At 38.9% G+C, this 57,671-nt stretch carries 57 protein-coding genes (2 of these 57 cut by a window edge); 37 read left to right on the top strand and 20 right to left on the bottom strand.

The window, feature by feature from the left end; translation table 11 throughout:
• Positions 1-1,834: the 3' portion of an SbcC/MukB-like Walker B domain-containing protein gene (locus tag ACFX40_RS05895; RefSeq protein WP_217598990.1), read on the top strand. The gene continues 1,559 nt to the left of window position 1, outside the view; only the last 1,834 of its 3,393 coding nucleotides appear in the window; its start codon lies beyond the left edge, outside the window; it ends in the stop codon at positions 1,832-1,834.
• A 14-nt stretch (positions 1,835-1,848) separates the two neighbouring features.
• Positions 1,849-2,154, top strand: a complete 306-nt coding sequence (locus ACFX40_RS05890; protein WP_028407428.1) for an HNH endonuclease — start codon at positions 1,849-1,851, stop codon at positions 2,152-2,154.
• 46 nt (positions 2,155-2,200) lie between these two features.
• Here ACFX40_RS05890 and ACFX40_RS05885 read toward each other — a convergent pair whose 3' ends face one another.
• From ACFX40_RS05885 to ACFX40_RS05860, 6 genes are all read right to left on the bottom strand, one after another.
• The gene (locus tag ACFX40_RS05885; protein ID WP_025749935.1) at positions 2,201-2,419 is read right to left on the bottom strand and encodes a spore germination protein; all 219 of its coding nucleotides are present in this window, start codon (positions 2,417-2,419) and stop codon (positions 2,201-2,203) included.
• Positions 2,420-2,478: 59 nt separating this feature from the next.
• On the bottom strand, positions 2,479-2,910 hold the full coding sequence (locus ACFX40_RS05880) for a spore germination protein GerPE (protein ID WP_028407429.1): 432 nt from the start codon (positions 2,908-2,910) through the stop codon (positions 2,479-2,481).
• A gap of 12 nt (positions 2,911-2,922) precedes the next feature.
• Complete coding sequence (locus tag ACFX40_RS05875) at positions 2,923-3,099, bottom strand: hypothetical protein (protein WP_013055355.1); 177 nt, start codon at positions 3,097-3,099, stop codon at positions 2,923-2,925.
• Positions 3,096-3,812 carry a spore germination protein GerPC gene (gene gerPC, locus ACFX40_RS05870; protein WP_028407430.1) on the bottom strand — a complete coding sequence of 239 codons (717 nt, stop codon included), beginning with the start codon at positions 3,810-3,812 and terminating at the stop codon, positions 3,096-3,098. Before gerPC ends, ACFX40_RS05875 begins: the two co-directional genes overlap by 4 nt.
• Positions 3,813-3,901: 89 nt before the next feature.
• A complete protein-coding gene (locus ACFX40_RS05865) occupies positions 3,902-4,177 on the bottom strand; it encodes a spore germination protein GerPB (RefSeq protein ID WP_016763006.1) in 276 nt (91 codons plus the stop codon).
• Between the two features lie 30 nt (positions 4,178-4,207).
• Positions 4,208-4,429: a spore germination protein gene (locus tag ACFX40_RS05860; protein ID WP_013055358.1), complete on the bottom strand. Its 222-nt coding sequence runs from the start codon at positions 4,427-4,429 to the stop codon at positions 4,208-4,210.
• A 198-nt stretch (positions 4,430-4,627) separates the two neighbouring features.
• Here ACFX40_RS05860 and ACFX40_RS05855 point away from each other — a divergent pair, with 198 nt between their 5' ends.
• Both ACFX40_RS05855 and ACFX40_RS05850 read left to right on the top strand, forming a co-directional pair.
• Entirely contained in the window at positions 4,628-5,800 is a 1,173-nt protein-coding gene (locus tag ACFX40_RS05855) for a DUF418 domain-containing protein (RefSeq protein WP_377254426.1), read from the top strand.
• Positions 5,801-5,878: 78 nt separating this feature from the next.
• The gene (locus tag ACFX40_RS05850; protein ID WP_013055360.1) at positions 5,879-6,226 is read left to right on the top strand and encodes a DUF1516 family protein; all 348 of its coding nucleotides are present in this window, start codon (positions 5,879-5,881) and stop codon (positions 6,224-6,226) included.
• Positions 6,227-6,267: 41 nt separating this feature from the next.
• On the opposite strand, the gene ACFX40_RS05845 is transcribed toward ACFX40_RS05850, so the two are convergent.
• A complete protein-coding gene (locus ACFX40_RS05845) occupies positions 6,268-6,828 on the bottom strand; it encodes a DUF2777 domain-containing protein (RefSeq protein WP_016763009.1) in 561 nt (186 codons plus the stop codon).
• 171 nt (positions 6,829-6,999) lie between these two features.
• Between ACFX40_RS05845 and asnB the strand changes: the two genes are divergently transcribed.
• From asnB to ACFX40_RS05785, 12 genes are all read left to right on the top strand, one after another.
• Positions 7,000-8,847 carry an asparagine synthase (glutamine-hydrolyzing) gene (gene asnB, locus ACFX40_RS05840; RefSeq protein WP_025749930.1) on the top strand — a complete coding sequence of 616 codons (1,848 nt, stop codon included), beginning with the start codon at positions 7,000-7,002 and terminating at the stop codon, positions 8,845-8,847.
• Positions 8,848-9,162: 315 nt separating this feature from the next.
• A complete protein-coding gene (locus tag ACFX40_RS05835) occupies positions 9,163-10,695 on the top strand; it encodes a phytoene desaturase family protein (protein WP_098248700.1) in 1,533 nt (510 codons plus the stop codon).
• A complete protein-coding gene (locus tag ACFX40_RS05830; protein ID WP_028407434.1) occupies positions 10,692-12,149 on the top strand; it encodes a phytoene desaturase family protein in 1,458 nt (485 codons plus the stop codon). The genes ACFX40_RS05835 and ACFX40_RS05830 overlap by 4 nt, the downstream gene beginning before the upstream one ends.
• Before the next feature lie 58 nt (positions 12,150-12,207).
• Entirely contained in the window at positions 12,208-13,056 is an 849-nt protein-coding gene (locus ACFX40_RS05825; RefSeq protein ID WP_034275479.1) for a phytoene/squalene synthase family protein, read from the top strand.
• Positions 13,057-13,241: 185 nt separating this feature from the next.
• Positions 13,242-13,583, top strand: a complete 342-nt coding sequence (locus ACFX40_RS05820) for a P-II family nitrogen regulator (protein ID WP_025749925.1) — start codon at positions 13,242-13,244, stop codon at positions 13,581-13,583.
• A gap of 37 nt (positions 13,584-13,620) precedes the next feature.
• Positions 13,621-15,021 (top strand): ammonium transporter, encoded by a 1,401-nt coding sequence (locus ACFX40_RS05815; RefSeq protein WP_034275482.1) that lies wholly within the window; start codon positions 13,621-13,623, stop codon positions 15,019-15,021.
• Between the two features lie 148 nt (positions 15,022-15,169).
• A complete protein-coding gene (locus ACFX40_RS05810) occupies positions 15,170-16,684 on the top strand; it encodes an alpha-amylase family glycosyl hydrolase (RefSeq protein WP_377254423.1) in 1,515 nt (504 codons plus the stop codon).
• 58 nt (positions 16,685-16,742) lie between these two features.
• The gene (locus ACFX40_RS05805; protein WP_098433396.1) at positions 16,743-17,777 is read left to right on the top strand and encodes a LacI family DNA-binding transcriptional regulator; all 1,035 of its coding nucleotides are present in this window, start codon (positions 16,743-16,745) and stop codon (positions 17,775-17,777) included.
• Between the two features lie 345 nt (positions 17,778-18,122).
• Positions 18,123-19,670 (top strand): L-glutamate gamma-semialdehyde dehydrogenase, encoded by a 1,548-nt coding sequence (gene pruA, locus ACFX40_RS05800; RefSeq protein WP_014461625.1) that lies wholly within the window; start codon positions 18,123-18,125, stop codon positions 19,668-19,670.
• A gap of 23 nt (positions 19,671-19,693) precedes the next feature.
• On the top strand, positions 19,694-20,899 hold the full coding sequence (locus ACFX40_RS05795) for an ornithine--oxo-acid transaminase (protein WP_028407439.1): 1,206 nt from the start codon (positions 19,694-19,696) through the stop codon (positions 20,897-20,899).
• A 103-nt stretch (positions 20,900-21,002) separates the two neighbouring features.
• Positions 21,003-22,682 (top strand): M20/M25/M40 family metallo-hydrolase, encoded by a 1,680-nt coding sequence (locus ACFX40_RS05790; RefSeq protein ID WP_060746439.1) that lies wholly within the window; start codon positions 21,003-21,005, stop codon positions 22,680-22,682.
• A gap of 23 nt (positions 22,683-22,705) precedes the next feature.
• Positions 22,706-24,124, top strand: a complete 1,419-nt coding sequence (locus ACFX40_RS05785) for an amino acid permease (protein WP_028407441.1) — start codon at positions 22,706-22,708, stop codon at positions 24,122-24,124.
• Positions 24,125-24,151: 27 nt separating this feature from the next.
• Here the strand turns inward: ACFX40_RS05785 and ACFX40_RS05780 are convergent, their stop codons facing one another.
• From ACFX40_RS05780 to ACFX40_RS05770, 3 genes are all read right to left on the bottom strand, one after another.
• Complete coding sequence (locus ACFX40_RS05780; RefSeq protein WP_377254420.1) at positions 24,152-25,564, bottom strand: sigma-54 interaction domain-containing protein; 1,413 nt, start codon at positions 25,562-25,564, stop codon at positions 24,152-24,154.
• 104 nt (positions 25,565-25,668) lie between these two features.
• Entirely contained in the window at positions 25,669-26,532 is an 864-nt protein-coding gene (locus ACFX40_RS05775; protein ID WP_016763019.1) for an SDR family oxidoreductase, read from the bottom strand.
• A 141-nt stretch (positions 26,533-26,673) separates the two neighbouring features.
• Positions 26,674-27,165 carry a YajQ family cyclic di-GMP-binding protein gene (locus tag ACFX40_RS05770; protein WP_013055376.1) on the bottom strand — a complete coding sequence of 164 codons (492 nt, stop codon included), beginning with the start codon at positions 27,163-27,165 and terminating at the stop codon, positions 26,674-26,676.
• 255 nt (positions 27,166-27,420) lie between these two features.
• Between ACFX40_RS05770 and ACFX40_RS05765 the strand changes: the two genes are divergently transcribed.
• A complete protein-coding gene (locus ACFX40_RS05765; RefSeq protein ID WP_028407443.1) occupies positions 27,421-28,284 on the top strand; it encodes a CvfB family protein in 864 nt (287 codons plus the stop codon).
• Between the two features lie 34 nt (positions 28,285-28,318).
• On the opposite strand, the gene ACFX40_RS05760 is transcribed toward ACFX40_RS05765, so the two are convergent.
• Both ACFX40_RS05760 and ACFX40_RS05755 read right to left on the bottom strand, forming a co-directional pair.
• Entirely contained in the window at positions 28,319-28,450 is a 132-nt protein-coding gene (locus tag ACFX40_RS05760) for a DUF3941 domain-containing protein (RefSeq protein WP_013055378.1), read from the bottom strand.
• A gap of 52 nt (positions 28,451-28,502) precedes the next feature.
• The gene (locus ACFX40_RS05755; RefSeq protein WP_377254417.1) at positions 28,503-29,363 is read right to left on the bottom strand and encodes a DegV family protein; all 861 of its coding nucleotides are present in this window, start codon (positions 29,361-29,363) and stop codon (positions 28,503-28,505) included.
• A 256-nt stretch (positions 29,364-29,619) separates the two neighbouring features.
• On the opposite strand from ACFX40_RS05755, the gene ACFX40_RS05750 reads away from it, so the two are divergent.
• Positions 29,620-30,459: a YitT family protein gene (locus ACFX40_RS05750; protein ID WP_025749916.1), complete on the top strand. Its 840-nt coding sequence runs from the start codon at positions 29,620-29,622 to the stop codon at positions 30,457-30,459.
• A 37-nt stretch (positions 30,460-30,496) separates the two neighbouring features.
• Here the strand turns inward: ACFX40_RS05750 and ACFX40_RS05745 are convergent, their stop codons facing one another.
• The 3 genes from ACFX40_RS05745 to ACFX40_RS05735 form a co-directional block, all read right to left on the bottom strand.
• A complete protein-coding gene (locus ACFX40_RS05745) occupies positions 30,497-31,258 on the bottom strand; it encodes a DUF3813 family protein (RefSeq protein ID WP_028407446.1) in 762 nt (253 codons plus the stop codon).
• Positions 31,259-31,261: 3 nt separating this feature from the next.
• Positions 31,262-31,411, bottom strand: a complete 150-nt coding sequence (locus tag ACFX40_RS05740; protein WP_013081728.1) for a hypothetical protein — start codon at positions 31,409-31,411, stop codon at positions 31,262-31,264.
• A gap of 121 nt (positions 31,412-31,532) precedes the next feature.
• The gene (locus ACFX40_RS05735; protein ID WP_050691042.1) at positions 31,533-32,345 is read right to left on the bottom strand and encodes a Cof-type HAD-IIB family hydrolase; all 813 of its coding nucleotides are present in this window, start codon (positions 32,343-32,345) and stop codon (positions 31,533-31,535) included.
• 235 nt (positions 32,346-32,580) lie between these two features.
• On the opposite strand from ACFX40_RS05735, the gene ACFX40_RS05730 reads away from it, so the two are divergent.
• Complete coding sequence (locus ACFX40_RS05730; RefSeq protein WP_013055384.1) at positions 32,581-32,889, top strand: metal-sulfur cluster assembly factor; 309 nt, start codon at positions 32,581-32,583, stop codon at positions 32,887-32,889.
• 30 nt (positions 32,890-32,919) lie between these two features.
• Here ACFX40_RS05730 and ACFX40_RS05725 read toward each other — a convergent pair whose 3' ends face one another.
• Entirely contained in the window at positions 32,920-33,618 is a 699-nt protein-coding gene (locus ACFX40_RS05725) for a Crp/Fnr family transcriptional regulator (RefSeq protein ID WP_028407448.1), read from the bottom strand.
• A gap of 351 nt (positions 33,619-33,969) precedes the next feature.
• On the opposite strand from ACFX40_RS05725, the gene argC reads away from it, so the two are divergent.
• The 11 genes from argC to ACFX40_RS05670 all read left to right on the top strand — a co-directional run bounded on the left by argC (position 33,970) and on the right by ACFX40_RS05670 (position 47,663).
• Complete coding sequence (argC, locus tag ACFX40_RS05720; protein ID WP_098965962.1) at positions 33,970-35,013, top strand: N-acetyl-gamma-glutamyl-phosphate reductase; 1,044 nt, start codon at positions 33,970-33,972, stop codon at positions 35,011-35,013.
• Positions 35,014-35,059: 46 nt separating this feature from the next.
• Entirely contained in the window at positions 35,060-36,295 is a 1,236-nt protein-coding gene (gene argJ, locus ACFX40_RS05715) for a bifunctional ornithine acetyltransferase/N-acetylglutamate synthase (protein WP_253352175.1), read from the top strand.
• A 12-nt stretch (positions 36,296-36,307) separates the two neighbouring features.
• Complete coding sequence (argB, locus tag ACFX40_RS05710; RefSeq protein ID WP_028407451.1) at positions 36,308-37,132, top strand: acetylglutamate kinase; 825 nt, start codon at positions 36,308-36,310, stop codon at positions 37,130-37,132.
• Positions 37,098-38,252 carry an acetylornithine transaminase gene (locus ACFX40_RS05705; protein ID WP_377254413.1) on the top strand — a complete coding sequence of 385 codons (1,155 nt, stop codon included), beginning with the start codon at positions 37,098-37,100 and terminating at the stop codon, positions 38,250-38,252. Before argB ends, ACFX40_RS05705 begins: the two co-directional genes overlap by 35 nt.
• A gap of 70 nt (positions 38,253-38,322) precedes the next feature.
• Positions 38,323-39,396 (top strand): carbamoyl phosphate synthase small subunit, encoded by a 1,074-nt coding sequence (locus ACFX40_RS05700; protein ID WP_028407453.1) that lies wholly within the window; start codon positions 38,323-38,325, stop codon positions 39,394-39,396.
• Positions 39,389-42,499 carry a carbamoyl-phosphate synthase (glutamine-hydrolyzing) large subunit gene (locus ACFX40_RS05695; RefSeq protein WP_377254410.1) on the top strand — a complete coding sequence of 1,037 codons (3,111 nt, stop codon included), beginning with the start codon at positions 39,389-39,391 and terminating at the stop codon, positions 42,497-42,499. Before ACFX40_RS05700 ends, ACFX40_RS05695 begins: the two co-directional genes overlap by 8 nt.
• The gene (gene argF / locus ACFX40_RS05690) at positions 42,496-43,446 is read left to right on the top strand and encodes an ornithine carbamoyltransferase (protein ID WP_098332505.1); all 951 of its coding nucleotides are present in this window, start codon (positions 42,496-42,498) and stop codon (positions 43,444-43,446) included. Before ACFX40_RS05695 ends, argF begins: the two co-directional genes overlap by 4 nt.
• Before the next feature lie 104 nt (positions 43,447-43,550).
• Positions 43,551-44,195 carry an SDR family oxidoreductase gene (locus tag ACFX40_RS05685; RefSeq protein WP_028407456.1) on the top strand — a complete coding sequence of 215 codons (645 nt, stop codon included), beginning with the start codon at positions 43,551-43,553 and terminating at the stop codon, positions 44,193-44,195.
• 129 nt (positions 44,196-44,324) lie between these two features.
• Positions 44,325-44,504: a YjzC family protein gene (locus ACFX40_RS05680; protein WP_013055394.1), complete on the top strand. Its 180-nt coding sequence runs from the start codon at positions 44,325-44,327 to the stop codon at positions 44,502-44,504.
• 114 nt (positions 44,505-44,618) lie between these two features.
• Positions 44,619-47,222, top strand: coding sequence for an ATP-dependent chaperone ClpB (gene clpB / locus ACFX40_RS05675; protein WP_377254407.1), 2,604 nt, complete (start codon positions 44,619-44,621; stop codon positions 47,220-47,222).
• 189 nt (positions 47,223-47,411) lie between these two features.
• Positions 47,412-47,663, top strand: coding sequence for a hypothetical protein (locus ACFX40_RS05670; RefSeq protein WP_014461601.1), 252 nt, complete (start codon positions 47,412-47,414; stop codon positions 47,661-47,663).
• 28 nt (positions 47,664-47,691) lie between these two features.
• On the opposite strand, the gene ACFX40_RS05665 is transcribed toward ACFX40_RS05670, so the two are convergent.
• Positions 47,692-48,585: a helix-turn-helix domain-containing protein gene (locus ACFX40_RS05665; RefSeq protein ID WP_028407458.1), complete on the bottom strand. Its 894-nt coding sequence runs from the start codon at positions 48,583-48,585 to the stop codon at positions 47,692-47,694.
• 338 nt (positions 48,586-48,923) lie between these two features.
• Between ACFX40_RS05665 and ACFX40_RS05660 the strand changes: the two genes are divergently transcribed.
• Both ACFX40_RS05660 and galT read left to right on the top strand, forming a co-directional pair.
• Complete coding sequence (locus ACFX40_RS05660; RefSeq protein WP_263034587.1) at positions 48,924-50,102, top strand: galactokinase; 1,179 nt, start codon at positions 48,924-48,926, stop codon at positions 50,100-50,102.
• Between the two features lie 30 nt (positions 50,103-50,132).
• Complete coding sequence (galT, locus tag ACFX40_RS05655; RefSeq protein ID WP_377254404.1) at positions 50,133-51,656, top strand: UDP-glucose--hexose-1-phosphate uridylyltransferase; 1,524 nt, start codon at positions 50,133-50,135, stop codon at positions 51,654-51,656.
• Positions 51,657-51,698: 42 nt separating this feature from the next.
• On the opposite strand, the gene ACFX40_RS05650 is transcribed toward galT, so the two are convergent.
• Positions 51,699-52,583 carry an NAD(P)-dependent oxidoreductase gene (locus ACFX40_RS05650; RefSeq protein ID WP_377254401.1) on the bottom strand — a complete coding sequence of 295 codons (885 nt, stop codon included), beginning with the start codon at positions 52,581-52,583 and terminating at the stop codon, positions 51,699-51,701.
• Positions 52,584-52,785: 202 nt separating this feature from the next.
• Positions 52,786-52,974 (bottom strand): YjzD family protein, encoded by a 189-nt coding sequence (locus ACFX40_RS05645; protein WP_013055400.1) that lies wholly within the window; start codon positions 52,972-52,974, stop codon positions 52,786-52,788.
• Positions 52,975-53,183: 209 nt separating this feature from the next.
• Here ACFX40_RS05645 and ACFX40_RS05640 point away from each other — a divergent pair, with 209 nt between their 5' ends.
• From ACFX40_RS05640 to ACFX40_RS05630, 3 genes are all read left to right on the top strand, one after another.
• A complete protein-coding gene (locus tag ACFX40_RS05640) occupies positions 53,184-53,924 on the top strand; it encodes a hypothetical protein (RefSeq protein WP_013081744.1) in 741 nt (246 codons plus the stop codon).
• 181 nt (positions 53,925-54,105) lie between these two features.
• On the top strand, positions 54,106-54,990 hold the full coding sequence (locus ACFX40_RS05635; RefSeq protein ID WP_028407462.1) for an NAD-dependent epimerase/dehydratase family protein: 885 nt from the start codon (positions 54,106-54,108) through the stop codon (positions 54,988-54,990).
• Positions 54,991-55,067: 77 nt separating this feature from the next.
• Positions 55,068-55,262, top strand: a complete 195-nt coding sequence (locus ACFX40_RS05630) for a ComZ family protein (RefSeq protein ID WP_013081746.1) — start codon at positions 55,068-55,070, stop codon at positions 55,260-55,262.
• Positions 55,263-55,290: 28 nt separating this feature from the next.
• Here ACFX40_RS05630 and ACFX40_RS05625 read toward each other — a convergent pair whose 3' ends face one another.
• Positions 55,291-55,491, bottom strand: coding sequence for a hypothetical protein (locus tag ACFX40_RS05625; protein WP_025749899.1), 201 nt, complete (start codon positions 55,489-55,491; stop codon positions 55,291-55,293).
• Positions 55,492-55,747: 256 nt separating this feature from the next.
• Between ACFX40_RS05625 and ACFX40_RS05620 the strand changes: the two genes are divergently transcribed.
• Together ACFX40_RS05620 and fabF are read left to right on the top strand one after the other, a co-directional pair.
• Positions 55,748-56,686, top strand: coding sequence for a beta-ketoacyl-ACP synthase III (locus tag ACFX40_RS05620; protein WP_028407464.1), 939 nt, complete (start codon positions 55,748-55,750; stop codon positions 56,684-56,686).
• A 39-nt stretch (positions 56,687-56,725) separates the two neighbouring features.
• Positions 56,726-57,671 carry the 5' portion of a beta-ketoacyl-ACP synthase II gene (gene fabF, locus ACFX40_RS05615; RefSeq protein WP_013055405.1) on the top strand. 296 nt of this gene lie beyond the right edge of the window, so the window shows 946 of its 1,242 coding nt (coding positions 1-946); it begins with the start codon at positions 56,726-56,728; the stop codon falls past the right edge of the window.

Here is a 57,671-nt window from a genome sequence, read left to right as displayed (position 1 = left end):
GTCACGCCGTCTGGCTCATCAATTAGCTGAGCAGCTGACCCAAGGTGAGCCTTGTCCAGTTTGTGGCTCTGAGCATCACCCTAACCCCGTATTACACCAACAAGAAGATGACATCACAACTGAATCAGCGAATCAGTTCGAAGATCAAGTTAATCAGTTGCGTGAACAGCGATTTAGCTATTCGTCGCTCAAAATGCAGCTTGAACAGCTAGCTAAACCTCTTGTTGAAAAAATACCTGAGTTAGCTGAGTTTATGAACGAAGCTGGCGAAGTTCCTGCTTTAGGAGAAATGAATACAGATGCCTTTGGGCATTATGCTAAGAAAATAGAAGTTGAAATCAAATCTCTTGAGCAGGATTATTTGCAGGTAAGTGAAAAACAGCAGGCAATTCTCGGGCAGATACAAAAGGTCCAGCAAAGCCTTGAAAAGATTGAATTAGAGCTTGCTCATTATCAAAAAGAGCAAGCTGAATTAGAAGGAAAAGTAAATCGGCAAAAACAGGCGCTACAAGCAGGAAAAGAAGCTTTTCAACAAGATTATCCTTCCTTTGTATTTGAAGAGATGGAAAAAATTAATGAAAGGCTGATTGAAAGAGAAAAAGAAGAGCAGACAATAAAGGCTCGAATTGAAAAAAGCAGCGTATTTTTTGAAAATCAGCAAAAGAAAATCGAACGTCTAAAAGAAGAGAAATATGCGGGCGAAAAAGAATTTACAGAATTAAAAGCAATGCTGTCTCATAAACAATCTCTTGTTCACTCGCAAATTGAACGCTTGCGTACGCTTACAGATCAAGAAGATATTGAACAGGCGCTGCAAAAAACAGTTCTTTTACTTGCGGAGTTAGAGACGAATGAACAGCAGGCATATCAACATTGGCAGACTGTTCAAAAAGCGTATCAAACGCTGCAAATGGATGAAAAAGCAGCGAGCGAATCTCTAGAAACAGCTTATATGCAGTATAAAAAAGCAGCTGAAAAATGGGAAGAAGCTGTAGGGAATTCTTTATTCAGCGAAGGAAAAGAAGTTCAGCAAGCTTTGTTATCACATGATGAGATGAAATTGTTGGATGAAACTGTTCAGGCTTATTGGGACAACATAAAACAGATGAAGTCATCAATTGAACAGTTAAATATTCAGCTGAATCACCAGTCCATAGAAGAGCACCAATTTGAAGAAACTCAGCAGCTGCTTCATGATATAAAAGCGGCTGTGAAAGAAGCGGTTCAGCTCAAGGGAGCAGCTGAGCAAACGTTAAAAAGCGTCAAAGAACGGCATGAGCGATTTTTAGTGCTTGAACAGGACCGTGAAGAAAAACAAGCGTTATTTGAACAGTATCAAAAGCTTCAAACAGTATTTAAAGGAAATGCTTTCGTGGAATATATTGCTGAAGAACAGCTGATATCCGTTAGCCGAGATGCTTCAGAGCGTCTGGGTATATTAACACGTCAGCGCTATGCGATTGAAGTGGATTCCCAAGGCGGCTTTATTATGAGAGATGATGCAAATGGAGGCGTAAAACGTCCGGTTTCAACTTTATCCGGTGGAGAGACGTTTTTAACTTCGCTGGCTTTGGCCCTTTCATTATCTGCACAAATTCAGCTAAGAGGAGAATATCCGCTGCAGTTTTTCTTTTTAGATGAAGGCTTTGGAACACTTGATGGAGAGCTTCTTGATACCGTTGTTACAGCGCTTGAAAAGCTTCAATCAAATAATTTATCAATTGGAGTCATCAGTCACGTACAAGAACTTCGTGCTCGCCTGCCAAAACGTTTGATTGTTGAGCCGTCCGAGCCTTCTGGCAAAGGAACTAGTGTAAGAGTAGAAACTTTATAGGGAAGGAAATCTATATGAACAAAAAAGACAGGCGGATAGGAACATGCGAATTATGCGGAAGGCAGGATGTCTTGACGACCGTACATCATTTAACGCCAAAGGAAATGGGCGGAGCGTTTGAACCAACGGCAAACTTATGTATTCCGTGTCATAAACAAATTCATGCATTATACACAAATGATGAATTAGCCATTCGTCTTAATACGATTTCTTTATTACAAGCTGATTCTAAAATTAGCTCTTTTATTAAATGGATTCGTAAACAGCCTTCTTCTAAATTACCTAAAACCAAGAAATCAAACAGCCGAAAATCCAAGTGAATAAAAAACCCCTTATCCGCTGTAGTAGCAAAGATAAGGGGTTTTTTTAAGCATTTGCTGCTATATTTTGATCGAATAAATCTGGATCTAACGTATTTGTTCCTGAAATGCCGTTATTTGTATTAACAAAGTTACCTGTATTTAAAGAACCAGAGCCTGACGCCGTTTTGGCGGCACTTTTTGGAGAAACATAAAACGTATCTCCAAACGTTACGACACCGCCTCCGACGCTCATGATACTAACGGGTCCAATTATTGCTGGCATGAGATTCACACCCTTTTTTCATGATATTAATTTAGTATATGAGCAGCTTTTTAAAAGGTTCACTCACTGCTGCTAGCTTGTGAAGAAGCACTACTTGATGTTCCTGTTTCAGCTTCCTTTGAAGGTTCATCGTTGATCAGTTCCCGAATATGCTTAATGCGGGCTTCTGCATAAACATTGCACGTTGATCCAATATGAATAACTGATGAGAATGAGCACCCTTTTATATCAATTCTGTTAACGCGGATCAAAGGTATTTCATTCCATGTTTGAACGGGAATAGGTTCATAATCGCCATGAGGAATAGGCTCATTAAAGATAGCGTAATCATCAAAGTTTCCTTCTCGACCGTAGAAAAACGGATACTGTCTCCGATCGGCTAAAGCTTTATTAAGTAGATGAATTTCTGTTGAATCACCAATTTGGCAAAAGGAGCTCGCCGACAAGGAATTAATTTCTATATAATTAACAGAAGATGTGCGTGAAAGCATACGTAAGCTCCTTTATGATAACGATAGTGGAACATAAGGTCCGATAATCAACGATTCAGCCGGCGTATCAAATGTTGAGGATAGAGAGATGTAATTGGCATCACCAATTAAAAAAAGAGAAGAAGAAGATACGCCTGTAATACTAACGTCTCCAACAAGCAATTCGCGGTTTACAACGTTAAAGTTCATGAAGGGGGTCCACCTTTCTTTAAAGATTCAGGTAAATACGTTAAAAATGCGTCAATTCCTTTTTTCATATCTTCATAAAGTTTACCGATAATTTGAGGTTTAATTTGTTCAAAATTTCGTTCCATTTCTTCCGGCTGAACTTGCTGTATATAAAAGGTAATCCGCTGCTGCAGCTGCTTTTTAATATCTTCTAAAATAAACTCGTAGTACGATTCATCAATCATCATCGAGCGCTCATCAAGCACATGTTGAACCATAGAAAATCCATATTGATTAAGTTCAGCTAAAATCGTTTCGTGGATATCAGAGACCCACTGTTTTTCTAGCTGGCGGTTCAACGGTTTTAAGCTAGGATTTTGTGGTCCAGGACCTCCGGGTTGTCCCGGCTGCTCACCTTGAGGCGGCTGCCCCTGTGGCTGAGCTCCTTGCGAAAACGTTACTTCTGGTTTCTCATTGATAATGATATCTTCTAAATTATCAGGTGTAAGAGGGTTTAATCCAATATTTAATGTTCCATCTAAAGAATCGATTTTTAACTGTTCAAATTTATATTCAATTTTATCAATTTTAATAGGTGGCTGTTCACCTAACTCTTTTATTTTTTTCTGAAGTTCTTGTACGTTTTTTTCAAGTTGAGCAATGCGTTCTTCTTGCTGCTGAATATACGAAGACATTTGCTGAACATACTGATGTACCTGCTGAATATAGTCCATGTTATCCACCTTCAATCACCTCAATTCCCTTATCTTCTGATAAAGAAAATAGTTATATATATACATATGGCGATGAAGGTTGTAACATGTCAGTCGTTGTCTCGAACTGGGGGAGTTAACGACTGTGAGAAAGGAGCTGGGGCAGTGCCCGCACCGGTTCCGGGAGTAAAGGTAGAAGGAGAAACAGATCCAAGAATGCCTTTTTTTGTTTCAGTAGGTGCAGCGCCTGTAAACCCTCCTGTATTAAAAAGATTTGAGTTTGGTTTAATAACACCTACGCTTCCAATTTGAAGTACTGAAGAGTTACTTACGGCACTGATTTTCATACTTTGAATACAGATACTTTGATTCACGTAAAAGTTCATAAGCATCCTCCTGTATGAGCTTCATTTCTATTATAGATTTCCAGCAACATTTTGGTCATTTACATCATTGTCTGACGTATTGGTTGAGCTCTGCTGATTCACAACATATAATCCGTCGCCTGTATTAAACGAACCTGCGCCAGCAAATGTTTTAGCAGTGGAAATAGGGGCTATTGTATAAACATCTCCAATATGAAAGACGCTGGCTGAACCAACACTGTTAAGATTAACAACACCAACAATGGCAGGCATAGGCAAACACCCTTTTAATTTAGTCTAGTAACAGCATATGAAGCCTAGACAAAAAGGTGATTAATGCTTTTTCTTTATCTATATGCAGGGAGGAAGCAAAACATTAAAGAGAGGAATGGAAATAGTAAACATTGAAGAAAAATTTTTGCGTTCGATATAATGTGAAAGCAATAATGAAATAATGTAAGGTGTGAAAGAATGAAACGTTTCAAAATGAACGCAGCTGATAAAGAACAGCGCATTGAGGCAGCAGATGTATTAAAAGGAATCGCGCTTATTGGTATTTTGCTCATAAACATGCCGGATTTTTATTCACCTGCTTCCTATTACGACCATAATTTGTTGGACGGTTCAAGAATGAATTATGTTGCTAATGGATTAGTTGATGTAGTTGTAGGGCAGACAGGCTACGCGCTGCTCGCTATTTTATTTGGATTTGGTTTTATGAAAATGTTCCAGCGTACATACGAAAGGCAAGTAAGCTTTACTCCTTTTTATGTACGAAGAATCACAGCTTTGCTTCTTGTTGGTGCTATTCATGCTTTATTTATTTGGCACGGTGATATGATTGTGATGTACAGCTTCTTTGCTTTGATCATGCTATTTTTTCAAGAAGCAAAGAAAGAAGTGTTATTAGCGTGGGGAACCGGAATATTTAGCATTTATGCTGTGATTATGATTGTTATTTTAACAGTAGCGGCTTTTGTTAACGAAGGAGAGACAGCAGCGGGAATTCACCAGCCTATTATTGACCAAGCGCTTCAAGCATATGGACACGGAAGTTTTGCGTCAATCTTTCATCAGCGCTTGCTTGATTGGTACTACGCGTATAATTTAAATACGGTTCCTTTTCTGTTTTTATCGCTATTTCCACTGTTTTTATTAGGCGGTTTTATGGCAAAAAGCGAGTGGTTCGAAGAAATAGAAGAATATATAGTGGAGACAAAGTGGCTTTGTCTTATTTCATTCATCGTGTATGCAGCATCATCCGTATTGCCGTATGTTTTGGATCACAATGTAGCGACATCGTATATTCACGATACAATCGGAGGAACGGCAGGAGCAATTTTTATTGTAACGTTGGTCACATTAGCTATGCGAAGTGTATCGATTCAAAAAGTCATGCAGCCATTTGCCCTTTTGGGGAGAATGATTTTAACTAATTATATTGTCCAGTCCATTGTATGCACATTTCTTTTTTACTCATATGGGTTAGGATACTACGGACATATTTCAATTGTAGAAGGTTTGGCTATTGCGGGGATTATCATTTTTATTCAACTGCTGGGAAGCCGGATATGGATGAGCCTATTTTCAGATGGACCCCTTGAAAAACTCATTCGGTATGCTACTTATGGAAGCAGCCGCTAAAAATCCTTTTCTTTCCTTCTATTATTGGTGAAGGAAAGGTTTTCATGATATGATATTTTCAGAAAGGACGTGAGATAAATGGCTCCACTACATATTCATGTAACGCTTTGGACATTATTAATTATTTCGTTTGTGGTTTCGTTGATTTTACATCGAGCAGGTAAAGCTAAAGGTCAAAAAATCCTACATATGGTGGCGAGACTCCTATACTTATTAGTATTAGTATCAGGTCTGCATATGTTAGCAGCTTGGTACCATTTTCAAGGCGCAGCGCTCATTAAAGGAATTGCCGGAGTGTTAGTGCTTGTGGGAATGGAAATGGTACTTGTTCGTACTGAAAAAAGAAAGCGTACAGGCGTTGCTTGGGCAGTTCTTGTAATTGCGCTTATCTTAGTATTCTATTACGGATATGTCGTACTAGGATAAGAAAAAAGCTATCTTGGATAAGATAGCTTTTTTCTTTTGTTTTAATCTAAAAAAAGATTCATTGAACGTTCTCCATCATTAACGGTATATTCAAATCGATCTAGGTGATGCGTGCCTCGTTCGAATAAATGCTGAACGGCACAAATTTTCTCCTCATTGTCATAAATGATAAAATTAGCACCTTTTGTATCACCGTCTGTCGGTAAAAAACATAATGTGTTGTGACAGTAAATACAATCATAAAGAGAGAATTTTAATGAATTTAAGTGCTGAGTGAATGATAAAAAGGTCTCTTTCGGTAGTGATTGAAGCAGCTGTTCGTATGCATAAGGTAGCTTTTTAGTCAGTCTTAGCTTATCCCCATTTCGCAATAAATACGTTCCATCGTGAAGCTTTATTTGACGGTCATCAACCATAATGGCTTTTTCCCAGCGTGTATCAATAAGAAGTTCTAATGTATCATCCATTACTTCATGGAGCATGGAAGCTTCGTCACTTTCATCTTCAAAGAAAATCCACTGTGAATCAACACATTCAACCGTACCAATCACGAAGGAACGCGGCTGATTGTTCAGAGCTTGTTGTTTAGAATAATGAGTCATAATCAAACCTCCGTGTGAAATTTATCCATATTTTTTTATTGCCTAAAAAAGCTCTCTTTATAACTCGAAAGTGAAAATAAAATATAAGGACAATTCAACTGTAACTATTGCGTGCATACAATGGCATTATTTCATTCATAAACAAGAGCGTGAAAGAAAGGATGATAAACGATGTGTGGTATAACGGGTTGGGTCGACTTAAAGCGATCGCTTTTAAATGAAACAGCAACAATAACAAAAATGGCTGACACTTTATCGAAAAGAGGTCCTGATGACACCAACGTATGGACACAGCAGCATGTTGCTTTTGGGCACAAACGCTTAGTTGTAGTAGATCCTCAAGGCGGAAGACAGCCCATGACAAGAGAAAAAAATGAACAGCTCTATACGCTTTGCTATAATGGAGAGCTTTACAACACGGAAGATATTCGGAAAGAATTACTAAAAAGAGGTTATCAATTTCAGGGACATTCAGATACGGAAGTACTTCTAACATCTTATATAGAATGGAAAGAATCATGCGTAGATCATTTTAACGGTATCTTTGCTTTTTCAATCTGGGATGAAGCCAATGAAAAGTTATTTATAGCACGCGACAGAATGGGAGTGAAGCCCTTATTCTATCGATCTTATGAAGGTGGAATTCAATTTGCATCGGAGTTAAAAGCGATATTAGCTCATCCTGAGGTGAAAGCGGAAGTAGGATTAGATGGATTAGCAGAAGTGTTTGGCTTAGGACCTTCTCGTTCTCCCGGCCACGGGGTATTTAAAGAAATAAATGAATTGCGCCCGGCTCACGCGCTCACGCTTACTCGTAACGGGTTGAAAATTTGGCGATACTGGAACGTGAAAAGTGAGCAGCATACAGATGATTTAGGTGAAACTACAGAAAAAGTTAAATTTTTAGTGCAAGACGCGATTGTAAGACAGCTAGTGTCGGATGTCCCGGTTTGTACATTTTTATCAGGTGGAGTAGATTCAAGCGCCATTACAGCAATTGCTGCAAATGCGTTCAAAGAAAGCGGCAAGGGCTCTCTTCATACGTATTCTATCGATTATGAAGACAATGATAAATTTTTTAAAGCAAATGAGTTTCAGCCAAATTCTGATGGAACTTATATCAAGCTCATGTCGGATACGTTTCAAACAAATCATCACCGCTGCATTATTTCAACGGAGGACCTTGTGCAGCATTTAACAGAGGCTGTAGAGGTGAGAGACCTTCCTGGAATGGCTGATGTAGATTCATCGCTGCTTTGGTTTTGCCGTGAAATCAAACAAGATTTTGTCGTGAGCTTATCAGGAGAATGTGCGGATGAAATTTTTGGCGGATATCCGTGGTTTCACCGAAAACATGATTTGTCTTCGGATACCTTCCCGTGGATGCGTTCATTAGATGCTCGAATTGATTTGCTGCAAAGCTCATGGAGAAAGAAATTACAGTTAGAAGATTATGTGCGTGCAAGATATGAAGAAACATTAAAGGAAGTGCCTGAATTAGAGGGTGAATCGTTAGAAGATGCGCAGCGGAGAAAGCTGTTTTATTTAAATCAGATTTGGTTTATGACAACTTTATTAGATCGTAAAGATCGTATGAGCATGGGCGCGAGCTTAGAAGTACGCGTACCTTTTGCAGATCATCGCCTTGTGGAATATGCATGGAATATTCCGTGGGAGATGAAAATGACGGGCAATAAAGAGAAGGGGATTTTACGAAAAGCGCTTGAAGGAATTTTGCCTCATGACGTTCTTTATCGCAAGAAAAGCCCTTATCCTAAAACGCATAACCCAGCTTATACAAAAGCTGTAACTGTATGGCTTCAATCTCTTTTACAAGATAAACAGTCACCTCTTCATGAATTTTTTGATAAGCAGCAGTTAAAGCATATTATTGATACAGGCGGAGAAGGATTTAAAGCACCGTGGTTTGGTCAATTAATGACAGGACCCCAGCTGCTAGCTCATCTAGCTCAAATTCACGTCTGGTTTACTCACAATAATATTCAAATTGTGGAATGACAGGACCCTCTCAGTACAGAGGGTTTTTTTTATGAAATAAGTCATCTGTTTCTCTTTTTTGTACGTTTAACTAGAGAAGAAGACCGCAGTCTATTTTTGTATAACTTTACATAGATATAAAATAAAAGCTTGAAAGCACCGAATAAAGGGAAAGTGTACTGAAACCCTGGAAAAATGGTACAAACGTCATATTTTAATGGTTTAGTTATTGGTAATTTTATGATTCGAATAAAGACAAGCAGTTTATCGTTGTGTTTAATAATAAAGCTTTGTATAATGTTTGTATAACTATTGTATAGGATTAGGAGTGTATGTATGCAAAAAAACGTAATCGTGATTGGAGCAGGTCCAGGAGGACTAGCGGCAGCGATGCTGTTAGCAAGTCATGGCTATAAAGTAGATGTATATGAAAAGCAAGGATACGTGGGCGGGCGAAATTCAGCGATTAAAATGTCGGGTTATACGTTTGATATGGGTCCTACATTTTTGAGCATGCCACAGATTTTTGAAGAATTATTTCAAGCTGCTAATCGCAATGCGCATGATTATATGGACTTAAAACGTCTAAATCTCATGTATGAGCTTATTTTCGATGATGCGCAGATTCAGATGACGGATAATCATAAAAAGATGAAAGAAGAAATCGAACGTTTATACCCAGGAAACGGAGAAGGCTATGAACGCTTTATGAAAGACACCGAAGCGAAGATGGCGGCTTTGCTGCCTTTATTGCAGGGCGAGATGGATCGTTTTCATCACTATTTAAAGCCTGAAGCAATTCGAGCACTGCCGCATTTATCCTTAGGTAAAACGCTCTATGATGTACTTGGCAAGTATTTCACTGATGAGAAATTGAAATTAGCTTTTACTTTTCAATCGAAGTACTTGGGAATGTCCCCTTGGGAATGTCCAGGAGCCTTTTCTATTTTATCGTTTATGGAACACGCTTACGGTATCTTCCATCCAATAGGAGGAGTAAACCAACTATCTCAAGCAATGGCAAAAGTAGTGGAAGAACATCAAGGGCACATCCACTTAAACCAAGGTGTCCAAAAACTATGGATTGAAAATAAGAGAGTAAAAGGAATTATTCTAGAAAATGGAGAGCGAATAGGGGCAGACGACGTCATTATCAATGGAGATTTTGCTCATGCCATGACGAATTTAATAGATGAAGGTACCCTTAAAAAATATGCAGTTAAAAAACTTGAAAAGAAAAAATACTCTTGTTCTACTTTCATGATTTATCTAGGCATAGACAAACAGTACAAAGACCTGCCTCATCACACGATTGTGTTCGCTGAAGATTATAAAAAAAATGTAGAAGAAATTACGAAAACGCTAGCTCTTTCAGAAGACCCTTCTATCTACATTCAAAACCCTGTGGTAACGGACCCAACTTTAGCACCGGAAGGAAAGTCTGCTCTTTATATTTTAGCGCCGGTTCCAAATAATTTCAGTGGTGTAAACTGGGATGAAAAACAAAAAGATTTCCGGGATGCAGTATTAAAAATTGTAGAACAGAAAACGGGTTTCAAAGATTTAGAGAGTCATATTGAAGTTGAAAAAATCATTTCACCAAAGCAGTGGGAAGAAGACGTGCTGGTCTATAAAGGAGCGACATTTAACCTTGGACATCAGCTCACTCAAATGATGGTGCTGCGTCCGCATAATAAATTTGAAGAATTAGAAAACTGCTGGCTAGTTGGAGGAGGAACTCATCCAGGAAGCGGTCTACCAACTATTCTGGAATCATCTCGCATTACGACAAAGCTCATCTTAAAAAGAGACGGACAATTACTGAATGAGCCGTTTAAAACCATGAAGGAAATGGAGAGTGCATTATGAGAACAGCAATTGTTGGAGGCGGCATAGGCGGTTTGATTACCGCTTTGTTATTAAGCAAACGAGGATTTTCTGTTGATATTTTCGAAAAAGAAAACAAGCTGGGCGGCCGGCTGGCGTTTGTAGAAAAAGACGGTTATAAAATTGATGAAGGTCCCACGATTGTCTTACTGCCTTTAATGCTTGAACGTATTTTAGATGAAGCAGGCATTTCTGCTTCTCAATATGAACTAATACGCTGTGATCCACTTTATGATATTCATTTTCCAGACGGTACGACCTATACAAAAAAAGCGACTGAAAAAGATCAGTTAGAGGAAATTAGCCGTTTGTTTCCAGGCGAAGAGCAAAACTACCGGCGTTTTATGACTGAATTAAAAAAGCGATTTGAATTAGGAAGTAAGGCATTTTTGGAAAAAACATTTGTAAATAAACGAGATTTTTGGACATGGCAAAACATCAAGGCATTAAAAAAAATGAATGCAAATAAATCAATGAGAAAATTTGTTTCAACGTATTTCCATGATGAACGTCTAGTAGATGCCTATTCCCTGCAATCTCTCTATATTGGGGGAAATCCTTATTCGGCGCCAGCTATTTATTCCCTTGTTCCTTACAGTGAGCATGCTCATGGCATCTATTACGTAAAAGGCGGATACGCAAGTCTTGTGCCACTTCTTGAAAAGGCGCTGATAGAGCAAGGTGTAAACATTCATTTGAATAAGGCGGTTCAAGAGCTTTCTATATCAGGAGACAAAACGGAAGGGGTTATTGTTGACGAAAAACTTTATCCATTTGATCAAGTTGTTTTAAATGGCGACTTTCCTAATATGGCGAAAATTGCTCGAAAAAAAGAAAAGAAGTATGTGCCTTCGTCCAGCTGTCTCCTGCTTTATCTTGGTTTGAAGAGAAAATATGATCATCACAATGTGCATCAATACTTTATGGGCAATGATTTAGCTAAACATATGGAAGCAGTGTTTAAGCATAAAACGATTCCTGAAGATCCCGCTGTTTATACATTTAATCCCTCTGTTATTGATCCATCGTTAGCCCCTGAAGGGAAAAGTGTGCTATATGCACTTATACCGGTTCCATCAGGCGGCCACATTGATTGGAGCAATCAGCAAGATTTTGTTGATGGAATCATTCGAACTTTAGAAGAAAAAGGGTTTGAAGAGCTTCGTAAAGAAATAGAGTGGGTAAAAGTACGCACGCCAAATGATGCTCAAGCATTTGGACTTTACGAAGGAGGAAGCTTTGGTATTGCTCCTGAGCTGTTTCAATCGGGCGTATTCAGACCCCAGTACCAGCCGTACGAATATAAAAATGTCTTTGCGGTCGGAGCATCTATTCATCCAGGCGGAGGCGTGCCAATTGTTATGCAAGGAGCAAAAATGTTAGCTGATCATCTTATTGAACAATCATCTGTTCAAACGGTTGCAAAGCTTTCTTAAGATCTTGTAAGCCATAAGGAAAAGATGGTTTGTCCTTTAATAGAGAAAGGGGTCCTATATGATGAACATTTCGTTAGACAAAGCGTACAATCAGTGTGAAGAAATTATTAAAGAAAACTCAAAAACGTTTTACAAAGCTTTTTCCATGCTGCCGTCAAAACAAAGAAAGGCAGTATGGGCAGTATATGCATTTTGCCGTCAAGTCGATGATATTGTAGATGAAGGATGCAACCCTGAAATAGAGCTGCAGCAATTTGAATCAGAATTTGTCCGATTTAAAAATGGAGAACTATTGAACGAAAGCGCCATGTGGGTAGCTCTGCGCAATGTATTTGAACAATATGAGATGAATGTTCAAGCGTTTGATGATATGATTACCGGCCAGAGAATGGATTTAGTAAAAAAAGAATACGATACGCTTGATGAAGTGAAAACATACTCTTATCATGTAGCGAGTACGGTAGGGTTAATGCTTTTACCGATTTTAGCTCCAACTACTCATAAAGAATTAGAAGAAGAAGCAGTTGCATTAGGCATTGCAATGCAGCTGACCAACATTTTAAGAGACGTTGGGGAAGACTTAGAGCGAGGGCGCATTTATTTACCGAAAGACCTTATGAATTCTTACGGATACACGCGCATGCTATTAGAGAACCGGTGGGTCACTTCTGAATTTATAGAGATGTGGGAGCACCTGGCCAAAGAAGCGGAGATGTATTATATAAAAGGACTTCAGTCGATTCATAAATATCCGGTCGCTTCTCGTTTGCCTCTTACAGGAGCGGCGCATTTATACCGAGCGATTCTTGATAAAATTCGAAAAGAAAATTATGACGTATTTACAGAAAAGCACTTTGTCACAAGTCAAGTAAAAAAGAAAATTATGACATCTATTTCTACGGGGTAACGCAAAGGAATTACTTTTCCTTTGCGTTACTTTTTTTTGAAAAGATATGAAAGCGTTAACTATTATGTAAATAAGAAAAAAGTCTCATTTTTATCACATATTAACTTGAATATTCAGAAAATTATCTATATGATAATATACATAACATTAAATGTGAATAAAACTAACATGGAAGAGGGGTTACGATGAAAAAAGTAGAAGCCATCATTCGTCCAGAAAAATTTCAAGCACTGCGCGTAAAATTAGAGGAAGTAGGAATAAACGGATTAACGGTCTCAGAAGTAGCAGGATGCGGTCAGCAAAAAGGAGAGCAGGGACTGTTCAGGGGACAAAGTTTTGAAATCAAACTAGTACCTAAAGTGAAGGTAGAAATGATTTTAGAAACAGAACAAGTTGATGAAGTCATTAAGATCATTCAATCAATTTGTTCCACGAATCAAATAGGCGACGGAAAGGTTTTTGTATATCCGGTAGAGGATGCTGTACGAATTAGAACAGGAGAAGCAGGTGTAGAGGCTATTTTATAAAAAGAGAGTGTTATTTTAATAGAGGGGGAGTTAAGCGTTGAAAAAGAAAATTAGTGCGGCTTTGTTTGTTAGTTTGTTGGCGGCAACACGCGTTAATGCGGCTGACCCAACTGTTGAATCAGTCAGCGCATCAATTGACATGATGTGGGTAATGTTTGGGGCAGTACTTGTGTTTTTAATGCACGCAGGGTTTGCGATGGTTGAAACAGGCTTCACTCGTTCGAAAAATTCGCTTAATATCTTAATGAAAAATATGCTAACGGTAGCTGTGTCTTCCGTCTTGTATTTTGTGGTTGGTTTTGCGCTCATGTTTGGAAATTCTAAAGGAGGATTTATCGGTTCGAGCGGTTTCTTTTTAAATGGAGAAAGCGATCAAATGAGCTTTTTTGTCTTTCAAATTGTTTTCGCAGCAACATGCGCTACGATTATTTCAGGAGCGGTAGCAGAACGTATGAAATTATCGAGCTATATGATGCTAACAATTGCTATGGTAGCTGTTATTTATCCAGTTGTAGGTCACTGGGTGTGGGGAGGAGGATGGTTGTCTAAACTAGGCTTCGTAGATTTTGCAGGGTCGACAGTTGTTCATTTGACTGGAGCTCTTGGTGCGGCTGTAGCAGTTACTTTTCTAGGAGCACGTCTTGGAAAGTATGGAAGCGATGGAAAAGTCAATGCTATTCAAGGACATAATATTCCACTTGGCGCATTAGGTGTATTTATCCTCTGGTTTGGCTGGTTTGGATTTAATGGAGGAAGTACATTAGCAGCGGATCCTGCCCTTGTACCAGGAATCATCGCAACTACATTAATGTCTGGGTCATGCGGAGTCCTGTCTTCTGCTTTATATACAAAGTTTCGCTACAAACGTATTGACGCTAGCTTAACATTAAACGGTGCTTTAGCTGGACTTGTAGGAATTACAGCTGGAACAGCAAACGTATCGATTCCAGGTGCAATCGTCATTGGGCTAATTGCAGGAATTATTCTAGTAGAAGCTGTGCATTTTATCGATAGCAAAATGAAGTTAGATGATCCAGTTGGTGCTATTACTGTTCATGGAATTTGCGGTATTTGGGGGACGTTAGCAGTGGGGCTGTTTGATACGGCTAATGGTTTATTTTATGGCGGAGGCGTACAGCTATTAGGTATTCAAGCTCTTGGAATCATAGCTGTGATGGGCTGGACAATTGGAACGGTTGGGTTATTCTTATTTGTTCTCACGCGTTTTTCTTCTATTCGAGTATCAAGCGAAGAAGAAATTGCTGGTTTAGATTTTGCTGAACACGGTTCATCCGCATACGAATTTCGTGAAAGTTTCGTAGCGACAGGAGATGGTAACCTTCATCCAGAATTTGGTGTTGGATTGATTGATCGATTAAATAAAGTTGGTAAAGTATCGGATAAACCTCATATCTCGAACGTAAATGAGACGGTATAGCAGTATATAGATGAAAAAAGTGATTAAAAGTAAAAACTTTTAATCACTTTTTTTGTTTTTATCAACTTATTTAACAATAATGTAAGCGTTAACGTTATAATGGAAACAAAAGTGAGTTTGAAACAGTTCGTCTATAGGAGGGGAATAGATGAAATGGAAAAGGATAAGTATGCTGCTTATACTATTATTGCTTTTTGGAAGCAGTGCCTCAGCGCAAGATCATAAAGATATACGTGATGAGGTAATATACTCATTGATGATCAACCGTTTTTATAACGGAAGTGAACAGAATGATCGAAATGTTAACTATGAACGTTCAGATGCCTATTATGGAGGCGATTTACAGGGACTAGCACAAAAGTTAGACTATATTCAAGAGATGGGATTTACCGCTGTTTTATTAACTCCGTTTATGGAAAATGATGAGACAGGCTATCATGGATATGCGGTGACCAACCATTATAAAATAGACGATCATTTTGGAACGTTAAAAGACTTACAAAATCTTGTGAAGAAAGCACATGAGCGCAATATAAAAATTATGGTCGAATTTCCTTTGACAATCAGTAACAATCATTCCTGGGTAGCAGATAAAGAAAAACAAACATGGATAAGTAATGAATCCGGTACAGATAACGAAGTAATTAAAGCATTGCCTCACCTTAATTTAAAAGAAAGCGCTGTGCAGAAATACCTTATTAAAAATGCTGCTTGGTGGAGCAAACAAGCAGATATTGACGGATATTACGTTAAAGATATCGATCAAGCTCCTTCTGCATTTATTTCATCCTTTTCTAAGACGCTAAAAAGCATGAATCCTTCTTTTCTATTAATAGGAGAAATAAACGGGCAACCATTTAAAAAAAATGAGCAGGCTGATTCGTTAGGAGTAGATTTGCTTGTAGATAGAACGCTAGCCGAAGCCACTGCTGCTACGTTTAGCGGTACTAATCGTCCGCAGAAAATGTTGTATGACAAGTGGAGGAAAGGAAGTAATCAGCCTTTAGCCAATTTTTTAGATGATGTTCATAGCACACGTTTTACAGCACAAGCATTGAAGAGTGAAAATCATCCTGGAGCCCGAACAAAGCAAGGGCTTTCGTATCTTTATACTTCGCCGAGTGTACCAATCGTTTTTTATGGAACGGAAATTGCGCTGAATGGGGGAAAGGGAGCAGAAAATTATGGGATGATGAATTTTTTAGCTAATCCCGATATTATAGATCATTTAAAAAAACTGGCTGAACTTAGAGCAAAGTCGCCTTCTCTTCGCAAAGGAAGCTTTACCCTTGTGTCTGAGCAAAAAGGTGTGGCTGTATACAAGAGAAGGTATAAGGACGAAACGACGTTTGTTGTGATTAATAATACAAAGGAAACGTCGGACATTAATGTCCCGCTCAAAAAAGTTGGAAAAGAAAATGAACTAAGAGGGTTAATAACGGAAGGAATTATACGACCCGTTGACGATGTATACAACATTTCATTGGAGCCTGAGACCACAAATGTATATAAAGTAGTGAAAAAGTCAGGGTTTAATATTGGATATATCGCAGCGGTTGCTGCTGTTTATACGGGATTTGGCATCTTTTTGTACAAAGCATCTTCAAAAAGAAGAAAAGAAAAGAAAATTTCTCAATCACGTAAAAAGGACAGCGCGTCGTAGTTGTCAAATTATAATTGGATAAGTATTAATGAAGAAAACATAATTAAGAGGTGGAATTATGGGTGTAACAATAAAAGATGTGGCAAATTTAGCAAATGTAGCCCCTTCGACGGTATCTCGCGTCATTGCAGACAGCTCAAGAATTAGTGAAAAAACAAAACAGCGCGTGCGATCGGCTATGAAAGAACTTGGTTATCACCCAAATATTATTGCGCGAAGTCTAGCAAATCAAACGACAGAGGCAGTCGGCCTAGTGATGCCGAGCTCAGCAGACAAGGTGTTTCAAAATCCATTCTTTCCCGAAGTGCTAAGAGGAATCAGCACCGGAGCTCACGAAAACAAAAGAGCGATTTATATGTCCACTGGAGAAACGGAAGAAGAGATTTTTGCAGAAGTTGTTCAAATGGTACAGGGAAGACGAGTGGATGGATTAATTTTGCTGTACTCCAAAGTTGATGATCAAGTACTTTCTTATTTGCAAGAACAGAGCGTGCCGTTTGTAGTTATTGGAAAGCCGTTTAAACATAGTGAAAGCATCACGTTTGTTGATAATGATAATTTTAAAGCTGGAAAAGAAGCGACGGAATATTTAATTGAATCTGGACATGAGCGTATTGCGTTTATTGGCGGAAGTCTTGAATTAGTCGTTACCATTGACCGTTTAACAGGCTATGATAAAGCGATTCAAAAAGCAAACATTCCTTACCGGGACGAGTATGTAATTCATGAAGAATTTCTACAGAAGGGAGGAAAAGAAGCTGTTTGCGAACTTTTATCTCTAAAAGAACGTCCAACGGCTCTGGTAGTAGCGGACGATCTAATGGCATTAGGCGTTTTAAATACATTGGATGAACTGGGAATTTCGGTTCCTGAAGACATTTCGATTGTCAGTTTTAATAATGTTTTGATCGCCGAAATGGCTAGACCTGCTCTCACATCTATTGATATTAATATTTTTGAACTTGGTTATCAGGCTGTACGCTGTTTGATTAAGCAGATTGAAACGCCATATGCTGTTGCAGAACAAGTGCGCGTTGCTCACAAAATGATTGAAAGACAATCCTGTAAAACCATTCAAATGACGAAGAGATAACTTTATAAACAAATAGAAAGAGGCTGGGACAAAAGTATTGTAGTTGAAGGAAGATCCGAACGAGTTTGATTCTTGATGGAGAATCAAACTTGTTCGGATTTTTTCGTTTTTAGATTGGATTGATTTAGGTATGTCTCAATATATTTTCTGTGCCAAAGATATTGGCGTTTAAAGTGCAAAAAAAATATACAGGTGCCAATTATTTTTTCCTGTATTAAAAAGAAAGAATAATACAAGTGGTGAAAACCTTGATGGCAAATAGGCTGTAAAGTTTTATTAAAAGTTGGCACGCTATTTGCATAACTATAAAGTAAACAAAGATTTGCATACTAGGAGGTATATATCATGGTAGTTTCTTATTCTCATGAACCATTTACAAATTTTAAGGACGAAAACAATAAAAAGGCATTTCAAGAAGCATTAACATATGTAAATACACAGCTTGGCAAAACGTACCCGCTTGTGATCGACGGTGAAAAAGTGGAAACTGAAGAGAAAATTACGTCTGTTAACCCAGCGAATATAAAAGAAGTGATTGGATATGTCTCTACAGTAAATAAAGACTTAGCAGAGCAAGCGATGCAGTCAGCTTTAAAAGCTTTTGAAACGTGGAAAAAATGGAAAGTAGAACATCGAGCAGATATTCTTTTTCGTGCAGCGGCCATCATCCGTCGCAGAAAGCATGAATTTTCTAGTTATCTTGTAAAAGAAGCAGGAAAGCCTTGGAACGAAGCAGATGCTGATACAGCAGAAGCAATTGATTTTTTAGAGTACTATGCACGTCAAGTCCTGACGTTAAAAGATGGTTCTCCAGTACAGAGTCGAGACGGTGAGTATAATCAGTACAATTATATTCCACTTGGCGTAGGTATTATTATTTCACCCTTTAACTTCCCGTTAGCTATCATGGCTGGAACAGCAGTAGCAGCTATCGTAACAGGCAACACGATTTTATTAAAGCCAGCTGATGCCACTCCTGTAGTAGCAGCGAAATTTGTAGAAGTAATGGAAGAAGCAGGTTTACCGAAAGGCGTATTAAACTTTATTCCTGGTGCTACACCTGAAATCGGTGACTATTTAGTTGAACATCCAAAAACACGTTTTGTTTCATTTACCGGCTCGCGAGCAGTAGGTTGCCGCATTTATGAAAGAGCAGCAAAAGTACAGCCGGGCCAAAAATGGCTAAAACGCGTTATTGCTGAAATGGGCGGAAAAGATACGGTGGTTGTAGACAAAGATGCGGATCTGGATTTAGCTGCTTCTTCAATTGTATACTCTGCATTTGGTTTTGCAGGGCAAAAGTGCTCCGCTGGTTCTCGTGCTGTTGTGCATCAAGATGTGTATGATGAAGTGCTTGAAAAAGCAGTTGCGCTAACAAAAACATTAACCGTTGGAAACCCAGAAGAAGTTTCAACTTATATGGGACCTGTTATTCATGAGGCGTCGTATAACAAAGTATTATCGTATATTGAAATTGGAAAAGAAGAAGGACGGCTTGTTGCGGGAGGAGAAGCAGACAATTCAACTGGATACTTTATTCAGCCAACTATTTTTGCGGATGTAGATGAAAAAGCTCGTCTCATGCAAGAAGAAATTTTTGGTCCGGTAGTAGCATTCTCTAAAGCGCGAGATTTTGATCATATGATGGAGATTGCAAACAATACAGAATATGCATTAACAGGCGCTTTATTATCAAACAACCGCGAGCATATTGAGCGCGCCCGTGAAGAGTTCCATGTTGGAAATCTGTATTTTAACAGAGGATGTACAGGAGCGATTGTTGGTTACCAGCCTTTTGGCGGATTTAATATGTCAGGAACGGATTCAAAAGCAGGCGGACCGGATTATCTTGTTCTTCACATGCAAGCAAAAACAACATCTGAAACATTCTAATTAGAAAATAAGGAGGAGTAAATATGACAACTGAAACACAAAAAACGGTGAAAATCATTGAGCAAACAGAAAAATTTGGGGCACACAACTATCATCCGCTGCCGATTGTAATTGAAAAGGCAGAAGGCGTATGGGTACACGATCCAGAAAATAATAAATATATGGATATGCTAAGTGCTTATTCCGCTGTTAACCAAGGACATCGTCATCCAAAAATTATTGAAGCATTAAAACGTCAAGCTGATAAAGTAACGTTAACGTCACGAGCGTTTCATAATGATCAGCTTGGTCCATGGTATGAAAAGATTTGTAAATTAACAAATAAAAATATGGCTCTTCCAATGAATACGGGAGCAGAAGCGGTGGAAACAGCCATTAAAGCTGCACGCCGCTGGGCTTACGATGTGAAAGGCGTTGCTGAAAATCAAGCACAAATCATCGCATGTGTGGGCAACTTCCACGGTCGTACAATGACAGCTGTTTCCTTATCGTCTGAAGCAGAATATCAACGTGGTTTTGGACCGATGCTTCCAGGGCTTCAAACCATTCCTTATGGTGATTTAGAAGCGTTAAAAGCTGCTATTACACCAAATACAGCCGCATTTTTAATTGAGCCAATTCAAGGTGAAGCAGGTATCGTTTTACCTCCAGAAGGCTTCTTAAAAGCTGCAGCTGATTTATGTAAAGAACATAATGTGCTATTTATTGCTGATGAAATCCAAGTTGGCTTAGCGCGTACAGGCAAAATGTTTGCTTGTGATTGGGAAGACGTAGAACCAGATATGCTGATTTTAGGTAAAGCGCTTGGAGGAGGAGTTTTCCCTATTTCTTGCGTAGTCGCTAACGAAGACATTTTAAGTGTCTTTAACCCTGGCTCTCATGGTTCAACATTTGGAGGAAACCCGCTTGCTTGTGCCGTATCATTAGCTGCTTTGGAAGTAATTGAAGATGAAGAACTTCCAGCGCGTTCATTAGAATTAGGTTCTTATTTCAAGCAGAAGCTCCAAAGCTTAAGCAATCCAGTTATTAGAGAAGTGCGCGGCCGAGGTCTATTCATCGGGGTAGAATTACACGAAGAAGCTCGTCCTTATTGTGAAAAATTAAAAGACCAAGGTTTGCTTTGTAAAGAAACGCACAGTACGGTTATTCGTTTTGCTCCGCCGCTAACGATCTCAAAAGAAGAGTTAGACTGGGCAATTGAACGAATTGAAAAAGTATTTGCTGAGTAATCGGTTTAAAATAAATAAAAATAGTACGATATGTATATATCGTACTATTTTTATTCATATGCAGCTAAATAACGTTTTTATTTGATAGGCAGGAGGAATAGAAGTGTATATCCAACTCTCGCAGCTAAGCATGGAAGAGCAAGTTGAATGTTTAACAAAAGCGTTAGTGAAAATCAAAAGTATCAATGGGACAAGCGGCGAAGTAAAGATTGCTGATTTCATTAAAAACACGCTTCAAAGTTTTCCTTATTTCAAAGAAAATCCCCTTCACGTTTGGGAACAGAAAATTAATGGCGATACGCTAGGTAGAAAAAATGTATTTGCTTTTATTCAAGGCAGCAAAAAAAATGCTCAAACAATGATTTATCACGCTCATTTAGATACGGTTGGCATTGAAGATTTTGGTCCATTAAAAGACATAGCATTAGATCCAGAAGAACTTCAGCGCTATTTCTCTATGCATAACATTAATGAAGATGTACAGCGAGATGCTCGCTCAGGTGAATGGATGTTTGGAAGAGGAGCCGTTGATATGCAAAGTGGAATTGCTGTACATTTAGCCAATGTGCTGCATTTTACTAAGCATCCAAATAAATTAGAAGGAAACGTCCTTTTTATGGTCAACCCAGATGAGGAAAGTCAGCATGCTGGAATTATTTCTGCTGTTTCTGAACTGAACCGTTTGAAAAAAGAAAAAAATCTTTCATATGTAGCAGCGATTAATACCGACTTTATTACACCTCTTTACGATGGAGATTCCACGCGCTATATTTATACAGGAGCCGCTGGGAAACTGCTTCCATGTTTTTATATTTACGGAAGGGAGGTACACGTAGGAGATACGCTTGCTGGTATAGACCCTAATTTGATTGCATCTGAGATTACAGGAAGCATCCATAACAATATTAATCTAGCTGAAAATATTGAAGGAGAGCTGGTACTGCCACCTTCCTGTCTGTATCAACGAGATAATAAAGAGGCTTATAATGTGCAAACTGCTGTAAGTAGTCATTTGTATTTTAACTATTTCATCTATGAACGAACGGCAAAAGAAGTGATGAGTCAATTAATTGGATTATCAATCGAAGCATGTGAAAAAGTGGAGAAAAAACTTTCTGATTATTACGAACTTTTTGTTCGGAGAACGAATTTACCAAAGCGAAACTTGTCTTGGAAAGTAGATGTTGTGAGTTTGGAAGATTATTTGGAAGAATTGGATCAAAAAGGGGTAAATGCTCAGGCTTGTATTGAACGAGCTTTCGAACAGTATGCGCATTTAGAACTTAGAACAAGGTGCTTTAAAGTAATTGAAGAACTTCAAAGGTTAGATCCGCATCAAAGTCCGCGCGTAATTGTCTTTTTTGCACCGCCTTACTTGCCTCATAATCACTTGAAGAAAGAAGAAAGCAGAGATCAGCAGCTTCTTTATCCCTTGCAAGCGGCTGTGGAGAAGGTTGGAAAACAGACGGGAGAGACGTTTCAGTTTAAAAAATTTTTCCCCTACCTAGCGGATGGCAGCTTTTTATCTCTTCATGAGACAGATGAGGAAATCGATGCTTTTACACGTAACTTTCCGGGATGGGGGATTGCAGGGGCGATTCCTTTCCGTGAAATTCGAGAATTAAATATTCCGTCCATCAATATGGGGGTATATGGGAAAGACGGACATAAGTGGACAGAGCGAGTGTACAAGCCTTATTCGTTCGGCGTCCTTCCTAAGTTGATTCAAGAAACAACTGTTCAGATGTTAAAAAGTAGGTATGCTTGTACAAACCACATATAAGAAAATGAAGAACGGAGGTACCGATGAATAGACATACAGAACAAAACCAATTACAGAGAACAATGAAAAGCAGACATTTATTTATGATTGCGTTAGGAGGCGTGATTGGAACAGGCCTATTTTTAGGTTCGGGTTTTACTATTAGCCAGGCAGGGCCGGGAGGAGCCATTCTTGCATATATAATAGGCGGCTTCCTCATGTATTTAGTTATGCTTTGTTTAGGAGAGCTAGCGGTAGCAATGCCGGTTTCAGGTTCCTTTCAAGAATACGCTACAAGGTTTTTAGGGCCTTCTACAGGCTTTATGATTGGATGGCTGTACTGGTTCAGCTGGGCAAATACGACAGGACTTGAATTTACGTCAGCAGGAATTTTAATGCAGAGGTGGTTTCCTGATGTACCTATATGGTCATGGTGCTTGATTTTTGGCGTCATTACATTTTTAATTAACGCTCTTTCTGCTCGAAGCTATGCTGAAACTGAGTTTTGGTTTTCGAGTATTAAAGTTACGGCTATTATTCTATTTATTTTAATTGGAGGAGCTGCTGTTTTTGGTTTTATCGATTTCAAGGGAGGAGAATCCGCACCGTTTCTTTCACATTTCACCCAAGGCGCAGGTCTTTTTCCAAATGGAATACTGGCAGTTTTATTGACTTTAGTAACGGTTAACTTTTCGTTTCAAGGAACGGAGCTTGTCGGCATTGCAGCAGGAGAAAGTGAAAGTCCTGAGAAAACGTTACCGAGATCTATTCGAAACGTCATTTGGAGAACGCTGTTTTTCTTTGTGTTAGCTATGTTTGTTTTAGTCTCTATTCTGCCATACAAAACAGCAGGCGTCATCGAAAGTCCGTTTGTTGCCGTATTAGATCAAATTGGCATTCCATACGCAGCGGATATCATGAACTTTGTCATTTTAACAGCCGTTCTATCAGTGGCGAACTCCGGCGTTTATGCTGCTTCTCGTATGCTTTGGTCACTGTCAAACAGCAATATGGGGCCAAAACCTTTGAAGAAATTATCTTCAAAAGGTGTTCCAATTAACGCATTAATTGTGACAATGATTATTTCAGGGTGCTCGTTGATTACAAGCGTCGTGGCTGCTGAAACCGTATATCTTTGGTTTATTTCGATTTCAGGAATGGTGACCATTATTGTTTGGATGTCCATTTGTGCCTCTCAATTTATGTTCCGCCGTCGTTTTTTAGCGGAAGGAGGAGACATAAAGGAATTGAAGTTTAAAACGCCGCTTTATCCGTTCGTTCCTATTCTAGGTTTTTGTTTGTATGGACTTGTATTAATCAGTTTAATTTTTATTCCGGATCAACGAATTGGTCTTTACTGCGGTGTCCCTTTAATCATTGTACTCTACGTGTATTATCACGTAGGAATCAAGAAAAATATTGATCAAAAACAATCGGATTCACCGGTTTATAAAGCAAAATAAAAAAGAAGTGCACTGTGCACTTCTTTTTTATTTAGAGCGGATGTTTAATCGTTTCATACGATACTGCAAGCTTTGTCTGGTCAGCCCTAGTATCTTAGCACTTTTTGAGATGTTGTGGCTGTGTTGTTCAAGCGTTTGTTTAATACATTCTGCTTCGAACGCTAACAGCTGTTCCTTTAAAGGAAGAGAAGGGTGAAAAGCGCTTGGATAAGAAGGTGCGTCACTGCTTGCTTTATTTTCAAAATGTTCATGCTGCTTTAGCTGGAACTTCGTTCTGTATTGGAAAGGAAGGTGAGAATAGTGAATAACATCTTCGTCCATTACCAAGTTCATTGCGCCTTCAATAATGTGTTCTAATTCCCGTACGTTCCCTGGCCAGTCATAAGAGAGAAAAGAAGACATGACTTGGTGATCTACGGTTTTTACATTCATCTGAAACAAATCATTGTATTTTTTGATGAAAAACTTTGTTAATTCAATAATATCTTCTTTTCGTTCACGAAGAGGAGGAATAAAAAGCGTCACGACGCCAAGTCGATAATATAAGTCTTTGCGTAATCGGTTTTCTGCAATTGCATCGATTGGATCTTCATTCATGTTCGCGATCACTCGAACGTTAACCGGTTTGTCCACTATATCCCCAATTCTTCGTACGGTTTTTTCCTGCAGCACTCGAAGAAGCTTAGCCTGAAGATTTGGGTTTAACGAGTTGATTTCATCTAGCAGTAATGTGCCTCCTTGCGCTTGTTCGAAAAGGCCAGGATTATCCATTGCACCTGTAAAAGCTCCGCGCTTCGTACCGAACAAAAGGCTTTCAATTAAATTATCCGGTAGCGCAGCACAGTTTTGTGAAATAAAAGGAGCAGAAGAGCGGCTGCTGCCATTATGTATGCTTTGAGCAAACAATTCTTTTCCCGTGCCTGTTTCTCCAATGATTAAGACATAAGAAGGAGTTCTAGTAGCACGCTTGGCGTCTTCAATCACATCATGAACCGCTTGACTGTTTCCGATGATGCTGTCAAACGTAAAGCGTGTGTTTCCTTTTTGCCTAATGTTTTGCCGGATTAGACGCTCTAGTTTTGTCACGTCCTGAGCAATTTCAACCGCTCCTTGAATGACCCCGTCTTTTAAAATAGGGAAGGTATTATTAATCGTCGTGATTTCTTGTCCTTGATTGTTGAAATACGTTTGCTTGACGTTAACCGTTTCTTTTCCTTTTTGCAGCGCCTGTACAAGCGTGCTTTGCTGATTTTCTTTGAACATAAATACATCTAACAAGTTTTTATGTAAAACGTCTTGTTCATCCATCAGCTCCATCTTTGTCATCTTTTCATTATAAATAATAGTTTTTCCTGTTTCATCGACCGCATGGATACCGGCATCGACTTTATTTAAAATGGTTTCGTATATATGTTTAAGAGTGCTTAATGTATCGGTCATTCAAATACTCTCCTTTAGCGGTGTTCATATCTCTATTTAAACAAAAATAGCTGAATTCTGATAGTGTTTCCACATAAAAATAAATGAATGACCGAAGAGAAATGTTATCCGTTTACAATGGATCCCCCATTAATGTGCAGAACTTGCCCGGACATATAAGAAGAATCAGAGCTTGCCAAGTATACATAGGCTGGTCCGAGCTCAGAAGGCTGTCCTGCCCGTTTCATAGGTGTATTAGACCCAAATGTCGCAACTTGCTGTTCGTCGAACGTAGACGGAATAAGAGGTGTCCAAATGGGTCCCGGAGCTACGCCGTTTACGCGAATGCCTTTTGTTGCGAGCGAAGCTGATAAAGAACGTGTAAAAGCAACGATAGCACCTTTGGTTGAAGAGTAATCAATCAGCTGATCATGCCCATGGTAAGCTGTCACAGACGTTGTATTAATAATAGCGCTTCCTTGTTTTAAATGAGGCAATGCAGCTTTGGTCAAATGAAAAATTGAAAAAATATTCGTTTGAAACGTACGAGTAAGCTGTTCAGTCGTGATATCCGTAATACTTTTTTGAGGATGCTGTTCAGCAGCATTATTGACTAAGATGTCTATTTTTCCGAAAGTCTGAATGGCCTTTGAGACGACTTCTTGACAAAAATGCTCATCTCCTATGTCACCAGCAAGCAACAAACAAGAAGCTTCCATTCGTTCAACTTGTTTTTTGGTTTCATTTGCATCATCGTGTTCATTAAGGTAGGTTATGACAACATTTGCGCCTTCTTTAGCGTAATGATAAGCGACAGAACGTCCGATACCGCTGTCTCCTCCGGTGATAACAGCTACTTTGTTCTGTAATTTTCCGCTTGCCTTATAATCTGGAGCGATAGAGGTAGGGATTGGGTGCATATCTTTCTCAATACCTGGCTGAGTTTGCTGATGCTGAGGAGGGAAGTTTTGTTTTTGATTTTGATTCATTGGTATACACTCCTTAATTAATATGAGTATGTAAAGCGTATACTAGTATTTGTTAAGAAAGTGTATCTATGCATAGGAATAAGCCTGAACGAATAAAAAAAGGCTTTAAAAGAAAAAATGAATGCCGGAGCATCCATTTTTTTAGCGGTAATTAATAAATTGTACGTCAATAGGTAAATCAGCGCTGCGAATAGCTGAAATGATTTGCTGCAGGTCATCACGATTTTTACCGCTTACGCGAAGCTGATCATCTTGAATCTGGCTTTTTACTTTTAAACCGGTATTCTTAATAATCGTATTTAGCTTTTTAGCGTTGTCTTTGTCGATACCTTGAATTAGCTTGGCACGTTGTCTAACCGTTCCTCCAGAGGCGTTCTCAATTTTTCCATATGAGATATTGCGTGTAGGTACGCCGCGTTTAATAAGCTTGGAGATCAGTACGTCTTTTAACTGTTCAAGCTTAAATTCATCATCAGAAATAAGAACAAGCTCTTCGTTTTCAAGCGAGATTTCGCTTTTACTGCCTTTAAAATCGTAGCGGGTTTTAATTTCTTTTGTTGCCATGGTAATGCCGTTTGTTACTTCTGATAAATCGACTTGTGACACAATGTCAAATGAACTATCTTTAGCCATAATAACCTCCATATGTAAAGAGTTTGTTCTTTTATTATAAATAAAACACAAACTGTATACAACTGATATTGAATAGAGAGCCGGTAATTGATACAATACAAGTTATGCTTTTTGTTGTAAGCTATAGAAGCAGCTTTTTTAAACAATGCATGCATTTAAGTTGATTTGAAATTTAAAATGCTGTTCGATGCAAAGTGAGAAGGTATGTGGTGACGGAATAGTCACTACTAATTTATATAAAGGATGGATAGAACGATGAATGTAGAAGCTGGGATGAAAGCGTATTTAACAGTAAACCGGGAAACGCCGATTGGTTATATGTTAGCAGAAGGTGAAGAAGAAATTTTGCTACATAAAAATGAAACAACAAGAGAACTTGCTGAAGGAGAAGAAGTAGAAGTTTTTCTATACCTTGATCAGCATGACCGTTTAACGGCAACGATGCACTTACCTCTTGTTGAAGAAGGTGTCTATGAGTGGGTCGAGGTCGTAGATGTTAATCCAGGTTTGGGCGTGTTTGTAAATATCGGCATGAACAAAGATATGTTAATTGGTTCAACAGACTTACCTGCCCTAGAAGATCTGTGGCCAGAAGTCGGAAACAAGGTTTACTGTACAATGAAGATTTCAAAGCGCGGTAAGATGTACGGGAAAATTGCTACAGACGATGTGATGAAAGCAATGGCATTAGATGCTCCGCCCGAACTTTTTAATCGTGAAGTGCGCGGATACATCTATCGCGTACTGCGCGTAGGTTCATTTATTATGACAGATGAAGGATATGTTGGATTTATTCATGAAAGCGAGAGACGCAAAGAACCAAAGCTTGGGACGTATGTAACAGGCCGCGTAATTAATGTAAAAGAAGACGGAACGCTAAACGTATCGCTTCTTCCGCGCAAGCAAGAAAGCATGGATGAAGATGCACAAGTACTATACGATTACATGGAAAGCCGCGGTGGCGTTATGCCATTTTGGGATAAAAGCTATCCGGAAGATATTCGCGAGCGCTTTAATATGAGTAAAGCTGCGTTCAAACGTGCGCTTGGTAAACTGATGAAAGAAGGAAAAGTTTATCAAGAAGAAGGATGGACATATTTTAAAAAAGAAGAAAACTAAAAGGAGAAGCCGCTGAAAATTCAGCGGCTTCTTTTTATAAGTGATCAGTTTTTTTAGAAAATGAATGTTTTCCAAGCTCACGGTTATGCTTAGCTTGCAGATTCTTTTCGTGAAGCTTTGCGTTATTATCTTTTGCTTTTTTATCGTTATCGCTCGTTTTTGGCATTGTGATACACCCCTTTTTGATCGTACCTTTAGAATGCCCTGACCTCTTTAAATTATTCGATGGTTTCGTTCAAAAAGAAGACTGCAATCGTCCCTGGGCCAGAGTGAGAACCTATGGCTGCACCAATAATATTAATAATAAAATGTTTGGTTCCAAAACGTTCTTGAATCATCTCTTTCAGCTGAAGAGCTGTTTCTAAATCATCTCCATGGCTGATTCCAATGGTTTGAGAAGAGAGGCTTTTTCCTCGTTCTTCCATTACCTCAAGCATGCGCTTAAATACTTTTTTACGGCCGCGGATTTTTTCGATTGGAATCAGTTTTCCATCTTCCACATGAAGCAGCGGCTTAATATTAAGCAGACCTCCTACAAAAGCAGAAGCTTTGCTCACGCGTCCTCCTTGAGCAAGAAAATCTAAGTCATCGACCGTAAAAATATGTTCCATATGCAGCGCGTATTGTTTTATTTTTTCTGTCATCTCGACTAGTGAGAGGTTTTGTTGTAGTAATTGTGTTGCATAATAAGTAACTACTCCCTGGCCAAGAGATGCACATTTCGTATCGATTATCTCTAATTGGAAATCGGGATACTTTTCTAGGAGTTCTTCTCGAATCATCATTGCTGTTTGGTATGTACCGGATAATTCTGAAGAAAAAGCTAAATAAATGCACGAATCACCTGATTTAGCTATGTTCTCAAAGACTTCATACGTAGTAGTTGGAGCCGCTTGAGATGTTTTTGGCATTTTGCCTTTACGGATGGCTTCGTAGACAGAAGCTGGCTCAATCGTTTGTAGATCTAAAAATTCTTGATTATCCAGGCTTACGCGAAGTGGTAAAAAGCCAACGTTATTTTCTTGAAAAAAGGATAAAGGCAAATCGCTTGCACTATCGGTTAAAAGTTTAATTGACATAAATGTCACCTTCCTAATTGCATTTATAAAATATTAAATGAATTTGATGTATAAACATTGAGAAGCGTTATATACGACATAGTATTAGTGTATAAGCACTTTGAGGAAAATACAATTTTTGAATAAGTTTTTTTAATTCTGCCAAATCGTACATACTATATGTACTAACTATTTTAAAGATGCTGACTTTATTCATTTTATAAATGGGTATAGGAGAGTAAGAAGTTTTAAAAAAGCGGAGGTCGGTCATTTGAATATGTGGCTTGAAACAAAAAAAGCGATAGTCGTCTTAGTAGGAGCATTATTGAATGCGCTTGCGCTCAACTTGTTTTTGATACCTGCTAATGTATATTCGAGCGGCTTTACAGGAGTAGCGCAGCTTGTTTCGAGTATCGTGACAGATTACACCCCTTTTACTATTTCCACTGGAGTGCTGCTGTTGTTGTTAAACATTCCTGTAACTATTTTAGGGTGGAAAAAAGTTGGGAAGTCATTTACTGTTTACAGCTTTATCAGCGTTGCTGCAACAACTTTGTTTCTTGGAATTATTCCTATTCAAGCACTTTCTAAAGACATCATCCTTAACGCAGTTTTTGGAGGCGTTATTTTAGCGGTAGGGGTAGGAATTACGTTGAAATTTGGAGCTTCAACTGGTGGGCTCGATATTATTGCCCTGATTTTGTCTCGAGTAAAGGACCGACCAATTGGCACTTATATGTTCATATTAAACGCAATTATTATCGTGCTAGCAGGTCTTTTATATGGTGCTGAGAAGTCACTTTATACGCTTGTGACGCTTTATACAACTACTCGCGTCATTGATGTTATTCATACGCGTCATGTCAAACTCACAGCAATGATCGTAACGAAAAAAGGAGTGGAGCTAAGAAAGGCGATTCACGCCAAACTTGTGCGAGGGATTACGGCGGTACCGGCTAAAGGCGGCTTTACAAACGAAGATAAAGAAATGCTAATGATTGTTTTGACCAGATATGAATTATTTGACTTGGAGCGAGTGATTAAAGAGGTAGATCCTAAAGCTTTTACCAATATCGTTCAGACAACGGGAATCTTTGGTTTGTTTCGCAAGGATTAAAAAAGGTCCAGGTATTCATTACCTGGACTCTTTTTTATTAATGCGTGCCTTTTAAGTCATTAGAAAGTTCTTGAAGCTGAGCTTGTTCTTCAGGAGAAGCATTTTGCTGCGCATGAGACAGCATATCAGCTGCAATGTTTTCATCAGAAGCTGCAGACGTATGAGCCTGAGACGTTTGATGATTTTGACCAGCAGCTCCTAATGTATTCTGAAGCTGCTGAAGCTGAGCTTGTTCTTCAGGAGAAGCGCTTTGCTGTGCATGAGACAGCATATCAGCTGCTACGTTTTCACTAGACGTGTGAGATTCACGGTGAGCGTGAGACTGACCGCCTTCTAAAGTGCTTTGAAGCTGTTCAAGCTGAGCTTGTTCTTCAGGAGAAGCATTTTGCTGTGCATGAGATAATATATCAGCTGCTACGCTTTCACTGGACGCATGAGCTTTACCGTGAGCGTGAGACTGACCGCCTTCTAAAGTGCTTTGAAGCTGTTCAAGCTGTGCCTTCTCTTCGGAAGAAGCATTCTGAACGATGTGAGACAGCGTATCAGACGTAATGTCTGCGCTTTTCTCTTGTGAATGTGATTCTCCATCTGTATCATACGCTTGATGCAATGAGTTTTGGAATTGCTTCAGCTGCTCTTGCTCCTCAGGAGAAGCGTTAGAAGCAATACTATTTAATACGCCTTCTGAAATATCAAGTTCACCGTTGCCGTGCTTTTGACGATGAAGCTGATCTTCTGAATGGCCGGATACTGCATTTCGAATCGCATCTTTTACTTGACCAAAAAGTGAATTTTTCATAAGTTACTGTCCTCCATGAGGAGTTTGGCGCTGCTGAGCTTGAAATGCTTCTGCCTCTGCCATAGTCATATGATAAGGAATTCGTTCATCATGTTTTTGAACTGCGTCTGCACCTTGTTTCACAAAACGTTTTGATCGATTGCCTCTGCCCATCATAAATTCCTCCTCGTAATATAAATAAAACCGACACCTTAAGAAGTGTCGGTTATAGTGTGTGCTAAATAAAAAAAATGATAGCGATAAAAATTTACCTTGCTTTTCAAAAAAAGCTAAGTTATAAATTTAATGTTTTTTCCAAATAATAAGCAATACCATCATTTTCATTCGATTTTGTTACTTCACGCGCTAGCTGTTTTAATTCGTTAATACCATTTTCCATGGCAATACCGTGTCCTGCAAATTTAATCATTTCAAAATCATTGTCTTCATCTCCAAACGCAATAATTCGTTCGCGTGGAATTTGATAATGATTAGCTACGCGCTCAAGACCTACAGCTTTATTAAGTCCTTTTTTTACAATTTCAACGACATGCCAAGGTGCTCCCCAGCGTCTATGTTCTAGTACTTCTGCATGAACATCTGAAAGGTGAGAGCGTATATCTTGTACATGTTCTTCATCTGCGTGAATTAAAATAGACGTTGGGTCGTGCTGCAGCGTATGACGCAAATCACCCGTTTGTAATTTAGGATCCCCTAGGCTAAGTACATCCATTAATTTTCGATCTTCAAAATGAAGATACACGTCATCTTGTACTTCTGCCATGATATTGTTGATGCGATAGTCTTGCATAGCTGTCACAATGTCATGGACAGTGCGGCGGTTTAAAGGTTCGTGATGCGTGCCGAAATCAGGCTGAAGGGGGTGATGAACAAGCGCTCCGTTAAAGTTTACAATAGGCGTGGATAAATCTAATTCGCTGTAATACATAGCACTGGAACGATAAGGTCTACCAGTTGCAATCATTACAATATGTCCTTCTTGTTTGGCTTTTTCTAATACCCGTTTTGTTGTAGGTGAAATGGTTTTTTCATTCGTTAACAATGTTCCATCCAGATCTAAGGCGATTAAGTGTTGATCGTTTCTCATATAGGGCTCCTTTTAAATTGAAGTAGTTATACGATTATATTGAATTCTACTAATATTCATGCTTGTATTCCCATATTTTACACAACTTTTCCTTAGGAGCAAAGCAGAACGATTGACATGCAAAAGCTGTCTTGTTACGGTGTAAGACATAGTTATTGATTGCTTACGATAAATTGTTTAAGGGTATATTTAATACGTGAAGATAATTACGGAAGTAAGAGAAAGGAGAATGAATATGGATAAACAGTTAGAAGATAAAATCATGGAATCACTAGAAGAAGTAATTGATCCAGAGCTTGGCGTTGATATCGTAAATTTAGGCTTAGTGTATGGTGTAGAAATGGAAGAAAACAACACGGTTATCGTGACGATGACGTTAACTTCTATTGGCTGCCCGCTGGCTGGTGTGATTGGCGAACAAGTGAAAAAACAATTAATTTCTCTTGAAGAAGTAGAAAATGTAGAAGTGAATATCACATTTAATCCTCCATGGGATAAAGATCGAATGACGCGCTACGCTAAAATTGCATTAGGTGTTCAATAAGAAAAAAGCCATCAACGATGGCTTTTTTTCTTATTCAATTCTGCACAATTCCAAAGGGCAGTCCTCACAGTCTATTTCTTTCTTTAAAAAAGAGAGCTTATGAATGATGATTTTTCCATCTGCCATCGAAATCACTTCATTTTTTCGCAACTCAGCGAGCATGCGATTGACCACTTCTCGAGATGTCCCGCATAGATTGGCGATTTCTTGATTTGTCAACGTTACGTTTAATAAAATACCATTTGGCTTCATTACTCCAAAACTATTAGACATGCGGATCAGAGTAGAGTAGAGAGCACCTTTTTTTCCATTTAGAATTAAGTCTCTAAACTTTGTCTGCATTCGCTTGATTTGGAGTCCCATCCACTTCATGTACTCCATAGAAAGAGCAGGGTATTGTGCTAGTTCGTTTTCTAACAACCGTTTTTGAATACTGATTGCCGTACAAGGTTCAATGGCTTTTGCTTGGAGCATATGGGGAGTAGATCCGCAAAACAGCATGACTTCCCCGATTAAGTCTCCTGAACTCGCCAGCTGAAGCGTCAGTTCGCGTCCTTCCGGCGTCACTTTACCTACTTGCACGGCCCCTGACGTAATAAAAAATAAATGAGTTGAAGGTGAACCTTCTTGAAAGAGAAAGTCACCTTTTTTAAACGAAATTTTATGATCAAAGTTCATAAAAAATTGCTGCAGCTCATTTGAAAAAGAATCCGTTGTGATGTTCATCATGTTATCACCTTTTAATTAAAATTTTTGCGACTGTTACTTATTAATCTATTAAGTTAGAACAGTCTGTATATGCTGTACGTCCACTAGCCGTATGAAAAAATCTCATACGGATGATTTTATCGATACTCTTATTATACACAAAAACAACCAGTGTTTTCCAAAACTATCTGTGAACAATTTCTAAACAAAAATAGAAAGATAGTTATAAAAATAAAAACTTATGAATAAATAAAAATGTTTAAAAATATAGAATAAAGTGTTCGATTTTTTAAATATTCATTTGATTTTATTTTTATACGGTATTATAATGATAAATAATTCAAATAGATACGTGGAAAAAGGAGTTTTAAAATGAAAGAATACAAGGTAGGAATTGTTGGAGCAACAGGGTATGGAGGAGTAGAACTGATTCGTTTGTTAGCGAATCACCCACATTTTCATGTTTATGCAGTTTATTCATCCTCTCAGGATGGGATGGAACTAGCAGAGGTTTATCCTCACCTTTCTAATACTGTATATACGCTGCAAGATATAAACCCTAAGAAGATGGCTGAAGAATTAGATTTAGTGTTTACAGCAACTCCTTCCGGTGTTTCTAGCAAACTTGTACCTCAATTAATAGAAGAAGGAATAAAAGTGGTAGATCTATCTGGAGATTTTAGATTAAAAACAGAAGCACTTTATGAAAAATGGTACAAAAAGCCTGCTGCAGCCGAAGCATTTTTACAACAGTCTGTGTATGGATTATCAGAATGGTTTGCAGACGAAGTCGAAAGCAGTACGTTCGTTGCGAACCCGGGTTGTTATCCAACAGCTACACTGCTTGGGCTAGCTCCCCTCGTTAGTAAACAAATGGTGAAACCAAACTCTATTATCATTGATGCAAAGTCCGGAATCTCAGGAGCAGGGCGCGGTCTTTCGCAAATGGCTCATTATGCTGAAATCAATGAAAATATGAAAATATACAAAGTTAATCAACATCAGCATATCCCAGAAATCGAATCTATTTTAGAAAAGTGGGATGAGGAAATTGGCCATGTTACGTTCAGTACGCACTTAGTTCCAATGACGCGAGGGATTATGAGTACAATATACGCTGAACTTTCTGAAGAGAGCTCAGTACAAGAGCTCCATCAGCTATATGTAGATACATATCAAAACTCCCCGTTCGTTCGCGTTCGAAAAGCTGGTGAATTTCCTTCTACTAAAGAAGTAAGTGCATCAAATTATTGCGATATCGGTATTACATTTGACGAACGAACAAAGCGTGTCACGATCGTTTCTGTCATTGATAACTTAGTAAAAGGGGCAGCCGGTCAGGCCATTCAAAATGCCAATATCATGATGGGATTTGAACAGCAAGCGGGTATCGGACTACTGCCTGTCTTCCCATAAAGTCAACAGCATCACTAATCACGATAAAAGCAGGAGGGAACGTATAGTGATTACGGTTAAACAAACGAAAGAAAAGATAAAGAAAATAGAGAACGGTACAATTGTAACGCCGCTAGGCTTTTCAGCAGACGGTGTTCATGCTGGTTTACGTTATGCTAAAAAAGATTTAGGAGTTATTGTAAGCGATGTGCCAGCTAATTGCGCAGCTGTTTACACGCTTAATGCCTTTCAAGCAGCGCCTTTAGCTGTTACAAAAGAAAGTGTAGCAGTGGAGCAGAAGCTGCAAGCGATCGTTGTGAACAGCGCATGTGCAAATGCATGTACGGGAGAACAAGGATTAAAAGATGCATACCAAATGCGAAATACATGTGCAAAAGAGCTTAATATCCTACCTCATCATGTAGCAGTAGCTTCTACAGGCGTAATTGGAGAGCTTCTAGATATGGAAAAAATCGTGAAAGGCATTGGGTTGTTAAGTCCTTCGTCGAACAAAGAAAAAGCAGAAGAATTTCAAACGGCTATTTTAACAACAGATACAGTGATGAAGTCAGCTTGCTATGAAACAAAAATTGACGGCAAAGTAGTTACCATTGGAGGCACAGCGAAAGGATCAGGCATGATTCACCCAAATATGGCTACGATGCTTAGCTTTATCACAACGGATGCTAAGGTTGAAGCTTCAGTGTTACAAGATGCGCTAGGTTCTATTACAAATAAAAGCTTTAATCAAATTACAGTGGATGGTGACACATCGACGAATGATATGGTTGTTGTTTTAGCAAATGGAAAAGCTGATCACCAGTCGCTTACACCAGATCATCCTGAATGGAATTCGTTTTATGAAGCACTGCGCTTGACGTGTGAAGATTTAGCCAAACAAATTGCACGCGACGGTGAAGGAGCAACAAAACTAATTGAAGTAAACGTATCTGGGGCTCATACAAACGAAGAAGCAAATGTGATTGCTAAACAAATTGTGGGCTCGAACCTAGTGAAAACGGCCATGTATGGAGCCGATGCCAATTGGGGACGAATTATTTGTTCAGTTGGGTACAGCGGAGTAACGCTTAATCCAGAAACAGTGAATGTTTCGTTAGGCAATATCCAGATGTTAGAAAACAGTCAGCCTGTTTCATTTAGTGAAGAAGAAGCAAAGGCTTATTTAGAAAGTGATACGGTCGAAGTCTATGTTGACTTGCAGCAGGGAAATGGAATTGGCAAAGCGTGGGGCTGCGATTTGACTTACGATTACGTCAAAATCAACGCCAGTTATCGAACGTAAGGAGAGAGTGAAATGAGCAATGAAAAAATCGTCGTTGTAAAATGCGGAGGCAGCATTGTCAATCAGTTAACAAGCGCTTTTTTTGAAAGTATTCAGCAGTTAAAAGCGAGTGGATATCAGATCATTGTTGTGCACGGAGGCGGACCTGATATTCAAGATACGCTTACCAAACTTCACATTGAAACGGAATTTGTAGATGGGCTTCGAAAAACGTCCAAAGAAGCATTAGAAGTTGTGACGATGGTATTAGCAGGCAAGGTTAATAAGCAGCTTGTAAAAGATCTACAAAAAGCGAACTTAAAAGCGGTAGGACTATCAGGAATTGATGGATTATTGCTTAAAGCAGAGGCAATTGATGTGGAACGTCTAGGTTACGTTGGAGAAGTAAAAGGCGTAAACGATACATTATTAAAACAACTAACTGACAGTCAGTATATTCCAGTTGTTTCTTCCATTGGAGCAGATGAAGAAGGTAATAGCTATAATATTAATGCTGACGTGGCAGCCGGAGCCGTTGCACAAGCAGTAAATGCTGAAAAGCTAATGTTTGTAACCGATGTAAAAGGTGTGTTAAAGGATGGAGCATTGCTTCCTGAGCTTACAAAGTCAGAGATTGATGCACTTATTGAAGAAAAAGTAATTTACGGCGGAATGATTCCGAAAGTAACATCAGCGGTAAATGCGTTATCTCCTTTGCTTGAAGAAGTTCATATTATTAGCGGAACTGATGGATTTTTAGATAAGGAAGGGAAGCTGATTGGTACAGCAATTAAATATAGTGGAAAAGGTGGAGAAGATAGCGATGAGTTCATTGTTTCCAACATATCAACGGTTTGATATCCATGTGGAAGAGGCGCAAGGAACAAAATTAATAGATAACAAAGGAAATGAGTATTTAGATTTTATTTCAGGTATCGCTGTTTGTAACGTAGGTCATCGTCATCCTGATGTTCAAAAAGCGGTCGAAGAGCAGTTAAATAAAGTGTGGCATGTGTCAAATTTATTTCATCAATCGATTCAAGAAGACGTAGCAGGTAAGCTTGTGGAACACTCAAACGGTGATGCAGTATTTTTCTGTAACAGCGGTGCAGAAGCCAACGAAGCGGCGATTAAATTAGCGCGTAAATACACACAAAAATACAAAATTATTACGTTTACAAAATCATTTCATGGACGTACATTTGCTACAATGACAGCTACAGGGCAGGCAAAAATTCATGATGGCTTCGGTCCTCTTGTTAATGAGTTTGTTTACGTGCCATACAATGATGAAGAAGCATTAAAACAAGAAATGGACGACAGCGTAGCAGCAATTATGGTTGAAGTCATTCAAGGAGAAGGCGGAGTGGTTCCAGGAACCGAAGCATTTTTATTAACCATTCAAGAGCTGTGTAAAAAGCATGAAGCACTGTTTATAGTCGATGAAGTGCAAACTGGAATCGGCAGAACAGGAAAACCATTTGCTTATCAGCATTTTAACGTTTCACCAGATATTATTACAGCAGCTAAAGGATTAGGAAGCGGAATGCCGGTTGGTGCGATGATTGGAAAAGGATATCTCAAAGAAGCATTTGGACCTGGTACTCACGGAACAACCTTTGGAGGAAACCCAATTGCACTAGCTTCAGCCAAAGCAACCTTAAACATTATTTTTAATGAAGCATTTTTGGCAGAGGTTACAGAAAAAAGCCTTTATTTTACCAATGCTTTGAAAAATAGCTTAGCAGATTATTCATTTGTAACCGATGTTCGTGGAAAAGGTTTTATGATTGGAATTGAATGCGGAGAACATCAGTCAGCATTGCTTGCAGCTATGCGTGAAAAAGGATTGCTAGCACTGGGAGCAGGACCGCATGTGGTACGATTGCTGCCTCCTTTAACTGTAACAAAAAAAGAGTTGGACCAAGCGATTCATATCATTGAAGAAGCGTTTAGCCAAACAAAAATTACTTCATAATACAAATTTTTTTGAATATGTTTGTATAAAAATTCTGTTTTATAAATAATTATTCGAAGAGGGATGCACAATGAACGGATATTTACACTTAGCAAACGGCGATTCGTTCGCCGGACACATTGAACATACAGCAACGCACCAGGCAGAAGGAGAAATTGTTTTCTTTACTGGAATGACTGGTTATCAAGAAGTTGTGACTGATCCATCTTACAAAGATCAAATTATCGTCTTTACGTACCCTTTGATTGGGAACTATGGTATCAATGAAAAAGATTATGAAAGCAAAAAGCCTCACGTAGCAGGCGTTGTCGTATACGAATGTTCAGATGAAGGGTTCCATTACGAAGCGATGTACAGCTTTAAACAATATTTAAAGAAATGGAACATTCCGCTTATTACACATGTGGATACGAGAGCGGTCGTAAAACGAATTCGAAAAGAAGGTACGATGCAATCTGCCTTTTCGACATCTGCTGAATCGCCAGCATTTACTGCTGAATGCGATGGATATGTAGTAAAAGAAGTATCAACAAAAGAGCCTGTTACTTACGGAAATGGTGAAAAACACGTTGTATTAATGGACTTTGGGTATAAAAAATCAATTTTACAAGAGCTGTTAAATCGAGAGTGCAAAGTAACAGTTGTTCCTTATTCTACAAGCTCTTCAAAAGTAAAAGAACTGCAGCCGGATGGCATTGTCTTATCAAACGGACCTGGAGATCCAACTCAAGTGAGCAGTCAGCTGGATGAATTAAAAGAAATTATTTCATCGTATCCAACTTTGGGAATTTGCTTTGGACATCAGTTAATTGGGCTCGCTTTTGGGGCGCAAACCAAAAAGCTGGCGTTCGGTCACCGAGGAGCTAATCAGCCTGTAATTGATTTAACGACTAACAAAGTGTGTATGACTTCTCAAAATCACAGCTATGTCGTAGACGAACAGACGATTACGTCTACGCCATTAAACGTTCGATTTAAAAATGTGAATGACGGATCGGTTGAAGGTTTAATGCATAAAGACCTTCCTGTTATGTCGGTTCAATATCATCCAGAAGCACACCCTGGACCAAGTGACAGCACGTATATCTTTGATGAATTTATGACGAAAGTACAGCAAGTAGGGAGCGGAAAAGTATATGCCTAAAGACCAAACGTTAAAAAAGATTTTAGTAATCGGATCAGGACCAATCGTAATCGGGCAAGCAGCAGAATTTGATTATTCAGGAACTCAGGCGTGCTTGTCATTAAAAGAAGAAGGTTATGAAGTTATCTTAATCAATAATAATCCAGCTACAATTATGACGGACACTCACGTAGCAGATCGAATCTATTTTGAACCATTAACAGTAGACTGCGTAGAGAAAATTATTGCAAAAGAAAAGCCCGATGGTTTGTTAGCCACATTAGGCGGACAGACGGGTTTAAACTTAGCCCTTGAGCTTCATGAACAAAACATTTTGCCAAAATACGATGTGAAACTTTTAGGAACACCGATTGAATCAATCAAAAAAGGTGAAAGCCGTGAAGAGTTCCGTGCATTGATGAATGAACTGAATGAACCGGTGCCGGAAAGTGAAGTTGTGACAAAAGTAGAAGAAGCGTTAGCTTTTGCCAAGAAAATTGGTTTTCCTGTTATTGTACGTCCTGCTTATACGTTAGGCGGAACGGGCGGAGGAATTGCTCATTCTATGGAAGAGCTTGAAAAGCTTTCAACGTCAGGTTTGCGTGAAAGTGCTATTACTCAGTGCTTAATTGAAAAAAGCATTGCTGGATTTAAAGAAGTTGAGTATGAGGTTATGCGTGACGTAAACAATACGTGCATCACAATTTGTAATATGGAGAACATCGATCCCGTAGGCGTCCATACTGGAGATTCGGTGGTCGTTGCTCCTTCTCAGACACTAACAGACGTGGAATATCAAATGCTTCGCTCTGCTTCAGTTAAAATTATTTCATCGCTTGGCATTATTGGGGGTTGCAACATTCAGTTTGCGCTTGATCCAAAAAGTAAGCAGTACTATTTAATTGAAGTAAATCCGCGTGTGAGCCGTTCGTCTGCTCTTGCATCAAAAGCAACTGGCTATCCGATTGCTAAAATTGCTGCAAAGCTATCGGTAGGCTACACGCTTCATGAGTTATTAAATCCTGTGACAGGAGACACGTATGCAAGCTTTGAACCTGCTCTTGACTATGTAGTAGTGAAATTTCCAAGGTGGCCGTTTGACAAGTTTTTCTACGCTGAAAGAACGCTTGGCACCCAAATGAAAGCAACTGGAGAAGTAATGGCTATTGACCGTAACTTTACACGTAGCTTCCAAAAGGCATTATCTTCTTTAGAAATTGACTTACAAGGATTAGAAGTAGAAGAACTGCAAGAACTTTCAACAGATGAATTAAAAAGCAAGCTGGGCGAACAAAGCGATGAGCGTATTTTTGTTATCCTTGAGCTTTTACGCCGCGGCACAACGCCTGAGTATATCCATGAAGTAACACAAATTGATTATTTCTATTTAACACACTTTGCACAGCTGATTAAAATGGAAGCCTCTTTAAAAGAAGTACGTTTTGATTCGATTACAGCTGAACACTTTAAACAAGTGAAGGAGCATGGTTTTACAGATGCGTATCTAGCAAACGTATGGAATGTGCCAGAACTTGACGTAAGAGCGAAACGTAAAGCACTACATATTACGCCAAGCTATAAAATGGTGGATACATGTGCAGCGGAATTTGAATCTTCAACGGCTTATTTCTACTCTAGTTACTACGGGGAAAGTGAGATTGAACCATCAACGAATAAAAAAGTTGCGATTATCGGTTCTGGACCCATTCGTATCGGGCAAGGAGTAGAGTTCGACTACAGCTCTGTACACGGTGTGCTAGCTCTTGAAAAAGAAGGATACGAAACGATTTTAATTAACAATAATCCAGAAACGGTAAGTACGGATTTTGAAGTAGCAGATCGCTTATATTTCGAACCTGTAACAGTAGAAGACGTATTAAATGTTCTTGATGCTGAAAATGTGACGGATGTAATTGTTCAATACGGAGGTCAAACGGCTATTTCGCTCGTTAAAGGTCTAGAAGAAGCTGGCGTTAATTTATTAGGTATTACAAATGATGTCATTGATGCACTTGAAGATCGTGACCTGTTTTATAAGCTCTTAGACGACTGCGATATTCCTCATATTCCAGGTGAAATGGCGAAAGACGCGAAAGAACTTGTACAAAAAGCAAAAGATATGGGATTCCCATTACTCATTCGTCCTTCTTACGTGATTGGCGGAAAAGGAATGCTGACAATTCAAAACGAAACGGAGCTTCAGGCTTGTTTACCAGCTATTAAAGCGTCTCATTTCCCAATGCTTATTGATGCTTACTTCCCTGGAAAAGAAGCAGAAGTTGATGTGGTAGCAGACGGAAAAGATGTGTTGATTCCTACAATTGTTGAACATATTGAAAAAGCCGGCGTTCATTCAGGAGACAGCTATGCGCTTTTACCAGCAAAAACAGTAGAAGCAGCACATAAAGAAAAAATGGTAAGCTACGCTCAAAAAATTGTAAACAAACTTCAATATAAAGGGATTATGAATATCCAATATGTTATTTACAACGATGAAGTCTACATGCTGGAAGTTAATCCGCGTGCCAGCCGTACAGTCCCTGTAGTAAGCAAAGTGTGCAACACGCCGCTTGTTTCGCTATCAACTCAAATATTGCTTGGGAAATCATTGTCGGAAATTAGTGAAAAGCTAGGTTTATTGCCGGATCCAGCTTATACAACTATCAAGTTTCCAGTGTTTTCGACAAGTAAATTATCAGGAGTTGATCCACTTGTTGGACCGGAAATGAAGTCAACTGGTGAAGGAATTGCGATTTCTTCAACGATTGAAGAAGCAGCAAAGAAAGTATTCCATCAGTATGTGTTAAGTAAAAAAGGTGCTGCAGAAGTGTATATCAACGGAGAAGCACAGGGCCTTGAAGAACTTGCGCAAAGCGCGGGATTAACTCTTGTTAAAGATAAAGAAGTTAGTGAATGGGTGAAAATGAAAGAAGCTTTATTATATGTAAGTTTACAGCCCGAAGATAAAGAAAGCCGTATGTCAGCATTAAAACACGGTTTAATGGTTATGACGGAGGCAGAAACGGCTTCGCTATTTTTCCAATCGTTCCAAGTCGATGAATATCACGTTTCATCACTGCAAGAATGGTTTCAAAAAACTAAAAAGGAAGTGACAGTATCATGAGTACAGTATCGGTAAATACGAATTTAAAAGGAAAAGATTTGCTTACACTTAAAGATTTATCATCAGACGATATTATGTCACTTTTGGAAAGCGCCATTGAGCTGAAAGAAAAGCATAAAAATGGTGAAATCGTAACATCGTTAAAAGGAAAAACGCTGGGGCTCATTTTTGAAAAATCTTCAACAAGAACAAGAGTCTCATTTGAAGCGGGAATGATGCAGCTTGGAGGAAACGCCCTCTTTTTAAGCAGCCAGGATTTACAGATTGGACGCGGAGAAACGATTGCTGATACAGCACGCGTACTATCTGAATTCATCGATGCTATAATGATTCGTACGTTTGAACACAGCAAGATCGAAGAGCTTGCAGATTACGCATCCATTCCCGTTATTAATGGTTTGACAGATGATTATCATCCTTGTCAGGCTCTAGCTGATTTATTAACGATTTACGAGCACAAGAAATCATTTGAAGGGCTAAAAGTAGCTTATGTTGGAGACGGAAATAATGTAGCGCATTCGTTAATGATTGCCTGTGCAAAAATGGGAATAGATATTTCAATTGGATGCCCTGATGGATATGAGCCAAAAGACTTTGTCACAGCTTATGTTCATGAAATAGCTGCTACAACGGGCGCTAAAGTTACGATTACAAAAGATCCTGTAGAAGCTGTGAAAAATGCCGATGCTATTTATGCAGACGTATGGACAAGTATGGGACAGGAAGAAGAAGCACAGCAGCGTTTGAAAATATTTGCTCCTTATCAAGTAAATGCAGAACTAGCTGCCTATGCTAAGTCAGACTATTTATTTCTGCACTGTTTGCCTGCGCATCGTGAAGAAGAAGTAACAGCAAGCATTATTGACGGACCAAATTCTGTTGTCTTTCAGCAGGCTGGAAATCGTATGCATGTACAAAAAGCTTTGCTGCAAGCCATTTTATCTTAAGAGAAAAACCCTTTCTGAGAATATCAGAAGGGGTTTTTTTGTTTAAAGGGAATTAATTGAGGGAACACCAATTGTATACTAAACAGAACGAAAGGTGATTTATGATGAAAGTATTAGTTGTTGGAGCAAACGGAACAACGGGAAAACAAGTGGTAGAAAAAGTTGCAAACAGCAAGCAGCACGAAGCTTATGCGATGATTCGCGACGAAAAACAAGCAGACGCGTTAAAGAAGCTGGGTGCCAACGTTGTGCTTGGTGACTTGGAGCAAGATGTTTCAGATGCTTTAAGAGGTATGGACGCTGTCATATTTGCAGCAGGTTCTGGAGGAAATACGGGAGACGAAAAAACAATCGCTGTGGATCAAAACGGTGCTAAAAATATCATTGATGAAGCAAAAAATCAAGGTGTAAAGCGCTTTGTTATGTTAAGTTCAATGGGAACAGACGCACCTGAACAAGGACCAGAAGGCTTACAGCTTTACCTTCGTGCGAAGGCGATAGCGGATGAATACTTAAAGCAGTCTAATCTACAGTATACAATTGTACGACCAGGAACTTTATCGAATGATCAAGCTACTGGGAAAATTGACATCAATAATGATATTGAAGATAAATCTCAGACGATTCCCCGAGCAGATGTAGCAACCGTGCTTGTAGAATGTCTAAACGAAGAAGCTACGATAGGAAAAACGTTTGAAATGCTAGCTGGAGAAACTGAAATCGAACAAGCTATCAAATTTACTCATTAATATAAAAGGGCGGATCTAAAGGTCTGCTCTTTTTCTCTTCCTAATATGAAAACATCTCCATTATGAAACAGAAATCTTAAGGGAATAGTATAGGAGAACATTTCATTTCAGGAATGAGGAGGCAGGAAAATGGGACAAAATCGTCATTTCACACCGGGTCAAAAAGCTCCTAATAACGGAGTTTATATTGAAATTGGTGAAACAGGAAGCAACGTAAATAATCCTCAAAAGGTTAAATTAAAAGCAGGAGAGCGTTTTCCAGAGACGGCCAACGATGATCGCCACTGGACGTACATGCGCAAGCCTTAAATAGTAAAAAATAAAGAAGCCATTCTAAATTGAATGGCTTTACTTGTTTTCCTATTGCTGGGTATAATGAAATAAAGGTCAATAAAGGTCAAATGTATCGAAGGAGGATGTTCAATGGATATAAATAAAATGACTCAAAAATTGCAAGAAGGCGTGATGGAAGCGCAGTCCGAAGCTATTAAACGAAATCAGCAGGAAGTGGATATTGCTCATTTGCTTTATACGCTCATCCATCAGCAAGATGGTATTGCTCCTCGCATATTAGATCATTTACATATCGATCATCAATCTTTTCAGCAGCAGGTAAATCAATTGCTTGCGAAAAAACCAGCCGTTACAGGAAGCGGTGCTGAAGCAGGGAAGGTTTATATTACAAATAAACTTCAGCAGCTGTTTGTTAAAGCTCAAGAAGAAGCATCTCGTCTGCAAGATGATTATGTTTCAGTTGAGCACATCTTTTTAGCGTTAGCACAGGAACCGTCTTCTAGTGAATATGGAAAGTTATTTTCAAGTCACGGTATAACAAAAAAAGCTCTGCAAGATGTGCTTACCAGCCTTCGAGGAAATCAGCGAATTACAAGTCAAAATCCGGAAGTCACATATGAAGCGTTAGCTAAATATGGAAGAGACTTAGTAGCAGAAGTACGAGCAGGGAACATTGATCCAGTCATTGGACGAGACGGAGAAATTCGCCGCGTTATCCGCATTTTATCGCGAAAAACAAAAAACAATCCAGTTTTGATAGGAGAACCTGGCGTTGGTAAAACAGCGATTGTTGAAGGTCTAGCACAGCGTATTGTTCGCCGAGATGTGCCTGAAGGATTAAAAGATAAAACCATCTTTTCATTAGATATGGGAGCTTTAGTAGCAGGAGCGAAATTCAGGGGAGAATTTGAAGAGCGTTTAAAAGCTGTTCTTCAAGAAGTTAAGAAAAGCAACGGTCAAATTCTTTTATTCATTGACGAGCTTCATACAATCGTTGGAGCAGGCCGTACGGATGGAGCGATGGATGCAGGGAATATTTTAAAACCAATGCTTGCTAGAGGAGAACTTCACTGTATAGGAGCTACAACTCTTGATGAGTATCGTCAGTATATTGAAAAAGATCCAGCGCTTGAAAGACGCTTTCAACAGGTGCTGGTTGAAGAACCTTCAGTAGAAGATACAATCTCTATTTTGCGTGGTTTAAAAGAACGATTTGAAATTCATCACGGTGTAAACATTCATGACCGAGCGATTGTTTCAGCAGCGGTTATGTCTGATCGTTATATCTCAGACCGCTTTTTACCTGATAAAGCAATTGATTTAATTGATGAAGCATGCGCAACCATTCGAACAGAAATTGATTCGATGCCCTCAGAATTAGATGAAGTAACACGACGTGTCATGCAGCTTGAAATTGAAGAAGCGGCATTAAGTAAAGAAACAGATCAAGCAAGCATCACAAGGTTAGAGGCAATTCGAAAAGAAGTCTCTGATTTAAAAGAGCGTGCAGATACAATGAAGCTGCAGTGGGAAAAAGAAAAGCAGTCGATTCAAACGGTGCAAGATGTTCGGGAGCAGCTTGAAAAAGCGAAGCGAGACCTAGAAGAAGCTGAAGGGAAATATGATTTAAATAAAGCAGCTGAACTTCGCCACGGACGCATTCCAGCTCTTGAAAAAGAACTAAAACAGCTGGAAGAAACAGCAGCTGAAAAAGCACAAGAAAACCGTTTGTTAAGAGAAGAAGTAACAGAAGAAGAAATTGCTGAAATTGTAGGAAGATGGACGGGAATTCCGGTATCAAAACTAGTTGAAGGAGAAAGAGAAAAGCTGTTGAAGCTTGAGTCAATTTTACAGCAGCGTGTGATTGGACAAGACGAAGCCGTATCCTTAGTGACGGATGCTGTGATTCGCGCACGGGCAGGCATTAAAGACCCGAACCGTCCGATTGGATCATTTATTTTCCTAGGACCTACCGGAGTAGGGAAAACGGAGCTAGCCAAAACGTTGGCACATTCTTTATTTGACAGTGAAGAACAAATGGTTCGTATTGATATGTCTGAGTACATGGAAAAGCATGCGGTCTCTAGGCTTATAGGAGCGCCTCCTGGCTACGTAGGATACGAAGAAGGCGGGCAGCTAACGGAAGCGGTAAGACGCAAGCCTTACTCAGTCGTTCTGTTAGATGAAATTGAAAAAGCCCATCCCGAAGTATTTAATGTGCTCCTTCAAATACTAGATGATGGAAGAGCAACAGATTCAAAAGGAAAAGTCATTGATTTTAAAAATACAGTTATTATTATGACGTCGAATATCGGTTCTCAATTTTTATTAGACGGTTTAACAAGTGAAGGCGAGATTACTGAAAAAGCCAGAGAGCAAGTGATGGCTCAATTAAGACAGCATTTTCGTCCAGAATTCTTAAATCGAGTAGACGACACGATTTTATTCAAACCGCTAACTGTTCATGAAGTAAAAGGGATTATTGATAAGCTATTGCTTCAGCTTGAAAAGCGTTTATTCGATCGTCATATTTCGTTAACGTTAACAGAGGAAGCAAAAAATTATATTGCAGCCTCCGGGTTTGATCCGGTATACGGAGCTCGCCCTTTAAAAAGGTTTATTCAAAAATATATTGAAACAAAAATTGCCCGAGAATTAATTGCAGGGCAAATTGAAGATTATAGTCAAGTGACAGTTGATGTAAAAGATGATGAGTTTGTTGTCAGCGTATAAGTTTTCTAAAAAGACCATTCATGATAAATTGAATGGTCTTTTTTTGCTATCAAAAGCAGTTCTCCTTTTAAAATAAATAAAAGAAAAAACGTGAGAGCTAAGCGTAAAAACTTATTCAGTTTTAGGTTGTAGAATATATCTAATTCATTTATGATAATACAAAATGGGCAAAGGAGCATGAATGAGCACATGAAGGACCGTATAGAGCTTATATATGACGAAGCATACGATTTTATAGATCAGGCATTAACTAAAATAAGAGCGCTGGATAAAAATGATCTTCAAGCTGAAAATGAAGAAGTGCAGGAAAAGGCAGAACGGACAGAGTTTGCACTTCAAGCTGCACGAGATATTTTAGAAAATATGATTATCCCCGGTAAAAAATTGACTTTTATTTACGAAAAAGGTTCTGTGGTAGTAGAAATTCCCGATAAAAAATAAAAACGACTTCCTTTTATGGAAGTCGTTTTTATTTTGGCAATGCAAAGTGCTCATCAATGGATGCATCACTTTTTCGATACTGCCCGGGTGTCATATTGGTCGTTTTGCGAAATACTTTTGTTAAATAATTGGCATTTGCATAGCCGACGTTTTCAGCAATTTCTTCGATTGAGTACTTGGTTTGATGCAATAGCTCGGCCGCTTTTTGAATGCGAAGCTTCGTTAAATATTGAATCGGCGTAATCCCAGTCGTTTGTTTGAATAACCGGCTAAAATGATAGCGAGATAAATGAGCTGCATCTGCCATTTCATCCGGACCGATTTCTTCATGATAATGATTACGGGCAAATAAAATAGAGCTAATGATACTTTCAGGCCAATCTTCTGTAAAACTGTCCATGCTTTTAATATATTGGTACAGCTCCATTACAAAGCGGTAAGATAAGCTTGAGGCATGAAATGGGTCTGCTATATGTTTTTCACTTGCCCGTTTATATATTTGAGCAAGCAGCTGAACAGGTGCTGATTCAGGATGAAATCTAATTACAGGGGAGTGGTTTGACTGAATATAATCCCAGCATTTTTGTACTTCATCTCCGTATAATGTAAGAAAAATAAACTCCCAGTTTTCACTTTCCTTTGGTAAGTAATAGCGATAATTTCCAGGTATATTGACGATGAATGCTTTCCCAGCATCCACTTTATATTCTTGTCCATCTATTTCAATCATCCCGTACCCAGAAACCGTGTATTGAAAAATATATTTCCCTACGTCTTTTCGCTGATTTCCGCTCCAGTTATAAAGGGGAGAGAAAACTTCATCCCACCCAACAGACCATAGCTGCGCAACTTCATTTGTGCGGGATTCTAAAAACCTGTATGCGTACGTTGAATATTCTTGAGCTTGGAAATGTGAGAGCAAATTTTCACCTTCTTTTTGAAATAAAGTAGTACTTAATTCTTACTTTAACGTAATCGCTTTCATTTTTCTATAATTTTTTGAAAATATCGTGATTATTTTTAGGGAATGTCTCTAAATCTATTATTTTCTTATAATTTGCAAGTCAAGGCTCACATAAAGATAACCCCTTTTTGGCGCAAGAGTAGTTCATCGTCAATTCAAAAGAATCATTTTTAAAGGGATAAGCAAAAAAGTACCGATTATCGATAGTAATTTTACCATTGAGGCAAGGAAAATTGGACTTTACAATGTACATATGAATCCGTTTCCAAAAAACTACTTAAAATAGGTGATAATAAATGCTGGGAAAATTAATCGAAGAGTTCAAACAAATATTTCATTCGTCAGAAGCTATTCGCTGCTTTTTTGCGCCAGGACGTGTCAATTTAATTGGAGAACATACTGATTATAATGGAGGGCATGTTTTTCCTTGTTCATTGAGTATAGGAACGTATGCGGTAGTACAAAAACGTCACGATCGAAAAATACGTATGTACTCTAAAAACTTCTCTGAAGCAGGCGTTATTGAATCCTCTTTAGAGCAATTAACGTACAAAATCGAAGATGATTGGGCTAATTATCCAAAAGGAGTAATGGATACCTTTAAAAAGCACGGATATGACCTTCCTTTTGGTTTTGATATCTTGTTTTTCGGCAACATTCCTAATGGAGCAGGGCTTTCATCATCGGCATCAATTGAGTTAGTCACATGCGTACTTTTAAATAAAATTCTTGAATTGAATATCGATATGATGGACCTTGTAAAAATGGCGCAGCAAGCTGAAAATGAATTTATCGGCGTAAGCTGCGGGATTATGGATCAGTTTGCAATTGGAATGGGAAAAGAAAATCAAGCCGTATTGTTAAACTGTCAAACTCTTGAATACCAGTATAGCCCGCTGCAGTTAACAGATGCTGTGCTCGTTATTTCTAACACAAATAAGCGAAGAGGGCTGGCAGATTCGAAATATAATGAGCGCCGTATGGAGTGTGAAAGAGCGCTGTCAGATTTACAAACGTCACTTTCCATTAATTCGCTTGGTGATTTAACCAAAGAACAATTTGAAAAGCATAAATCTTTGATACAAAACGAAGTAGATTGTAAGCGCGCTAAACATGCGGTATATGAAAATGAACGCACAAAAGAAGCGGTTGCTAAATTGCAAAACGGTGATTTAAAAGGGTTTGGTCAATTGATGAATGAGTCGCACCGTTCGCTGAGAGATGACTATGAAGTAAGCGGGAAAGAACTAGATGCTCTTGTAGAAGCAGCTTGGTTGCAAGAAGGCGTGATTGGATCACGCATGACAGGTGCAGGCTTTGGGGGCTGTACAATCAGCATCGTAAAAAAAGCACAGGTTGATAGGTTTATTGAGGAAGTAAATGAAGCCTACTATAAGAAAACAAGTTTAGAAGCTGAATTTTACGTGGTTACCGTTGGAGAAGGAGCGCGCGAACTCACATTAGAAGCAGTATAAGAAAAAACAGATAGAGAAAGGAACGAGTGTATGTCAGTCAACATTCATGAAGAAATCACCCGACTTATTCAATATGGTCTGCAAAAGAATCTATTAACAAAATGGGATATAGATGTGGTGAGAAATAAACTGCTGGAAGTGTTAAAGCTCGATGAATACATCATGGTAGAAGTCAAACAAGAACGTCTGGAACATCCAGCTGCTATTTTAGACAACATGCTTGATTGGGCTGCTAAAAACAATCGAATTGCCGAGAATTCTATCACGTATAGAGATTTATTCGATACCAAAATAATGGGATGCTTTGCAAGCATGCCGTCAGAGGTTAATCGACTATTTTATGATTATTATCAACAAAGTCCTCAAAAAGCCACAAGCTACTATTATAAGCTGTCAAAAGACATTCACTACATTCGCCAAGATCGAATTGCTAAAAACGAAAGATGGGTAACAAACACTGATTTTGGAGAGCTTGAAATTACGATTAATTTGTCTAAGCCGGAAAAAGATCCAAAAGCAATTGCAGCAAGCAAATCATTGAAGGAAAGCAACTATCCACTGTGTCTTCTCTGTAAAGAAAATACTGGTTATGCAGGTCGTATTAACCACCCAGCTCGTCAAAATCATCGGATTATTCCTGTGGAATTGCAAGAAGAGCTGTGGTACATGCAGTTTTCACCTTATGTTTATTATAATGAACATGCCATTATTTTTGCGAGTGAACATACACCCATGCATATTTCAAAGCAAACGTTTAAGCGGCTGCTTGCCTTCGTTGAACAATTTCCACATTATTTTTTAGGATCAAATGCAGATCTACCCATCGTAGGAGGATCTATTTTAACTCATGACCACTTTCAAGGCGGCTATCATGAGTTCCCTATGGCTAAAGCAAAAATGAATAAATTGTTCTCTCTCAAATCGCATGCAGAAGTGAAAGCCGGAATTGTTCATTGGCCGATGTCGGTCGTTCGTCTTCAAAGTCCGTACCTTGCACCATTAGTGGAAGCAGCAGATTTTATTTTGAAGAAATGGAAATCATATAGTGATCAAAGCGCTGGTATTTTAGCTTTTACAGATCAAACTCCTCACAATACAGTCACACCTATTGCTAGGAAAAGAGGAGATTTGTACGAATTAGATTTAGTACTGCGAAACAATCGAACAAACAGCAAACATCCAGATGGCATTTATCATCCGCATGCAGAAGTTCATCATATAAAAAAAGAAAATATAGGTTTAATTGAAGTAATGGGGCTTGCAGTTTTACCTGGTCGTTTAAAAGACGAAATGAGTCTAGTTGCCAAAGGGTTAGTTCAGAATAACCTGAGCGAGTTAGCCAGCAGGCATGACCACTTAAAAAAACACGTGGAGTGGGCTGAGCACATCAAGAAAAAGTATCCGCATATTGAAGAGAAAAATGTTCACGAGATTCTCCAACAAGAGCTTGGTTTAGTATTTGCGACTATTTTAGAACATGCAGGTGTGTTTAAACAAACTGCTGAAGGACAGCTTGCATTCAGTCGCTTTATGAATTCGTTAAATGAAGAGTAAATTATTAATAAAAACAGGCAGCTCATTATGAGCTGCCTGTTTTTATACAGTTAGGGCATGCTGTTTTAACAGGGTATATAGAGCCTGCGTTCCTTTATTGTCATCGCCTTGTTTTTCAAGCTGTTCATAAAGCGATTTTGCTAATTTTAATCCTGGTGTATACAGCTCCATTTCTTGGGCTGATTCAATGGCAATCTTCATATCTTTAATAAAGTGTTTAATATAAAAGCCCGGTTCGAAGTCTCCTTTAATCATGCGAGGGGCTAAATTGCTTAACGACCAGCTTCCCGCTGCACCTGTTTCAATACTTTTTAAAACGGTGTTCGGATCTAATCCTGCTTTTTCAGCATAAAGTATCGCTTCGCATACACCCATCATATTGGAGGCAATAGCAATTTGATTGCACATTTTTGTGTGTTGACCAGCTCCAGCGCTGCCTTGAAGAACGATATTTGTTCCCATTTTTTCAAGAATAGGCGTAACGGCAGAGAACGCTTCAGCATCGCCTCCTACCATAATCGCTAATGTTGCGTTTTGAGCTCCAATATCGCCTCCTGAAACAGGAGCGTCAAGCGCATGAATGTGCTTCTCTTTTGCTGCTTGATAAATCTCACGAGCAAGGATAGGGCTTGATGTTGTCATATCAATTGTATAGCAGCTTTTCTTTGCATTATGTATAATGCCGTCTTTGCCTAAATAAATCTCTTTTACATCGTGAGGATAGCCTACCATGGTGATAATAATATCAGATTGTTCGGCCACTTCTTGAACGGTTTCTTTCCAGTTGGCCCCTTTTTCAAGTAGTGCTTGAGCACGAGTTTTTGTTCGCGTATAAACAAGGACGTCATATCCTGCGTCAATTAAATGCCCGGCCATGCTTTGACCCATAACGCCTGTTCCGATAAAACCAATTTTTTCTTTAGTCACGGCAGTATTCACTCCTAAAATTAATAGTTTGATTATTCTAAAATTATATAGTTAAAGGTTGGGATAATCAATGATTATGAATGTATATAAATGTAAAAAACAGCTTCAGTCACTTGTTTTGAATACGAGTTAACGAAAGAAATTGCTGAGAAGCGCTTATGTCAAAAGATAAAAAAAGCGCTGGCTTTACAGCCAACACTTTTTAGTGATGATTATTTGCTGGTTTATTCGGTACACCCAGTTCTCCAATCAAAATTACAACTAGCGTGAAAACTACTCCAAGGATGGAAGCGGTTGCGAAACTGTAAGTACCGCCCGTCATTGCAGAGATTACGTACACTGCCATATTCATTAGTAAAAAGCCCCAAACAAAAGCCATTACGACACGCATTCTATTCACCTCGTTTACAGTACAGTTTGATTTCATTTTAGCATATAGCAGTCAAATAAGAAATTGAATTTTTTATGAATAAATAAGGGGCGTGTTCCCATATAGAAACAAAAGAGCAATAAGTCAGAAATAGGCATTATTCTAGTGCGCTTTTTGATGGTTCTATCATACACTGTATGGAACAACTAGTAAGTTACGGAGGAAGAGCTATGATACATCGACGCTTTTTTAGCTTAGATACGCAATGGAATGTCGTACATGTCCCTGAACGACCGAATGGTTTCGGTGTGTTAGTATTGGGTGATAAAGATCATTTTGTTGAAAGTTCAACTAGCTTATGGATTCAGCACGGCGGAAGGTCACAGCTGTTGCAATGTTTACAAGATGAAGGATACACAGTATTTTATTCCAATTTATATGGCCGGCATTGGGGGTCTCCTGAAGCATATCACCTTGCAAAACAACTTTATCATTTAGTAATGAAACAAGAAATTTTAAATAAACGAATTCATATTTTAGCTGAAGGAATGGGGGCTCTGTTAGCGCTGCAGCTAATGGAAAATGACGGGAATACGTTCGTTCGATCAGCTGGTTTACTAAATCCATGTATTGATCTTCATACGCATGCAGAACATGAAAAAAACAATAAATTCTTTTATAAACAATTCACGAAGGACTTGACTCAAGCTTATAAAGTGGAGCGCAAGCAAGTATCAAAGTTAATTAAGGAGTACCCTTCTGTTACAGAATTAAAATCAACGCTGCCCGTGAAGATATGGACGGCGCCTAATGCCTCTACTCATTATCCAATTGCACACAGTAAAAAATATGAACTACATCGTGAAGAACTTCACTCTCCGATTATGCTTTCACTTTATTTACCGGAAAAAAACTATTTGTTTGAACGGTCCCTTCTCCAATTTTATAAACAGCATGAAAAAGTGTTATAAGCAAAGCTTCTATGATTATACATATCATAGGGGCTTTTTGTATAAGAGATAAAATGAAAAAAGAGTTCATGATGCTTTTACAGGTGAGCTTCTTTGAAATAAGGAATGAGTGGCCTTTATAACTATAGGGATTTAAGCTTTTTGTTGAATAAATGATGAATGAAGAATTGGAGGAAGCGATATGGGAAATGTAGTAGTAATAGGGGCAAACCGCTTTATTGGTTTTCATTTATGTATGGCTTTTTTAGACGAAGGTACAGAAGTAAAAGGGTATACACATTCTGCTCATAAAGAAGAAGATGATTTGCAGGAAGAGATGAAATTTTTCTTAGGGCGAAACGCTAATTATGCATCGACTGAAGTAGGAGAGTCATTAGATATGATCACCTCAGAAACGGATATTGTCTACTTTACGTATTTCGATGGAGGAGATTTTTATCATCCTGATTTTTTAAGACAAGAAATGCAAAAAGCGCAGCAAGTGCTCATTCAAGCGCTTAACAAATGCCGTCAATTCAACATTCGATTTGTGTTTGTTTCTACCATGCGCGTATTTGGAGACCAGCAGCGAAAGATTGAAGAAACAACGATTCCAGAACCGGACAGTAGTGAAGGAAGGCTATACGTTCATTTTGAGCGAATGATAGAGAAATATAAAGATGATGGATGGCCCATTATAATTGTCAGAACGCCGACTCTTTACGGACCTTGGCAGCCTTTGTCAATGTGCTATTCCAAAAATATTGCCGGGTATGAAGAGGCATTTAACATTATGGAAGGCACGGATTTTATTATTTACATTGAAGATGCCGTCAGTGCACTTAGACGCTGTAAAACTGCTGCATATTCATATGAAGTGGTTCACTTAGTGGAAGAAAAGTTACAGCCTTGGAGCGCAGGAGCAAACATTACTCATATGGAGGTGAAGGAAGAAGCGGCTCAAGAAAAATATGAAATCAGCAGGAAAGCGAAAGAACTGCTGCATTTTTCTTCAAAAGTAACGGCTAAAGAAGGCATTTATCTGCAAAAAAAACATATGAGAACATTCTTTTTACCTCTTCATTAAAAGGAGAAAGTTGTACTTATAGAATAGATTCGCTAATATAAGGAGGAATAAATGTTTTTAATAAAGGAGATTTCACTATGGAAGAGCAAAATATGCAATTCATGCAAATTGCAATGAAGTACTTGCCAGAAGCAAAACAGATCTTAGATGAAACAGGCGTTGAGTTATCAATGGAACACGTACAGCCGGTATTGACATTACTAACAAAAGTAATGAACGACGCTTATGAGCTTGGCAAGCAAGATGCATTAGCTGAAAATGAAAACAACTAAAGAAAACAGCTCGGTAGAATCCGAGCTGTTATTTTTGTTTGGAAAATAAATCGACTAAAGGGGCAAACTGTTTAAGAAGAGGAGCTAGTTCTTCGACGGCGAGTACAATTTCATCGATTTGTTTAAATAATCGTTCCCACTCCTCTCGTTCTCTTTCTTCTCTTGATTTTCTGCGCCCAGCTCCAAACATAAAATCAGAAAAACCTTCATTTCTTTGTCTTCTTGCCATGATACTCATTCCTTTCACTATTTTAATGGTGGGTAAGTTCTTACCTAATGTTCCATACTAGAGTAAGAGGGTCCCGTATGATTACTATATGTAGCATGATAGATACCTGAGTAGGACGAACACCTATATAGACAAAAAATAAAAAATGAAGTAAAATTAGTACCAACTCATAATAATTGATTATATAATCGATAAATGAAATGACGGATATAGGTTTTATAGGAATATAAGCCTTTTATTTAAAGGAGAGGTTGATATGAACGCTGGTGTTCTAGGAATTGGACGTTATGTACCAGAGAAAGTTGTAACAAATTTAGATCTTGAAAAAGTAATGGATACATCAGATGAGTGGATTCGTACGCGCACAGGTATTCAAGAGCGCCGAATTGCAGCTGATAACGAGGACACATCTGATTTAGCTTATAAAGCAGCAGTTGAAGCTTTACATAAAGCTAACGTCAAAGCAGAAGATATTGACATGATCATTGTTGCTACGGTAACGCCAGATCAACCGTTTCCTACAGTATCATGTATGCTACAAGAAAAATTGGGAGCAAAAAAAGCAGCTTCTTACGATGTGAGTGCTGCATGTGCAGGGTTTATGTACGGCATGATTACAGCTAAGCAATTTATTGAAACCAATGCTTACAAGCATATATTAGTGGTCGGTGTAGAAAAGCTTTCTAAGATTACAGATTGGGACGACCGTAACACGGCTGTTTTATTCGGAGACGGAGCAGGTGCAGTTGTAATGGGACCTGTATCAGAAGGACGAGGTATTTTATCCTTTGAACTAGGGTCGGACGGTACGGGAGGCAAGCACTTGTATCAAAACGAGCTTGATCATATTGTCATGAACGGACGTGAAGTATTTAAGTTTGCTGTTCGACAAATGGGGGAATCTGCTGTTAATGTAATTGAAAAAGCGGGTTTAACAAAAGAGGATGTTGATTTTCTTGTACCTCATCAAGCGAATATTCGTATTATGGAAGCTGCAAGACAGCGATTAGATTTGCCTGAAGAAAAAATGTCTAAAACAATCCAATACTATGGCAATACATCAGCAGCATCGATTCCAATTTCAATTGTTCATGAGCTTGAAGCAGGGAAAATTCAAGATGATGATTTAATTGTAATGGTTGGCTTCGGAGGCGGCTTAACATGGGGAGCTATTGCTATTAGATGGGGAAAATAACACTACATTTTTAAAGCAACTGAAGGAGATGAATGTACGATGAATAAAAAACGTGTAGTTGTAACAGGACTTGGTGGGCTTACACCAATTGGAAATGACGTAGAAACAGCTTGGAAAAACGCAGTAGCAGGCGTGTCTGGCGTTGGTCCTTTAACAAGACTAGATGCAGATGAATTCCCGGCTAAAGTAGCAGCTGAAGTAAAAGATTTTAACGTGGAAGATTTTATTGACCGCAAAGAGGCTCGTAAGATGGATCGCTTTACTCAATATGCAATGGTAGCTGCATTGGCGGCTGTTAAAGATGCGGATTTGACTATTACAGAAGAAATTGCTCCAAACGTCGGCGTTTGGATTGGTTCTGGAATTGGCGGTATGGAAACGTTTGAAAACCAATATTCAACGTTATTAGAAAAAGGTGCCCGCCGTGTAAGTCCATTTTTCATTCCGATGATGATTCCTGATATGGCAACAGGACAAGTTTCTATTGCTTTAGGGGCGAAAGGCGTGAACTCTTGTACGGTAACGGCATGTGCCACAGGTACAAACTCTATTGGTGATGCGTTTAAAGTCATTCAACGCGGAGATGCAGACGTGATGGTGACGGGCGGTACGGAAGCGCCAATCACGCGTTTATCTATTGCTGGTTTCTGTGCGAATAAAGCACTTTCTACAAATCCAGATCCTGCAACAGCATCTCGTCCGTTTGATAAAGACCGCGACGGCTTCGTTATGGGAGAAGGTGCGGGTGTTATTGTGCTTGAAGAGCTTGAACATGCACTAGCGCGCGGCGCACGTATTTATGCTGAAATTGTGGGCTATGGTTCAACAGGAGATGCTCACCATATCACAGCGCCAGCTCCAGGAGGAGAAGGCGGCGTTCGTGCAATGCGTCATGCCATTGAAGATGCAGGCCTACAGCCAAGTGATATTGATTACATCAATGCTCACGGTACAAGTACAGGATACAATGATAAATTTGAAACAA

Origin of the sequence: Priestia sp. YIM B13552, assembly GCF_042787775.1 — a bacterium.
Classification (GTDB): domain Bacteria; phylum Bacillota; class Bacilli; order Bacillales; family Bacillaceae_H; genus Priestia; species Priestia megaterium_E.
The sequence above is the reverse complement of the archived record's forward strand: the minus strand, read 5'-3'. Positions and strand labels throughout refer to the sequence as shown.

Coding starts and splice junctions, on each gene's coding strand:
- ACFX40_RS05625 (WP_025749899.1), bottom strand. CDS start 55,491: ATGGCAAGAAGACAAAGAAATGAAGGTTTTTCTGATTTTATGTTTGGA.
- ACFX40_RS05630 (WP_013081746.1), top strand. CDS start 55,068: ATGGAAGAGCAAAATATGCAATTCATGCAAATTGCAATGAAGTACTTG.
- ACFX40_RS05680 (WP_013055394.1), top strand. CDS start 44,325: ATGGGACAAAATCGTCATTTCACACCGGGTCAAAAAGCTCCTAATAAC.
- ACFX40_RS05845 (WP_016763009.1), bottom strand. CDS start 6,828: ATGACTCATTATTCTAAACAACAAGCTCTGAACAATCAGCCGCGTTCC.
- ACFX40_RS05765 (WP_028407443.1), top strand. CDS start 27,421: ATGAATGTAGAAGCTGGGATGAAAGCGTATTTAACAGTAAACCGGGAA.
- ACFX40_RS05645 (WP_013055400.1), bottom strand. CDS start 52,974: ATGCGTGTCGTAATGGCTTTTGTTTGGGGCTTTTTACTAATGAATATG.
- ACFX40_RS05750 (WP_025749916.1), top strand. CDS start 29,620: ATGTGGCTTGAAACAAAAAAAGCGATAGTCGTCTTAGTAGGAGCATTA.
- ACFX40_RS05880 (WP_028407429.1), bottom strand. CDS start 2,910: ATGCTTTCACGCACATCTTCTGTTAATTATATAGAAATTAATTCCTTG.
- ACFX40_RS05760 (WP_013055378.1), bottom strand. CDS start 28,450: ATGCCAAAAACGAGCGATAACGATAAAAAAGCAAAAGATAATAACGCA.
- ACFX40_RS05745 (WP_028407446.1), bottom strand. CDS start 31,258: ATGAAAAATTCACTTTTTGGTCAAGTAAAAGATGCGATTCGAAATGCA.
- ACFX40_RS05755 (WP_377254417.1), bottom strand. CDS start 29,363: ATGTCAATTAAACTTTTAACCGATAGTGCAAGCGATTTGCCTTTATCC.
- argB (WP_028407451.1), top strand. CDS start 36,308: ATGAGCAATGAAAAAATCGTCGTTGTAAAATGCGGAGGCAGCATTGTC.
- ACFX40_RS05780 (WP_377254420.1), bottom strand. CDS start 25,564: ATGACCGATACATTAAGCACTCTTAAACATATATACGAAACCATTTTA.
- clpB (WP_377254407.1), top strand. CDS start 44,619: ATGGATATAAATAAAATGACTCAAAAATTGCAAGAAGGCGTGATGGAA.
- ACFX40_RS05865 (WP_016763006.1), bottom strand. CDS start 4,177: ATGAACTTTTACGTGAATCAAAGTATCTGTATTCAAAGTATGAAAATC.
- ACFX40_RS05860 (WP_013055358.1), bottom strand. CDS start 4,429: ATGCCTGCCATTGTTGGTGTTGTTAATCTTAACAGTGTTGGTTCAGCC.
- ACFX40_RS05825 (WP_034275479.1), top strand. CDS start 12,208: ATGATGAACATTTCGTTAGACAAAGCGTACAATCAGTGTGAAGAAATT.
- ACFX40_RS05805 (WP_098433396.1), top strand. CDS start 16,743: ATGGGTGTAACAATAAAAGATGTGGCAAATTTAGCAAATGTAGCCCCT.
- ACFX40_RS05775 (WP_016763019.1), bottom strand. CDS start 26,532: ATGAATCAAAATCAAAAACAAAACTTCCCTCCTCAGCATCAGCAAACT.
- ACFX40_RS05705 (WP_377254413.1), top strand. CDS start 37,098: ATGAGTTCATTGTTTCCAACATATCAACGGTTTGATATCCATGTGGAA.
- ACFX40_RS05740 (WP_013081728.1), bottom strand. CDS start 31,411: ATGGGCAGAGGCAATCGATCAAAACGTTTTGTGAAACAAGGTGCAGAC.
- ACFX40_RS05810 (WP_377254423.1), top strand. CDS start 15,170: ATGAAATGGAAAAGGATAAGTATGCTGCTTATACTATTATTGCTTTTT.
- ACFX40_RS05770 (WP_013055376.1), bottom strand. CDS start 27,165: ATGGCTAAAGATAGTTCATTTGACATTGTGTCACAAGTCGATTTATCA.
- ACFX40_RS05785 (WP_028407441.1), top strand. CDS start 22,706: ATGAATAGACATACAGAACAAAACCAATTACAGAGAACAATGAAAAGC.
- ACFX40_RS05725 (WP_028407448.1), bottom strand. CDS start 33,618: ATGATGAACATCACAACGGATTCTTTTTCAAATGAGCTGCAGCAATTT.
- ACFX40_RS05735 (WP_050691042.1), bottom strand. CDS start 32,345: ATGAGAAACGATCAACACTTAATCGCCTTAGATCTGGATGGAACATTG.
- ACFX40_RS05685 (WP_028407456.1), top strand. CDS start 43,551: ATGAAAGTATTAGTTGTTGGAGCAAACGGAACAACGGGAAAACAAGTG.
- ACFX40_RS05855 (WP_377254426.1), top strand. CDS start 4,628: ATGAAACGTTTCAAAATGAACGCAGCTGATAAAGAACAGCGCATTGAG.
- ACFX40_RS05635 (WP_028407462.1), top strand. CDS start 54,106: ATGGGAAATGTAGTAGTAATAGGGGCAAACCGCTTTATTGGTTTTCAT.
- ACFX40_RS05820 (WP_025749925.1), top strand. CDS start 13,242: ATGAAAAAAGTAGAAGCCATCATTCGTCCAGAAAAATTTCAAGCACTG.
- ACFX40_RS05850 (WP_013055360.1), top strand. CDS start 5,879: ATGGCTCCACTACATATTCATGTAACGCTTTGGACATTATTAATTATT.
- ACFX40_RS05695 (WP_377254410.1), top strand. CDS start 39,389: ATGCCTAAAGACCAAACGTTAAAAAAGATTTTAGTAATCGGATCAGGA.
- ACFX40_RS05730 (WP_013055384.1), top strand. CDS start 32,581: ATGGATAAACAGTTAGAAGATAAAATCATGGAATCACTAGAAGAAGTA.
- ACFX40_RS05640 (WP_013081744.1), top strand. CDS start 53,184: ATGATACATCGACGCTTTTTTAGCTTAGATACGCAATGGAATGTCGTA.
- asnB (WP_025749930.1), top strand. CDS start 7,000: ATGTGTGGTATAACGGGTTGGGTCGACTTAAAGCGATCGCTTTTAAAT.
- argF (WP_098332505.1), top strand. CDS start 42,496: ATGAGTACAGTATCGGTAAATACGAATTTAAAAGGAAAAGATTTGCTT.
- ACFX40_RS05835 (WP_098248700.1), top strand. CDS start 9,163: ATGCAAAAAAACGTAATCGTGATTGGAGCAGGTCCAGGAGGACTAGCG.
- ACFX40_RS05795 (WP_028407439.1), top strand. CDS start 19,694: ATGACAACTGAAACACAAAAAACGGTGAAAATCATTGAGCAAACAGAA.
- ACFX40_RS05620 (WP_028407464.1), top strand. CDS start 55,748: ATGAACGCTGGTGTTCTAGGAATTGGACGTTATGTACCAGAGAAAGTT.
- ACFX40_RS05670 (WP_014461601.1), top strand. CDS start 47,412: ATGAAGGACCGTATAGAGCTTATATATGACGAAGCATACGATTTTATA.
- ACFX40_RS05700 (WP_028407453.1), top strand. CDS start 38,323: ATGAACGGATATTTACACTTAGCAAACGGCGATTCGTTCGCCGGACAC.
- galT (WP_377254404.1), top strand. CDS start 50,133: ATGTCAGTCAACATTCATGAAGAAATCACCCGACTTATTCAATATGGT.
- ACFX40_RS05885 (WP_025749935.1), bottom strand. CDS start 2,419: ATGCCAGCAATAATTGGACCCGTTAGTATCATGAGCGTCGGAGGCGGT.
- gerPC (WP_028407430.1), bottom strand. CDS start 3,812: ATGGACTATATTCAGCAGGTACATCAGTATGTTCAGCAAATGTCTTCG.
- ACFX40_RS05890 (WP_028407428.1), top strand. CDS start 1,849: ATGAACAAAAAAGACAGGCGGATAGGAACATGCGAATTATGCGGAAGG.
- argC (WP_098965962.1), top strand. CDS start 33,970: ATGAAAGAATACAAGGTAGGAATTGTTGGAGCAACAGGGTATGGAGGA.
- ACFX40_RS05830 (WP_028407434.1), top strand. CDS start 10,692: ATGAGAACAGCAATTGTTGGAGGCGGCATAGGCGGTTTGATTACCGCT.
- pruA (WP_014461625.1), top strand. CDS start 18,123: ATGGTAGTTTCTTATTCTCATGAACCATTTACAAATTTTAAGGACGAA.
- ACFX40_RS05660 (WP_263034587.1), top strand. CDS start 48,924: ATGCTGGGAAAATTAATCGAAGAGTTCAAACAAATATTTCATTCGTCA.
- ACFX40_RS05875 (WP_013055355.1), bottom strand. CDS start 3,099: ATGAACTTTAACGTTGTAAACCGCGAATTGCTTGTTGGAGACGTTAGT.